This window comes from Streptomyces sp. NPDC048172, from assembly GCF_043202595.1.
In the GTDB taxonomy this organism is placed as follows: Bacteria; Actinomycetota; Actinomycetes; order Streptomycetales; family Streptomycetaceae; genus Streptomyces.
This window is the reverse complement of sequence record NZ_JBIDAT010000011.1, coordinates 169,687-223,518: the sequence shown is the minus strand read 5'-3', so window position 1 is coordinate 223,518 and position 53,832 is coordinate 169,687. Positions and strand designations below refer to the sequence as shown.

General features: G+C 72.2%; 55 protein-coding genes and 1 tRNA gene (2 of these 56 cut by a window edge). 30 read left to right on the top strand and 26 right to left on the bottom strand.

The window, feature by feature from the left end; genetic code table 11:
* Window positions 1-712, bottom strand: partial view of an ankyrin repeat domain-containing protein gene (locus tag ACGF3A_RS38365; RefSeq protein ID WP_393735207.1) — the 5' portion only. It extends 14 nt beyond the left edge of the window; only the first 712 of its 726 coding nucleotides appear in the window; its start codon is at window positions 710-712; the stop codon falls past the left edge of the window.
* Between the two features lie 131 nt (window positions 713-843).
* Window positions 844-1,413, bottom strand: coding sequence for a heme-binding protein (locus ACGF3A_RS38360; protein WP_393735154.1), 570 nt, complete (start codon window positions 1,411-1,413; stop codon window positions 844-846).
* Window positions 1,414-1,596: 183 nt separating this feature from the next.
* Here ACGF3A_RS38360 and ACGF3A_RS38355 point away from each other — a divergent pair, with 183 nt between their 5' ends.
* A complete protein-coding gene (locus ACGF3A_RS38355) occupies window positions 1,597-2,853 on the top strand; it encodes a sensor histidine kinase (RefSeq protein ID WP_393735153.1) in 1,257 nt (418 codons plus the stop codon).
* The gene (locus ACGF3A_RS38350) at window positions 2,850-3,524 is read left to right on the top strand and encodes a response regulator (protein ID WP_393735152.1); all 675 of its coding nucleotides are present in this window, start codon (window positions 2,850-2,852) and stop codon (window positions 3,522-3,524) included. Before ACGF3A_RS38355 ends, ACGF3A_RS38350 begins: the two co-directional genes overlap by 4 nt.
* 36 nt (window positions 3,525-3,560) lie before the next feature.
* Here ACGF3A_RS38350 and ACGF3A_RS38345 read toward each other — a convergent pair whose 3' ends face one another.
* Window positions 3,561-3,992, bottom strand: a complete 432-nt coding sequence (locus ACGF3A_RS38345) for a hypothetical protein (RefSeq protein WP_393735151.1) — start codon at window positions 3,990-3,992, stop codon at window positions 3,561-3,563.
* A gap of 132 nt (window positions 3,993-4,124) precedes the next feature.
* On the opposite strand from ACGF3A_RS38345, the gene ACGF3A_RS38340 reads away from it, so the two are divergent.
* On the top strand, window positions 4,125-4,952 hold the full coding sequence (locus tag ACGF3A_RS38340) for a helix-turn-helix domain-containing protein (RefSeq protein ID WP_393735150.1): 828 nt from the start codon (window positions 4,125-4,127) through the stop codon (window positions 4,950-4,952).
* A gap of 21 nt (window positions 4,953-4,973) precedes the next feature.
* Here the strand turns inward: ACGF3A_RS38340 and ACGF3A_RS38335 are convergent, their stop codons facing one another.
* Window positions 4,974-5,942, bottom strand: a complete 969-nt coding sequence (locus ACGF3A_RS38335; RefSeq protein ID WP_393735149.1) for an acyltransferase domain-containing protein — start codon at window positions 5,940-5,942, stop codon at window positions 4,974-4,976.
* A 113-nt stretch (window positions 5,943-6,055) separates the two neighbouring features.
* Between ACGF3A_RS38335 and ACGF3A_RS38330 the strand changes: the two genes are divergently transcribed.
* Window positions 6,056-6,601: a DUF1269 domain-containing protein gene (locus tag ACGF3A_RS38330; RefSeq protein WP_393735148.1), complete on the top strand. Its 546-nt coding sequence runs from the start codon at window positions 6,056-6,058 to the stop codon at window positions 6,599-6,601.
* On the opposite strand, the gene ACGF3A_RS38325 is transcribed toward ACGF3A_RS38330, so the two are convergent.
* Window positions 6,573-7,154 carry a class I SAM-dependent methyltransferase gene (locus ACGF3A_RS38325; RefSeq protein ID WP_393735147.1) on the bottom strand — a complete coding sequence of 194 codons (582 nt, stop codon included), beginning with the start codon at window positions 7,152-7,154 and terminating at the stop codon, window positions 6,573-6,575. The genes ACGF3A_RS38330 and ACGF3A_RS38325 overlap by 29 nt on opposite strands.
* 69 nt (window positions 7,155-7,223) lie before the next feature.
* The gene (locus tag ACGF3A_RS38320; RefSeq protein ID WP_393735146.1) at window positions 7,224-7,490 is read right to left on the bottom strand and encodes a YciI family protein; all 267 of its coding nucleotides are present in this window, start codon (window positions 7,488-7,490) and stop codon (window positions 7,224-7,226) included.
* Between the two features lie 119 nt (window positions 7,491-7,609).
* Between ACGF3A_RS38320 and ACGF3A_RS38315 the strand changes: the two genes are divergently transcribed.
* From ACGF3A_RS38315 to ACGF3A_RS38290, 6 genes are all read left to right on the top strand, one after another.
* A complete protein-coding gene (locus ACGF3A_RS38315; protein WP_393735145.1) occupies window positions 7,610-8,248 on the top strand; it encodes a Crp/Fnr family transcriptional regulator in 639 nt (212 codons plus the stop codon).
* A 46-nt stretch (window positions 8,249-8,294) separates the two neighbouring features.
* Window positions 8,295-8,615 (top strand): DMT family transporter, encoded by a 321-nt coding sequence (locus ACGF3A_RS38310; RefSeq protein WP_393735144.1) that lies wholly within the window; start codon window positions 8,295-8,297, stop codon window positions 8,613-8,615.
* Window positions 8,616-8,645: 30 nt separating this feature from the next.
* Window positions 8,646-9,467, top strand: a complete 822-nt coding sequence (locus ACGF3A_RS38305; protein WP_393735143.1) for an AraC family transcriptional regulator — start codon at window positions 8,646-8,648, stop codon at window positions 9,465-9,467.
* 170 nt (window positions 9,468-9,637) lie between these two features.
* Window positions 9,638-11,941, top strand: coding sequence for an MMPL family transporter (locus ACGF3A_RS38300; RefSeq protein ID WP_393735142.1), 2,304 nt, complete (start codon window positions 9,638-9,640; stop codon window positions 11,939-11,941).
* A 5-nt stretch (window positions 11,942-11,946) separates the two neighbouring features.
* Entirely contained in the window at window positions 11,947-13,173 is a 1,227-nt protein-coding gene (locus ACGF3A_RS38295) for a sensor histidine kinase (protein WP_393735141.1), read from the top strand.
* 92 nt (window positions 13,174-13,265) lie between these two features.
* Window positions 13,266-13,892 (top strand): response regulator, encoded by a 627-nt coding sequence (locus ACGF3A_RS38290; RefSeq protein WP_393735206.1) that lies wholly within the window; start codon window positions 13,266-13,268, stop codon window positions 13,890-13,892.
* A gap of 55 nt (window positions 13,893-13,947) precedes the next feature.
* On the opposite strand, the gene ACGF3A_RS38285 is transcribed toward ACGF3A_RS38290, so the two are convergent.
* From ACGF3A_RS38285 to ACGF3A_RS38270, 4 genes are all read right to left on the bottom strand, one after another.
* Window positions 13,948-15,867 (bottom strand): ABC transporter ATP-binding protein, encoded by a 1,920-nt coding sequence (locus tag ACGF3A_RS38285; RefSeq protein ID WP_393735205.1) that lies wholly within the window; start codon window positions 15,865-15,867, stop codon window positions 13,948-13,950.
* The gene (locus ACGF3A_RS38280; RefSeq protein ID WP_393735140.1) at window positions 15,864-16,367 is read right to left on the bottom strand and encodes an NUDIX domain-containing protein; all 504 of its coding nucleotides are present in this window, start codon (window positions 16,365-16,367) and stop codon (window positions 15,864-15,866) included. The genes ACGF3A_RS38285 and ACGF3A_RS38280 overlap by 4 nt, the downstream gene beginning before the upstream one ends.
* Window positions 16,364-16,789: an NUDIX domain-containing protein gene (locus ACGF3A_RS38275; protein WP_393735139.1), complete on the bottom strand. Its 426-nt coding sequence runs from the start codon at window positions 16,787-16,789 to the stop codon at window positions 16,364-16,366. The genes ACGF3A_RS38280 and ACGF3A_RS38275 overlap by 4 nt, the downstream gene beginning before the upstream one ends.
* 215 nt (window positions 16,790-17,004) lie before the next feature.
* On the bottom strand, window positions 17,005-17,700 hold the full coding sequence (locus ACGF3A_RS38270; protein WP_393735138.1) for a TetR/AcrR family transcriptional regulator: 696 nt from the start codon (window positions 17,698-17,700) through the stop codon (window positions 17,005-17,007).
* Window positions 17,701-17,855: 155 nt separating this feature from the next.
* Between ACGF3A_RS38270 and ACGF3A_RS38265 the strand changes: the two genes are divergently transcribed.
* Window positions 17,856-18,272, top strand: a complete 417-nt coding sequence (locus tag ACGF3A_RS38265) for a cupin domain-containing protein (RefSeq protein ID WP_393735137.1) — start codon at window positions 17,856-17,858, stop codon at window positions 18,270-18,272.
* Between the two features lie 126 nt (window positions 18,273-18,398).
* Here the strand turns inward: ACGF3A_RS38265 and ACGF3A_RS38260 are convergent, their stop codons facing one another.
* Complete coding sequence (locus ACGF3A_RS38260) at window positions 18,399-18,914, bottom strand: lytic polysaccharide monooxygenase auxiliary activity family 9 protein (RefSeq protein ID WP_393735136.1); 516 nt, start codon at window positions 18,912-18,914, stop codon at window positions 18,399-18,401.
* Between the two features lie 137 nt (window positions 18,915-19,051).
* Complete coding sequence (locus ACGF3A_RS38255; RefSeq protein WP_393735135.1) at window positions 19,052-20,050, bottom strand: helix-turn-helix transcriptional regulator; 999 nt, start codon at window positions 20,048-20,050, stop codon at window positions 19,052-19,054.
* Between the two features lie 277 nt (window positions 20,051-20,327).
* Between ACGF3A_RS38255 and ACGF3A_RS38250 the strand changes: the two genes are divergently transcribed.
* The 3 genes from ACGF3A_RS38250 (at window position 20,328) to rpmF (ending at window position 22,140) form a co-directional block, all read left to right on the top strand.
* A complete protein-coding gene (locus ACGF3A_RS38250; protein ID WP_393735134.1) occupies window positions 20,328-21,632 on the top strand; it encodes a hypothetical protein in 1,305 nt (434 codons plus the stop codon).
* A 101-nt stretch (window positions 21,633-21,733) separates the two neighbouring features.
* Window positions 21,734-21,970, top strand: a complete 237-nt coding sequence (gene rpmB / locus ACGF3A_RS38245) for a 50S ribosomal protein L28 (protein ID WP_393735133.1) — start codon at window positions 21,734-21,736, stop codon at window positions 21,968-21,970.
* On the top strand, window positions 21,970-22,140 hold the full coding sequence (gene rpmF / locus ACGF3A_RS38240) for a 50S ribosomal protein L32 (RefSeq protein ID WP_393735132.1): 171 nt from the start codon (window positions 21,970-21,972) through the stop codon (window positions 22,138-22,140). Before rpmB ends, rpmF begins: the two co-directional genes overlap by 1 nt.
* Here the strand turns inward: rpmF and ACGF3A_RS38235 are convergent.
* The gene (locus ACGF3A_RS38235; protein WP_393735131.1) at window positions 22,137-22,928 is read right to left on the bottom strand and encodes an SDR family oxidoreductase; all 792 of its coding nucleotides are present in this window, start codon (window positions 22,926-22,928) and stop codon (window positions 22,137-22,139) included. The two genes, rpmF and ACGF3A_RS38235, sit on opposite strands and share 4 nt — an antisense overlap.
* Window positions 22,929-23,105: 177 nt before the next feature.
* Here ACGF3A_RS38235 and ACGF3A_RS38230 point away from each other — a divergent pair, with 177 nt between their 5' ends.
* Together ACGF3A_RS38230 and ACGF3A_RS38225 are read left to right on the top strand one after the other, a co-directional pair.
* Entirely contained in the window at window positions 23,106-23,993 is an 888-nt protein-coding gene (locus tag ACGF3A_RS38230) for a sigma-70 family RNA polymerase sigma factor (protein WP_393735130.1), read from the top strand.
* Between the two features lie 85 nt (window positions 23,994-24,078).
* Complete coding sequence (locus ACGF3A_RS38225) at window positions 24,079-24,906, top strand: DUF1963 domain-containing protein (RefSeq protein WP_393735129.1); 828 nt, start codon at window positions 24,079-24,081, stop codon at window positions 24,904-24,906.
* A 75-nt stretch (window positions 24,907-24,981) separates the two neighbouring features.
* Here ACGF3A_RS38225 and ACGF3A_RS38220 read toward each other — a convergent pair.
* The 7 genes from ACGF3A_RS38220 to galU all read right to left on the bottom strand — a co-directional run bounded on the left by ACGF3A_RS38220 (window position 24,982) and on the right by galU (window position 30,708).
* Window positions 24,982-25,055 (bottom strand) — tRNA-Ala (locus tag ACGF3A_RS38220).
* 102 nt (window positions 25,056-25,157) lie between these two features.
* The gene (gene glpR / locus ACGF3A_RS38215) at window positions 25,158-26,492 is read right to left on the bottom strand and encodes a gephyrin-like molybdotransferase receptor GlpR (protein WP_393735128.1); all 1,335 of its coding nucleotides are present in this window, start codon (window positions 26,490-26,492) and stop codon (window positions 25,158-25,160) included.
* Between the two features lie 171 nt (window positions 26,493-26,663).
* A complete protein-coding gene (locus ACGF3A_RS38210) occupies window positions 26,664-27,290 on the bottom strand; it encodes a GNAT family N-acetyltransferase (protein ID WP_393735204.1) in 627 nt (208 codons plus the stop codon).
* A complete protein-coding gene (locus ACGF3A_RS38205; RefSeq protein ID WP_393735127.1) occupies window positions 27,287-27,829 on the bottom strand; it encodes a molybdenum cofactor biosynthesis protein B in 543 nt (180 codons plus the stop codon). The genes ACGF3A_RS38210 and ACGF3A_RS38205 overlap by 4 nt, the downstream gene beginning before the upstream one ends.
* Window positions 27,826-28,395: a cyclic pyranopterin monophosphate synthase MoaC gene (moaC, locus tag ACGF3A_RS38200; protein WP_393735126.1), complete on the bottom strand. Its 570-nt coding sequence runs from the start codon at window positions 28,393-28,395 to the stop codon at window positions 27,826-27,828. Before moaC ends, ACGF3A_RS38205 begins: the two co-directional genes overlap by 4 nt.
* A gap of 96 nt (window positions 28,396-28,491) precedes the next feature.
* A complete protein-coding gene (glp, locus tag ACGF3A_RS38195; protein ID WP_393735125.1) occupies window positions 28,492-29,802 on the bottom strand; it encodes a gephyrin-like molybdotransferase Glp in 1,311 nt (436 codons plus the stop codon).
* 3 nt (window positions 29,803-29,805) lie between these two features.
* Window positions 29,806-30,708: a UTP--glucose-1-phosphate uridylyltransferase GalU gene (galU, locus tag ACGF3A_RS38190; RefSeq protein ID WP_393735124.1), complete on the bottom strand. Its 903-nt coding sequence runs from the start codon at window positions 30,706-30,708 to the stop codon at window positions 29,806-29,808.
* A 92-nt stretch (window positions 30,709-30,800) separates the two neighbouring features.
* Between galU and ACGF3A_RS38185 the strand changes: the two genes are divergently transcribed.
* Window positions 30,801-31,391: a 5-formyltetrahydrofolate cyclo-ligase gene (locus ACGF3A_RS38185; RefSeq protein ID WP_393735123.1), complete on the top strand. Its 591-nt coding sequence runs from the start codon at window positions 30,801-30,803 to the stop codon at window positions 31,389-31,391.
* 75 nt (window positions 31,392-31,466) lie between these two features.
* On the opposite strand, the gene ACGF3A_RS38180 is transcribed toward ACGF3A_RS38185, so the two are convergent.
* A complete protein-coding gene (locus ACGF3A_RS38180) occupies window positions 31,467-34,313 on the bottom strand; it encodes a penicillin acylase family protein (protein ID WP_393735122.1) in 2,847 nt (948 codons plus the stop codon).
* A 375-nt stretch (window positions 34,314-34,688) separates the two neighbouring features.
* Between ACGF3A_RS38180 and ACGF3A_RS38175 the strand changes: the two genes are divergently transcribed.
* From ACGF3A_RS38175 to mscL, 6 genes are all read left to right on the top strand, one after another.
* On the top strand, window positions 34,689-36,200 hold the full coding sequence (locus tag ACGF3A_RS38175) for a potassium/proton antiporter (protein ID WP_393735203.1): 1,512 nt from the start codon (window positions 34,689-34,691) through the stop codon (window positions 36,198-36,200).
* Between the two features lie 326 nt (window positions 36,201-36,526).
* Window positions 36,527-37,822, top strand: a complete 1,296-nt coding sequence (locus tag ACGF3A_RS38170) for an MFS transporter (protein WP_393735121.1) — start codon at window positions 36,527-36,529, stop codon at window positions 37,820-37,822.
* A 67-nt stretch (window positions 37,823-37,889) separates the two neighbouring features.
* Window positions 37,890-38,279 carry an FmdB family zinc ribbon protein gene (locus ACGF3A_RS38165; protein WP_393735120.1) on the top strand — a complete coding sequence of 130 codons (390 nt, stop codon included), beginning with the start codon at window positions 37,890-37,892 and terminating at the stop codon, window positions 38,277-38,279.
* Between the two features lie 48 nt (window positions 38,280-38,327).
* Window positions 38,328-39,173, top strand: a complete 846-nt coding sequence (locus tag ACGF3A_RS38160; RefSeq protein ID WP_393735119.1) for an S-methyl-5'-thioadenosine phosphorylase — start codon at window positions 38,328-38,330, stop codon at window positions 39,171-39,173.
* 229 nt (window positions 39,174-39,402) lie between these two features.
* On the top strand, window positions 39,403-39,909 hold the full coding sequence (locus tag ACGF3A_RS38155) for a hypothetical protein (protein WP_393735118.1): 507 nt from the start codon (window positions 39,403-39,405) through the stop codon (window positions 39,907-39,909).
* An 84-nt stretch (window positions 39,910-39,993) separates the two neighbouring features.
* Window positions 39,994-40,554: a large conductance mechanosensitive channel protein MscL gene (mscL, locus tag ACGF3A_RS38150; protein ID WP_393735117.1), complete on the top strand. Its 561-nt coding sequence runs from the start codon at window positions 39,994-39,996 to the stop codon at window positions 40,552-40,554.
* 97 nt (window positions 40,555-40,651) lie between these two features.
* Here mscL and ACGF3A_RS38145 read toward each other — a convergent pair whose 3' ends face one another.
* Window positions 40,652-40,861 (bottom strand): hypothetical protein, encoded by a 210-nt coding sequence (locus tag ACGF3A_RS38145; RefSeq protein ID WP_393735116.1) that lies wholly within the window; start codon window positions 40,859-40,861, stop codon window positions 40,652-40,654.
* 47 nt (window positions 40,862-40,908) lie between these two features.
* Here ACGF3A_RS38145 and ACGF3A_RS38140 point away from each other — a divergent pair, with 47 nt between their 5' ends.
* From ACGF3A_RS38140 to ACGF3A_RS38125, 4 genes are all read left to right on the top strand, one after another.
* The gene (locus ACGF3A_RS38140; RefSeq protein WP_393735115.1) at window positions 40,909-41,982 is read left to right on the top strand and encodes a P1 family peptidase; all 1,074 of its coding nucleotides are present in this window, start codon (window positions 40,909-40,911) and stop codon (window positions 41,980-41,982) included.
* Between the two features lie 113 nt (window positions 41,983-42,095).
* Window positions 42,096-42,857 carry a DeoR/GlpR family DNA-binding transcription regulator gene (locus tag ACGF3A_RS38135; RefSeq protein ID WP_393735114.1) on the top strand — a complete coding sequence of 254 codons (762 nt, stop codon included), beginning with the start codon at window positions 42,096-42,098 and terminating at the stop codon, window positions 42,855-42,857.
* Between the two features lie 127 nt (window positions 42,858-42,984).
* A complete protein-coding gene (pfkB, locus tag ACGF3A_RS38130; RefSeq protein WP_393735113.1) occupies window positions 42,985-43,998 on the top strand; it encodes a 1-phosphofructokinase in 1,014 nt (337 codons plus the stop codon).
* A complete protein-coding gene (locus ACGF3A_RS38125; protein ID WP_393735112.1) occupies window positions 43,998-46,118 on the top strand; it encodes a fructose-specific PTS transporter subunit EIIC in 2,121 nt (706 codons plus the stop codon). Before pfkB ends, ACGF3A_RS38125 begins: the two co-directional genes overlap by 1 nt.
* Before the next feature lie 347 nt (window positions 46,119-46,465).
* Here the strand turns inward: ACGF3A_RS38125 and ACGF3A_RS38120 are convergent, their stop codons facing one another.
* From ACGF3A_RS38120 to ACGF3A_RS38110, 3 genes are all read right to left on the bottom strand, one after another.
* Window positions 46,466-47,482: an RNA polymerase sigma factor RpoD/SigA gene (locus ACGF3A_RS38120; protein ID WP_393735111.1), complete on the bottom strand. Its 1,017-nt coding sequence runs from the start codon at window positions 47,480-47,482 to the stop codon at window positions 46,466-46,468.
* Between the two features lie 411 nt (window positions 47,483-47,893).
* Window positions 47,894-49,456 carry an MFS transporter gene (locus ACGF3A_RS38115; protein ID WP_393735110.1) on the bottom strand — a complete coding sequence of 521 codons (1,563 nt, stop codon included), beginning with the start codon at window positions 49,454-49,456 and terminating at the stop codon, window positions 47,894-47,896.
* Window positions 49,457-49,721: 265 nt separating this feature from the next.
* Entirely contained in the window at window positions 49,722-50,390 is a 669-nt protein-coding gene (locus ACGF3A_RS38110) for a TetR/AcrR family transcriptional regulator (RefSeq protein WP_393735109.1), read from the bottom strand.
* A gap of 263 nt (window positions 50,391-50,653) precedes the next feature.
* Between ACGF3A_RS38110 and wrbA the strand changes: the two genes are divergently transcribed.
* From wrbA to ACGF3A_RS38095, 3 genes are all read left to right on the top strand, one after another.
* Window positions 50,654-51,289 carry an NAD(P)H:quinone oxidoreductase gene (wrbA, locus tag ACGF3A_RS38105; RefSeq protein WP_393735108.1) on the top strand — a complete coding sequence of 212 codons (636 nt, stop codon included), beginning with the start codon at window positions 50,654-50,656 and terminating at the stop codon, window positions 51,287-51,289.
* A gap of 169 nt (window positions 51,290-51,458) precedes the next feature.
* On the top strand, window positions 51,459-53,306 hold the full coding sequence (locus ACGF3A_RS38100) for a glycoside hydrolase family 3 protein (protein ID WP_393735107.1): 1,848 nt from the start codon (window positions 51,459-51,461) through the stop codon (window positions 53,304-53,306).
* 61 nt (window positions 53,307-53,367) lie between these two features.
* Window positions 53,368-53,508, top strand: coding sequence for a DUF6126 family protein (locus ACGF3A_RS38095; RefSeq protein ID WP_393735106.1), 141 nt, complete (start codon window positions 53,368-53,370; stop codon window positions 53,506-53,508).
* 5 nt (window positions 53,509-53,513) lie between these two features.
* Here the strand turns inward: ACGF3A_RS38095 and ACGF3A_RS38090 are convergent, their stop codons facing one another.
* Window positions 53,514-53,832, bottom strand: the end of a protein-coding gene (locus ACGF3A_RS38090) for a TetR/AcrR family transcriptional regulator (RefSeq protein WP_393735105.1). Its footprint extends 332 nt past the window's final position; 319 of the gene's 651 nt are visible here — the last part of the coding sequence; its start codon lies beyond the right edge, outside the window; the stop codon is at window positions 53,514-53,516.

Sequence of the window (53,832 nt, the reverse complement as noted above, 5' to 3'; positions counted from 1 at the left end):
GGATCTGGGCGATCTCCCCGTAGCCGCGCCGTTCCGCGTGCTCCAGGGCCGTCACCCCGTCCTTGTCGGCCAGGTCACGGTCGGCCCCGGCGTCGAGCAGCAGGGCGACGACCTTCTGGTGGTCGGTTCCGCCGTCGCCGAGGATGACGGCCTCCAAGAGGGCGGTCCAGCCGAGCCTGTTGACGTGGTTCACCTTGATGTCGGTGCTGCGCAGCACCTCCCGTACGTACCCGACATGGCCGTGCTCGCCCGCCGGGATGAGCGACGTGCCGCCGTACCGGTTGGTGAGGTCGTAGTCCGGCTTCGCGGGGATCAGGGCGCGTGCCATGGCCGCGCTTCCCGTGACCCCGGTGACGAGCCAGGCGCTGTCGCGGCGCTCGTCCTGCGCGTCGGGGTCGGCGCCCTCCCGTACGAGCACCCGCGCGGCGCCGACATGGTCGCCGAGGGAGGCCAGCAGGAGGGGCGTGCGGCCCTTGCCGTCGCGGGTCTCCAGATCGGCGCCCGCCTTGACGGCCTTGCGCACCCCGTCGGCGTCGCCGTCCTTGGCGGCCTTCAGGAGGGCGTCGTCGGCGCCCGGGGACGGGGACGCCGATCCCTCCGACGGCGACGTGGACGGGGCCGCGGACGCGTCGCGCTTCGGCTTGCCCGAGCCGCCGCTCCCGCCCTGCGTCGTGCAGGCCGCGAGCGCGGCCGCGCACAGGGTTCCGGCCAGCATCAGGCCCAGGGTGCGCCGCACAGGTGCCATGATCCGCCAGGGTCTCACCGACCTCACCTGCCTTCCTTCTCGTACATGGTCGGTCACCGGGGGCGGGTCGTCGTCGTCCTGCCCCCGGCACGCTCGCCTCAGCGGCTGAGCGCGTCCACGCCCGCCTGGGCGAACTTCTCGTCCTGGTCGCCGCTGGGCGCTCCCGCGACGCCGATGCCCGCGACGGGCGCGCCCTTGGCCTGGACGGGGGCGCCGCCGGCCAGGAAGAGGGTGCCGGGGATGTCCTTCAGGGTCGGGGCCTTGTCGAGCCGCTTGACCAGCTCGGAGGTCGGCGCGTTCCACGAGACGGCGGTGTAGCCCTTCTTCTCCGCGGACTCGTAGGACTGCGGGCCCGCGCCGTCGCCGCGCAGGGTGACGAGGGTGTTGCCGTTCCGGTCGACGACGGCGACGGAGACCTTCTGGCCGTCCTTCTCGGCGGCGTCCAGGGTGGCCTCGGCCGCCTTGGTGGCCGCGTCGACGGAGAGGTGGGTGGAGGTCGTCAGGTCCTTCCCGCCGACGTTGCCCTTGGCCTGGGCGGCGGCCGGGGCGGCCTGCGCGGCCTGCGCGGACGAGGGCGAGGCGGTCGCCGAGACCGCGCCGAAGGTGCCCAGGCCCGCGAGGGCGACGGCGCCGACGGCGATTCCAGCGATCTTGTTGGTCTTCCGCATGGGGTGCTCCTTGGGAGTGTGGGTCGTGCTGTCCGGTCCGTTTCGATCCGTGACTCCATCGTCGGGAGGGAAAGGGCCCCGGAGGGTCGGCGTACCGGCTGCCGTCCGCTCGCGGAACGGCCGACGTGCGGGTCAACCGATCGGCTGATGCGCGGGGCGCTCCGGCCGGGCTAGGACTGCTGTGTGCACAGCGAAAACGGCGAGACGACGACCAGCGGGCCCCCCGGCGACCCCGACGCGCGCTGGCTCGCCCCCGTCATCCACGCGGCGTTCTTCCTGCTGCTCGGCGCCTCGCTCTTCCGGTACCTGCTCAACCACCCGGGACAGCCCCGTACGCCCTGGGTCATCGCGCTGAGCGTCGCCCTCGCCCTGTTCTACGTGCTGGGCCCGGCTCTCGGCCCCGGAGCACCCGTCAGGCCCGGCAGGGAGGCGGAGGCCTCTCGGGGCGCGTCCCTGCGGCACCGGTGCTGGCTCGGCGTCGTCGTGACGACATGGGTCGTGCTGGTGCTGCTCGCGCCCAGCTTCGCGTGGTGCGCGGTCCCGCTGATCTACACGGGGCTGCGCACGCTGCCCGCGCGGGCGGCCGTTCCGCTCGTGGCGCTGCTGACGGCCCTGGTGGTCGTGGCCCAGCTCCAGCTGGCCGAGAAGTTCGACCCGAACCTGGTGCTCGCGCCGCCCGCCGTCGCGGCGCTGGCCACCGCGATCTTCGTCTACATGGAGCGGCAGGCAGCGCGGCAGCGCGCCCTCATCGACGACCTGCTGCGCACCCGCCGCGAACTGGCCGCCACCGAGCGGCGCGAGGGCACCCTCGCCGAGCGGCAGCGGCTCTCGATGGAGATCCACGACACCCTCGCGCAGGGCCTGTCCAGCCAGCAGATGCTGCTACAGGCGGCCGACCGCACCTGGGAGTCCGACCCCGCGTCGGCGCGTACCCACGTCCGTACGGCCGAGGAGACGGCGGCGCGCAACCTCGCCGAGGCCCGCCGCTTCGTCCACGACCTCGCACCCGCCGAGTTGGCGGGCGGTACGCCGCTGGACGCCGCTCTGCGGGAGCTGGCGGCCCGTGAGAGCGCCCAGGGCGGCCCGGGAGGCCCGGAGGTCCGGTTCCACCTGGAGGGCGCTCCTGTGCCGCTCCCGGACGGCGTACGGGCGGCGCTGCTGCGCGTCGCGCAGGGCGCGCTGGCGAACGTACGGGAGCACGCGGGCGCCACCACCGCGGGGCTCACCCTCAGCTTCCTGGGCGACCAGGTCGTCCTGGACGTGGCCGACGACGGCGCGGGCTTCGACCCGTCGGCCGCGCCCTCGGGTGCGGCCCGCGGGCACGGACTGCCCGCCATGCACGCGCGTGTCCGGCAGTTCGGGGGCACGCTGACGGTGGAGTCCACGCCCGGCGAGGGCACCGTCCTGTCCGCCGCGATCCCCTGGGAGCCCGCGTCATGACCGATCAGCGTCCCGTACGGCTGCTGCTGTGCGACGACCACGCCGTCGTACGGGCGGGGCTGCGCGCCCTGCTCGGCAGCGCGCCCGGCGTCGAGGTCGCCGGGGAGGCGGGGAGCGGCGAGGAGGCCGTCGCGATGGCGTCGAGCCTCCGTCCCGACGTGGTCCTGATGGACCTCCAGCTCGGCTCCGGGATCGACGGCGTGGAGGCCACCCGGCGCATCATCGGGCAGGCGGGGGGCGACGCCGGGGGCGGGGACGACGCCGGGGGCGGGGACGTGCCGCGGGTCCTGGTGCTGACCACGTACGACACGGACGCGGACATCACCCGCGCCATCGAGGCGGGCGCGACGGGCTATCTGCTGAAGGCCGAGCGCCCCGAGGAGCTGTTCTCGGCGATCCACGCGGCGGCGGAGGGCCGTACGGCGCTGTCGCCGCCCGTGGCGCACCGGGTGATGGCCCGGATGCGCGACCCGCGGCCCGCGCTGACGGGCCGCGAGCTGGACATCCTCGGGCAGCTCGCGCGCGGTCTGGGCAACCGGGAGATCGCCCGCGCGCTGTTCATCAGCGAGGCCACGGTCAAGACGCACCTGGGCCGCATCTACGACAAGCTCGGCGTGGACACCCGGGCGGGCGCCGTGGCCGTCGCCAAGGAGCAGCGCCTGCTGTCGTAGCGGCGCCCTGGTCGCGGCGGCGCCCTGAACGTGTTCTCAGGCCTCTTCCCGCTGCCGCCGGAGGCCGACGAACTCCAGCTCGGCGAAGGCCGTGACCGCGACGGCGCCGACGACGATGAAGGCGGTCCCCAGCCCGTTCAGCGGCATCACGCCCGTGAACGCGAGGACGAGCATGCCCACGGCGGACACCGCGTTCAACGCGACGACCGTACGGGCCAGCCGCGCGGGGATCTCGGGGTATCCGGCGATCAGGGAGAGCGCGGCGGCTCCGCCGAGCATGGCGACGCCGAACGGTACCGACCAGTTCGGTGTGAGCCCGAGCGGCCCCTCCAGCCAGGCGGCTCCGACGAGCAGGAAGACGCCGAAGAACGCGGTGCTCCAGCTGTCGATCCGCAGGCTCGTGCGCAGCAGGTCCTTCCGGGCGCTTCCGGCCGCCGTACGGGGTGCCGTGGTGGTCGGGACGGACATGGGGCCTCCTTCGGCTGCGGGCGGCGCTCCTGTCGGGGCGCCGTTGCCGTGACGGTCGCACCGCGCGGTGCGCGGACTCAATGACCTCCCAGGTCATGGCCGCACTGACCGCCCCCTGGCTAATCTCCGACCATGGACGCACAGCGCCGTGGGGCGCCTCCGGGGGGACAATCACGTGTGGGCGCGCTGCTGCGCGGCTGGCGGCAGCGGCGCAGGCTGAGCCAGCTCGAACTCTCCCTCCAGGCGGACACGTCCGCGCGGCACCTGTCGTGCGTGGAGACGGGACGGGCGCGTCCCAGCCGCGAAATGGTGCTCAGGCTGGCCGCCGCGCTGGACGTCCCGCTGCGCGAGCGCAACACCCTGCTGCTGGCCGCCGACTACGCGCCCGCGTACCAGGAGAGCAGCCTGGACGACGCGGAGATGGCGTCCGTCCGTTCCGCGCTCGACATGATGCTGGAGGGCCACGAGCCCTACCCGGCGGTCGTGGTGGACCGCTGCTGGAACGTGCTGGCGGGCAACCGTGCCATGCCCGTCCTGACGCACGGCGTGCCCCGGCACCTGCTGGAGCCGGAGCCGAACGTCTTCCGGCTCGCGCTGCACCCGGAGGGCCTCGCCGCCAGCATGGTCAACCTGGGCGAGGTGCGCGCCCTGTTCCACGAACGGCTGCTGCGCCAGGTCGACGCCACGGGCGACGCGGAACTGCGCGCCCTGTACGAGGAGGTGCGCGCGTATCCCGACCCGGAGGGGTACGACGAGGAGCGGGACGGCGGAACGGAGCTGGGCGCCGGCCCCTTCCAGGTGCCGCTGCGGGTGCGCACGCCCATGGGCGAGCTGACGATGTTCAGCACGATGGCGACGTTCGGCTCGCCCGCTGACGTGACGCTGTCGGAGCTGGCGATCGAACTCTTCTACCCTCTGGACGAGTTCACCAAGAAGACGCTCCAGTCGCTCGCTCCGTGACGGCGCTCCCACGCGGCAGGGTCACGCTTCGGGCCGCGGCGGCTCGGGCCACACCTCAGGCCCCGGCACGGATCCCGGCGCGGAACCGGGCACAGGTCCCGGCACGGATCCCGGCGCGGATCCGGGGATGGGTCCCGGCGCGGAACCGGGCACAGGTCCGGGCGCGGAACCGGGCGCAGATCCCGGTACAGGTCCCGGCACGGATCCCGGCACGGGCCCCGGCTCAAGGCCCGCCTCAGGTGCCTCCTCGGCTCCCATCTCAGCGCCCATCTCGGGCCACATCACAGGCCCCTCCTCGCCCCGTGCGTACTCGGCGGCCTCCGCGATGCCCCGTTCCTCGACGGATACGGCGCGCGGCGCGTCGTCCGTCTCCGCCAGCCGTTCGGTGAGCACCCGTCCGGGCGGCAGCTCCACGAAGGTCTCGGCCCCTTCCGTACGGAGCGCGGCGATCATCTCGTCCCAGAGGACCGGCCGGGCGACGGATCGCGCCAGGTCGTCGAAGACTGCGTTGGTCTCCCCGCGCAGGCAGCGGCCCTCCGTGCTGGTGACGTAGGGCAGCCCCTGCGGGCGGCGCTTGATGGTGGCGAGGTGCTGGGCCAGCCGGATGCCGATGTCGTGCTCGGACTCCTCGCCGCGCTCCAGCAGCTCCGCGCGGAGCCGTACGGCGCGCAGGGCCTCCTCGAAGGTCAGCACGTCGGCGACGACGGCCGCCGCGTATCCGCCCAGGCCGTGCCCGGCGACGTACGACGGCTGCACCTCCTCGTCCTCGATGAGTGCCCGCGCCCCGGCCACACCCGCGATCAGCAGCGAGACGTGCCGCGCGACCTCCGACTCCTCCAAAGAAGCGGCGGTGTCCAGCTCCGCGACCCCTCCCGGGTGCCCCCATTCGGCCTCGGCCAGCACGGTCGCGGAGGCGGCGGTGTCGGGTAGCCGGTGCAGCATGCCGGGACGCTGCGAGCCCAGCCCGGGGAAGAGGAACGCGATGCTCATGGCATCACCCTCACCTGAGGGGGGCCGCAGGCGCCAGTACGGAGTCCCCGTACGCCGGAGCGCGTACGCCGGGCGAAGATGCCGTACGCGCCGACAGCGCACATGGTGGGCGTATGACGGAAAACATCCTCTTCTCCGACTTCACCGGCCGGGGCACGGACGCCGCGACCCGCGCCCTCGACGCCCTCGGAGCCGCCCACGACGAGGGCGAGCTGAAGCTGCGCGAGGCCCGCGTCATCGCCCGCGACGCCGAGGGCAACCTCGACATCCCCGGCGACGTGGACCACACCAGCTCGGCCTCGGGCTTCGCGGTCGGCGGGCTGGTGGGGGCGCTGGTCGGGCTGATCGGCGGCCCGGTCGGCGTCATGATCGGCTTCGGCGCGGGCGGCCTGATCGGCGGGAGCCAGGACGCGCGCCGCGCCACCGAGACCAACGCGGCGCTGGAGGAGCTGGCGGACGAGGTCCCGCCGGGCAGCACGGTGCTGGTCGCCGACATCGACGAGAAGACCCCCGAGGCGGCCGACAGGATCCTCGGCCCCGACGTCCGGCGCTACGAGGCCTCGCGGCTCCGCGAGGAGCTGGAGGAGGCCCTCAAGGCCGCGGACGAGGCACCTGAGGACGCGGAAGGCACTACGGGCGGGAAGGGCGGTACGCCCTGAACCTCATGCCGCCCGTCTCCGGGTGCAGATCCACCCGGACGTCCTCGAACCCCGCCGCCTCCAGCCGGGCGGGCAGCCCGCCCGGCCGTACGACGTTCATGGTGTCGCCGATGTGCAGCAGCCGGAAGCGGAAGTTCATCTGGCTGTCGCTGCCCGCGAACACTCCGCCGGGCCGCAGCACCCGGTACGCCTCCGCGAAGATCCGGTCCTGCTGTTCCCTGGTCGGCACGTGGTGGAGCATCGTGAAGCAGACGACGGAGGAGAACGACGTCTCCGGGAGCGGCATGTCGGCGCCGTCCGCGTGCAGGATGCGCGCCCGTTCGCCCCAGTCGCGCTCCAGTTGCCGCGCCGTCGCTTCGTCGATCTCGACGGCGGTCAGACGGGGGACGCGTTCCACGAGGACGCGCAGATTGGCCGCGTACCCGGGCCCGATCTCCACGACGTCCTCGCCCAGTTCGATCCCGTCGAGGGACCACGGGAGGATCCGCTCGCGCACGGCGGTGGCCCAGTCCTCGGAGCTGCACAGCTTGCGATGTGCCCTGTTCATCGGCATAGGACGACGCTAGGACGCCTCCGGGGACGTCCACCACGGGCTGAGCTGTCAACTGATGTAGCGAGACGGTCAGAAGCCGGTCCCGACCACCGGAGTCCACTCGCGCACCCCGAGGACCTCCACCCCGGGCGTGCGGTAGTACGGGTCGTCGTCCATCACGCGGTCCAGGGCCGCACGGTCGGCGGTGAACACCAGGAGGGCGCCCGAATCGTCCGCCCAGGGGCCCGCGGCCAGGAGCTTCCCCTCGGCGTGCAGACGTGCCAGTACGTCGCGGTGCGCGGGACGGGCGGCGAGGCGCTCCGGGGTCGCGCTGAAGGCCAGTTCGAGAATCAGCATGGGCGCGACGCTAGGCTCGCCGGATGGCCGGGTCTGTATCAGCCGATACCGGAGCCCCCTGGCGGGAGCTGCGACGGGTGCCCCTGCTGGCGTCCGTTCCGGACGGTCCGCTGCGCACGTTGTGGAACCGATCGGTACCACGCAGGGCGGCGGCCGGAACGGTGCTGCGGCGCGCGGGCGAACCGGCCGGCCATCTGCCGCTGCTGCTCGACGGCACCGTGGCGGCCACCCGGACGACCGGCGCGGGACGGGTCGTCCGCTTCGGCCAGTGGCGCGGACCGTGCGCCCTGGACAAGACGGCGGTGTTCGACGGCGGCGGGCACAGCGCCACCCTGACCGCCCTGTCACCGTGCTCCGTACGGTACGTGCCGCGCGGGGACGTGCTGTCGCTGACGGACGACGTCAGGGCCGTACGGCGGCACGTACTGCGCACGCTCGCCGCGCAGGTCCGCGCGGGGCAGACGGAGTTCACCTCCCTGGCGACGCTCCCCAGCGAGGCACGGCTCGCCCTGTGGCTGCTGGAGGCCGCTCCCGATGACGGGGACGGGGACGGGAACGGGGAGGTCCCGCTCCCCACGCACCAGGCGCTCGCCGAGCTGCTGGGCGTCACCCGGGTCACCGTCAGCCGCGCCCTGGGACGGCTGCGCACACAGGGTCTGATCGCCACGGAGCGGCGCCGGGTGACGCTGCTGGCTCCCGAACTGCTGGCCCTGCGCGCCTCGGGCGGATCCCCTGGTGCGGCCCCGTCCCCGCTGTGATCACCTGGAGCGGAGATCACTGCTGGAGGACGAAGGGGAGAGCCGTATGGCCCTCGCGTGGGGTGTGCTGATCGTGTCGGGCTGTCTGGAGACGCTGTGGGCGACGGCCCTGGAGGCGTCGAAGAACTTCCACCGGCTGGGGCCGTCCGTGCTCTTCCTGGTCGCGCTCGCGGGCAGCATGGCGGGACTCGCGTACGCGGTGACGCACATCCCCCTGGGCACGGCCTACGCGGTGTGGGTCGGCATCGGCGCGGTCGGCACGGCGATCTACGGCATGGCCGTGCTCGGCGATCCGGTGACGGCCGCGCGGCTGCTCTGCCTGCTGCTGATCGTGGGCGGCGTGGTGGGACTCAAGCTCCTCCACTGAGGTCGGCGGCAGACGGTACGCTGCGCCGCCATGGCCACAGGCGCGTGCACGACGGACGGGGCGGACTGTCCGGGCTGGACGGACTGGAACGACTGGAACGACTGGAACGACTGGGCGGACGGCCGTGAACCGCTCCCCGCGATCGTCATCGGCACCTTCTCGCTCCCCAAGGGCACCTGGTTCCCGGAACACCGCCACACGACGCACCAGTTGGCCTGGTCGTACAGCGGACTGCTGCACGTCAGGACGGCACGCGGCACCTGGCTGCTGCCTCCCTCGCTGGCGCTGTGGATCCCGGCGGGCGTCCCGCACGCGACCGGCGCCGCGGGCACGGCCGTGATGCGCAGCCCGTACGTCAGGCCCAAGCGCTGCCCCGTGACGTGGACGGAGCCGACCGTCGTCGAGGTGACGCCGCTGCTGCGCGCGCTGATCGGGCACCTGCTCGACGACGGTCTCGACGAGGACGCGCGGGGCCGCGCGGAGGCGGTGCTCTTCGACGTGCTGACGCCCGCGCCGGTGGCGAGCGTCTCCGTGGAGCACCCCGCGGACGCCCGTACGCGCGCGGTGGCGGACGCGCTGACGGCCGACCCGTCGGACAACAGGCCGCTGGCGGCGTGGGGTTCGGAGGTCGGTGCGAGCGCCCGTACCCTCGCGCGGCTGTTCGTCACCGAGACGGGGCTGAGCTTCGGACGGTGGCGCGAACGGCTGCGGATGCAGCTCGCGGTGCCGCTCCTCGCCGAGGGGCTGACGGTCGAGTCGGTGGCGCACCGCGTCGGTTACGGCTCCGCGAGCGCCTTCGTCGCCGCGTTCCGCCGCGCGACGGGGGTGACGCCGAGCCGCTGGTTCGGCTGAGGGAACCGCCGGGGTGACGAACCCTACGGACCCTAGGACCCTACGGACCCTGCGGACAGCCCCCGTTGGGGGTGCGTGGAGGTGAACCCCCGAGGTCAGCCGTTCGGTTGACGCGAAGTTCAACCGGGTGAGCGTGTCGGCGCGGAGGGCCCGGCGGCCACTCTCGACGTATGAGAGACATCCCCGTCCGCGCCGCTCGCTGGAGCGCGCTGCACCCGTGGCGCGCCATCGGCGCCTGGTTCCTCTTCGTCGCACTCTGCCTGGGCGTGGGCAGCGCGGTCGGCACCCACAGCGCCACCACCGAGGACTTCCGGATAGGCGAGGCGGGCCGCGCCGAGGCCATGGCGGCCGAGGGCGGGCTCCAGCGCGAGCCGGTGGAGCAGGTGCTGGTCTCGGCGCGGTCGGGCGCGGCGGCGGGCGCGGAGGAGCGCGCCGCCGCGCGCCGGGCCGCCGACCGGATGCGGGAGCTGCCGGAGGTCGCGCGGGTGGGCTCCCCGGTCCGTTCGGCGGACGGAAAGGTGATCCGCGTCCCGGTCACGATGAAGGGCGGCGAGCTGGAAGCCGGGGACCACGTCGGGCCGTTGCTGGACGCGACGGCCGCCGTGGCGAAGGAGCACCCCCGGCTCCGCGTGGAGGAGACCGGGTCCCCGTCGATCGGGGAGGGCGTGGACGGGCAGCGCGACGAGGACCTCGCGCTCACCGAACGCGTGGCGCTGCCGGTCACCCTGATCACACTGCTGCTCGTCTTCGGCTCGGTGCTGATGGCGCTGGTGCCGCTGGTGCTGGCCCTGACCTCGATCGCCGCCGCCGTGGGCCTGTCGATGGTGGCCTCCCACGTCTCGCCGGACGCGGGCGTGGGCACGAACGTCATCCTGCTGATCGGCATGGCCGTCGGCGTGGACTACACGCTCTTCTTCCTCAAGCGCGAGCGGGAGGAGCGCGCGAGGGCGAACGGGAGGCTCAGCACCGAGGCCCTGGTGGAGCTGTCCGCCGCGACCTCGGGCCGTGCCGTCGTCGTCTCGGGCCTGGCCGTGGTGGCCTCCACCGCGACGCTCTATCTGGTCTCGGACGTCATCTTCTCCTCCCTGGCCACCGGCACCATCGTGGTCGTCCTGGTCGCGGTGGCCAGTTCGCTGACGGTGCTGCCCGCGCTGCTGACGAAGGCGGGCAAGCGGGCGGAACGCAAGGCCGCGCGGAAGGCGGCACGAGGGCCGGTCCCCGATGCGGCACGCGCCCGGACACGGCACGGCGGGAGCGGTGACGGCAACGGGGGCGGCAACGGCGGCGGCAACGGACGCGTGTGGCAGACCCTGATGCGCCCCGCGAGCAGACGCCCCGGCCTCACCCTCGGCGTCTCGGTGCTGCTGATGCTCGGCCTGGCGGCCCCCGCGCTGGGGATGAACCTGAGCGTGATGGACCGCGACACCCACTCGCGCGAGCTGCCCGCGATGCAGGCGTACGACCGGATGAACGCGAGCTTCCCCGAGCTGCGGATCGTGCACCAGGTGGTGGTCAGGTCCGCGCCGGGCGACGAGCGGCGGGTCAGGGGCGCGCTGCGCGCGCTGGAGCGGCGGACCCAGGACGAGCCGCACTTCACCGGCGAGCCCCGGATCCGGGTCGCGGAGGACGGCCGGATCAGCATGCTGGAGCTGCCGTCGTCCGCCAAGCCGGGCTCCCGGGCCTCGCTCGACGAGCTGGACCGGCTCCGGGACCGCCACCTCCCCGCCACCGTGGGCCGGGTGCCGGGCGCCGAGGCCGCGGTGACGGGCGAGGGCGACGTCGCGCGCAACGCCGACTATCTCGCCCACCAGAACGCGAAGCTGCCGCTCGTCGTCGGCGCCCTGCTGCTGGTGACGTTCCTGATGACGGTGTGGGCGTTCCGCTCGGTGGTGATCGGCCTGGTCGGCGTCGTGCTCAACCTGCTGTCGGCGGCCGCGGCGCTCGGCCTCCTGGTCCTGGTCTTCCAGGGCGAGTGGGCCGAGGGGCTGCTCGGCTTCACCTCCACCGGCTCGATCGGCTCGCGCGTCCCGCTCTTCCTCTTCGTGATCCTCTTCGGGCTCTCGATGGACTACCAGGTGTTCGTGGTCAGCCGCATCCGCGAGGCCGCGCTGCGCGGCGTCCCCACCCGCAGGGCGGTGCTGGACGGCATCACCAGCTCGGCGGGGGTGGTGACGAGCGCGGCTGCGGTGATGGTCACGGTCTTCGCCAGCTTCGTCTTCCTGCACCTGATCGAGATGAAGCAGATCGGGTTCAGCCTGGCGGCGGCGGTGCTGCTCGACGCCTTCGTCATCCGCGTGATGATCCTGCCCTCCGCCATGGTCCTGCTGGGCGAGGCCAGCTGGTGGCCCTCACGGGGCGTACGCGGGGCCCGGCACGCGGCCACGGCGGCCACGGCGGCCACGGCGGCCACGGCGGCCACAGGGGACGCAGGGGGACAGCGGAACGACGAACACCCGTACACGCCAGTATGTTGACGCACATGATCGCGTGGTCGACCACCGGGCTGCCCGCGGGCGGCACGCCCACCGCCCCCTTCTGGGCGAGGACCCTGCACCGCTGGAACGCGGTGTCGTGGGCGCTGTTCGGCGTGCTCTCGGTGGTGAGCACGGTGGCCGACCGTACGGACGGCGCTGACCAGTGGTGGTGGCTGGGCGTCCTGGCGGTCCTCGCCGGGTGCTACGCGACGCTGACCCGCTCCCCCGACAACCCCGTGCTGCGCCCGCACACCTATCTGCTGGTGCTCGCGCTGGGCCTGGGCGTGCTGTCGTACCTGCGGGAGGGCTACGTGGCGCTGTTCATCGTCACGGTGCCGCACTTCTGGATGTACGGGAGGAGGCCGCAGGACTCGGCCGCGTTCAGCGGGCTCGCGTCCGTGCTGACGCTGGTCGGCAGCACGTGCCGGGAGGGCTGGGACCTCGCGTTCTTCTGCACGTCGTTCGCGTCGACCGCGATCGTCTTCCTGGCCAGCGCGCTGATCGGCCTGTGGGTGCTCGCCGTCGTCGCCCAGAGCGAGGAACGGGCCCGGCTCATCGTCGAGCTGGAGCGGGCGCAGGCCGAGCTGGCGGCGGCGCACCAGCGGCAGGGCGCCGCGGACGAGCGGGAGCGGCTGGCCCGCGACATCCACGACACCCTGGCCCAGGGGTTCGCCTCCATAGTCGTCCTCGCCGAGGCGGCCCGCTCGGGCCTCGCCGCCGAACCGGACCGCAGCTCCCAGCAGTTGCACAGCATCGAGCAGACCGCCCGGGAGAATCTGGCGGAGGCCCGCGAGCTGGTCGCCTCGGGGCACGACGCGGCCCCGTCGCGGGGTTCGGCCGCCGAACCGCTGCGCCGCACGCTGGACCGGTTCGCCGAGGACACGGGGCTGGAGGTGACCGCCGAGCTGGCGGACGTGGTGTGCGACCAGCCGACGCGTATCGCGCTGCTGCGCTGCGCGCAGGAGTCGCTGGCCAACGTCCGCAAGCACGCCGGGGCCTCGGCCGTCGGCGTGGTGCTGAGCGGGCAGGGAGCGGTGGTCGAGCTGGAGATCACCGACGACGGGACGGGGTTCGCCGTGGCGGAGGCCGCGGACCGGGGCTTCGGCCTGCGCGGCATGCGCAGACGGCTGACGGAGCTGGGCGGGGACTTGAAGATCACCAGTTCGCTGGGGAACGGCACCCGCGTGCTCGCGCTGGTCCCCGCGCCCGGCGCGAGCGAGGAGACGCCGTGACAGATCACGCCGTGACAGACCCGACGGGGACCACCCGGCCCTCCGCACCGGGCGCCGAACCCGGTGCCGACTCCGGCGCCGAGCCTGGCGCCCTGCGCGTCGTGGTCGTCGACGACCACACGGTGATGCGCGCCGGGGTGCTAGCACTGCTCGCCTCCGAGCCGTCCGTCGAGATCACCGGCGAGGCGAGCGACGGACGCGAGGCCCTGGAGCTGATCGCCGAACAGCACCCGGACGTGGCCCTGATCGACCTGCGCATGCCCGTGCTGGACGGCGTGGAGACGACCGAGGAGATCGTCGCCCGCTTCCCCGGCACGCGCGTGCTGATCCTCACGACGTACGACACGGACGCCGACATCGAGCGCTGCGTCGAGGCGGGAGCCATCGGCTATCTGCTGAAGGACACCACGCGTGAGCAGCTGGTCGAGGCCATCCGGTCCGCCGCGCGGGGCGAGACCGTGCTGGCGCCCCGGGTCGCCGAGAAGCTCGTCGCGCGGATGCGCCGTCCCGCCCCGGTCGTCCTCACCTCCCGCGAGACGGATGTGCTGAACGGGGTCGCGGACGGGCTGACCAACACGGAGGTGGGCAAACGGCTGATGATCTCCGAGGCCACCGTGAAGACCCATCTGCTGCGGATCTTCGCGAAGCTCGACGTCAACGACCGGACGCACGCGGTGGTGGTCGCCCTGGAGCGCGGACTCCTGGTCCGCGCTCCGTGAGGCCGTCCGACGGCCCCCGGGCCGCCCCCGCCGCCTGCTCCCGCAGGACCCGGGTTCAGTCCAGGACCTCCCCCGCCGTCCCCCGCTCGTGCTGGTACGTCCACAGGTCCTGGAAGAGGCCGGGACGGCGGACCAGTTCGGTGAACGTGCCCTGCTGGACGACCCGCCCCTTGTCGAGGACGAGGATGCGGTCGGCGGTCGCGACGTTCGTCAGCCGGTGCGTGATCAGGACGACCGCGCGGCTCGCCGCGAGCTGCCGCAGCCCCGCGAAGATGCGGTACTCGCCCAACGGGTCGAGCGCCGCCGTCGGTTCGTCCAGGACGAGCAGTCCCGCCTCCCGGTGGAACGCGCGGGCGAGCGCGACCCGCTGCCACTGGCCGCCCGACAGCTCCTGGCCGCCCAGCCAGTCGCGGGCGAGCAGCGTGTCGAGCCCGGAGCGCAGGGAGGCCAGTACGTCGTCGGCGCCGCTGGCCGCGCACGCCTCCCGTACGGCCGTGTCACCGGCCTCCCCCTCGCCCTTGGGCTGGCCGAGCGTGATGTTCTCCCGTGCCGTGAGCGGCCAGCGGGCGTAGTCCTGCGGCACCATCGCGACCTGCGCCCAGAGCGCGTCCGGTGCCATCTCCGCCGTCGGCACGCCGTCCCAGCACAGGCTGCCTCCCGTCGGCAGGTAGAGCCCGGTGAGCAGTTTGCCCAGTGTCGTCTTGCCGGAGCCGTTGTAGCCGACCAGGGCGAGCACTTCGCCCCGCCGCAGGGTGAGGGTGACCCCCTGCACCGCGTCCGTGTCGGCCTCCTCGTAGCGGTAACTGACGTCCCGCAGCTCGATGGTGCGCGGCGGCGCGGGCGTACGGGCGCCGCGCCGCTGCGTCGAGCGGAAGCCTCCCGCGCGCTGCAGGAAGTCCTGCCAGTCGTCCCAGTACAGCCCGGTGCGCATGATGCGCGCCCCGCCCGTGACCAGTCCGCGCAGGGACTGGCCGACCGTCTGGAGCGCGAAGACGGCGGCCCCGGCGTGGGCGAGCGACAGCCTGCCGTTGGCGCTGAGCACGACCAGCGCGGCCCAGACGCCCGTCGCCGCCGTCCCGCCGCAGACGGCACCGACCAGTGCCATCCGCGCGCCCTTGTCCACCGCGCGCCGCTCGACCCGGTTGATGCGCTGCGTGATGGAGCGGTACTTGGCGAGCAGGAAGGGCCGCATCGTGCCGGTGCGGATCTGGTCGGCCGCATATCTGTCGGACACGTGCCAGCGCAGGATGGACAGCAGCCGGGAGTTCCCCGACATCTCCAGCTGCGACAGGTAGTGCACCCGGGCCGCGCTGATCTGCGCGAGCGCCTGCGGCAGGCTGGCGGCCATCAGCAACGGCAGCAGGAGCGGATGCAGCACGGCCAGCACGCCCGCCGACGCGATCAGCGAGGCCGTGGCGGCGATCAGGTCCTGCCCCTGGGTGACGAGGTCTTGGGCGGTCTGCGCCCCTCTGTCGGCGGCCTCCCTGCGCTCGTTGAAGCCGGGGCTGTCGTACGCGGCCAGTTCGGTCGCGGTGGACGCCTCCAGCAGCATCAGCTCCGCCTCGCGCGACATGAACGGACCCAGGCGCGAGGAGAGCCAGTTGACCGCGATGCCGAGCACGGCCCGTGCGGCGGCGGCGACACCGAGCGTCACCAGGGAGGGCCAGGCAGCCAGCAGCCGGTCGTAGGTGTTCCCGCCCCCCAGGACGGCACCGATCGTTCCCGAAACGGCGAACAGCCCGAGCGCCTGCAGCGCGCCCGAGGCCACCTGGCAGACCAGCAGCCCTACGGCCGCCCGTTTGTCGACCCTCCAGGCCAGCCCGAGGGAGCGCCGTACGAGCGCGGGCAGCCGTCGCGCCATGTCGACCGTGCGGATGGACCGTCCCGCCCGTTCGCGCGACCCCGTCGGGTCGACGAACCGCAGATCCTCGTCCCCCTCGGGCTTGACGGACTTCTGCTCGGGAACGACGGTCATCGCGGCCACCGCCCCTCGGTACGCCCGTCCGCCCCGGCTCCGGCGTCGGCGTACCCGTCGACGGACAGCAGCCCGCCCGTCGCGAACTGCCCCAGCAGCGCGCGGACGTAGGGCACGCAGTCGGCCGGAGGACACGCGGGGTCGGCCCACACCAGCTGGGAGTGCTTGTGCGGCTCCTTGTTGTACGGCTCGCCCTGCCAGCGCTCCGCCCGGAAGGCCACCCCGATCCGCTGCTGCCCTTCCGGACTGCGGTGGTCGATCACATGGCAGAACTCCAGATGGCGCTCCTGGACGGCGACTCCGACCTCCTCGTACGTCTCGCGCAGCGCCCCCTCGACCACCGTCTCCCCCGCCTCCAGATGCCCCGAGGGCGGCGCGAGCAGCCCGCTCGCGTACACACCGCCGCACCGTCGCAGCAGCAGTACCCTCCCGTCGTCCCGGTGCAACAGCACGAAGAGATCGACGACCCTGGTGTGCCGCACACCGTCCCGCGCGCTCATGCGGCCCGCCCCACGCTCGTGTACGGCCAGCCCTGCCCGATGGCCTCCAGCGCGGTACGGGCGTGGCCGACGAGCGGCTCGGGCAGCGCCGTACGGCGCCACCACGTCCATCCGGCGCACAAGTGCGGCTCCCGCAGCCGTGGTTCGCCCTTCCAGTGGTGCACACGGAAGAAGAGCTGGATGTGGGAGACGCCATCGACGGTGTGCACGAGCTGCAGATCGGCCTCGCGCAGGGTGACGCCCAGTCCCTCGTACGCCTCCCGTACGGCACAGGCACGCACGGTCTCGTCCTCCACCTGTCCGGCGGGCAGATGCCAGCTGTCGGGCGCGAAGGAGACACCGGGTCCGCGCCTGCCGAGGAGGAGATGGCCGTCGCGTTCGAATACGAGATGGGCGCCGAGGGCGGTCAGGCGTGGGGGCACAACTCCTCCAGTGTTGACGCGAGTTCGGACGAATGCTCGGTTCAACGCCCCTCGTGCGGGGGAGGTGACGGCCCGTACGGAGCGATTTCTCGCGCACATGTACGGCAACGTGACGCCCGCCCCGTGACGCCCGGCATCACGGCGCGTAGCGCGCTGTGCGATTCACACCACCGTGGCGCGTCACCCTTGCCGGGGATTGCGCCGTGCTCCGCGCGTTACGCGGCGCCCCCGCGGGCGTGCGACAGCAGGCCGTCCACGAACGCCCTCAGCCCCTCGGGGTAGGTCTCCCGGGTGACGAGCCCGGGCCAGCGGTCGGCGAGCCCGGAGAGGTGCGGCAGCCCGGAGTCGGCGATCCTCCGGCGCACCGTCTCGTCGTACACGGAGACGCCGCCCTCATCCGCGTCCCGCTCGGCCCGCCGCCGCGCGGTCCCGGCCCGTACGAGGATCTCGCCCGCCGTGTAGTACCAGAGGCCCCGGTAGAGATCGACGGCCTGCTCGGGCGTGCAGCCGCACTCCACGGCGCCCTGCACGATCGCCTCGACGAACCACAGCGCGGAGTCGCCGATGAAGTCGCCCGCCGTGAGCACCTCGACGATCCACGGCCAGGCGGCCAGCGAATCGTGCATGACCGTCGCCGCGGCGACGACACGCTCCCGGGGCTCCTCGGGCAGCTCAGGACGCGGCATACGGGCCGCGTAGTCGTCCAGGAGCTGCGTCAGCAGGTCGTCCCTGTCGCGGACGTGGTGGTAGAGCGTCGTCGGCGCGGCGCCCGCCTCCGCCGCGAGCCTGCGCATCGTGAGTTTCTGCCAGCCGTCGCGGTCGATCAGCCGCCAGGCCGCCTCCAGGATCTGCGCGCGCGAGGTGCGGGGCGGTCGGCCCGTCCGGCCGCGGGAGGGAGTGGTTCCTGGCATCGCCCCATCATGACGCGCCCCTCCCACCTGGGCGACTCCCGGCCCCCGCGCGGCATCCGCACGGCATCCGCTCGGCATCCGCTCGACACCAGGAGCGGCCCGGTGCTACTTTCCGAACACGTTCGAAAAGTCGTCCCACCCCACGGGAGGCCCCCATGACCACACACCGCTCCTCATCCGTCGAAGCCCTCGACCTCTTCAGCTCGCTGCTCCAGCTCCAGGAGGGCGGCGCGGTGGACGTGACGGCACGCCCCGGCCCGCGCGACCCCGGACTGTGGTCGGTTGCGGCGTTCCACGCCGACAGCGACCGCGCGGTGCACGCGGACGTATGGGAGCGCCATCCGGAGGCGGACGAGGTGCTGTGCCTCCTGTCCGGCCGGATGCGCGTCTACCTGCGGGAGAGCGAACGGCCGGACGAACCCGTCGCCGTCCTGACCCCCGGCACCTGCCTGGTCGTCCCCGCGGGGCACTGGCACCGGCTCTCCGTCGAGGAGCCGGGCGACCTGCTGACCATCAGCCCCCGCGCGGGCTCGGAGCACACCCGGGTCACCACAGGCCCCGCACACGCGTGACCCCCGTCCCGGCGAGAGGGGAAGTGCCGGGACGGGGGCATCGCTCACGTGCGGAGGCGGGGTGAGCGTGGCCCCGCGACAGGCGCGCGGCGGGCGGTCACCCGACGGTGGCGAACGTCCGGCCTGTCAGCCGATGTTGACGTCGATGCAGGCGTAGAACGCGTTCGAGGTGTCGGCGATGTTCCAGACGGCGAGGACCTTGTGCTTGCCGGTGAAACTGCCGAAGTTCACGTTGTGCGAGAGGGTCTCGGGCGGCCGCTGGCCGTGGTCGTTGAACTCCGCGACCTTCTGGCCGTCCACGAAGTACTGCCAGGTGGTCGTCGCGTGCCTCGCGGTGATCTTCCAGTTGAACGTGGTCGAACGGCCGACGTTCGAGACCTTCCAGCCCTTGCTGTCGTCGTTCAGGTCGGAGAACCGCGCGTTCCCGCCCGCGCAGTCCTTCAGCCCCTTGGGACCTTCGACGCTCTGGGGTTCCCACTTGATCTCGCCGCACTTGACGACGCCCCTGGCGCACTGTTCCTGGCGGCTCGCGGGGTTGGTGATCCAGCCGTGCGCGCTGGCCGGGGACGGCGTCAGGCCGATGACCAGGACGGGCGCGAGCCCGGCTCCTAACAGCGCGGCCAACTTCCTTCTCTTGTGCATGTCAGCTCCTTCACGGGGGAGGCCGATCACACCTGAAATTGGTCTAGACTTTAACGGCTGACTGCGCGCGGTCAAGGGGTGCGGCGGCCATCGGCCCGCCGGGCCCCCGCCGGGGCCCACCGCCCCGGCCCCGCCCCTCAGATCCACTCCTGATGCCGCGCGTGCCACCCCAGTTGGATCCGGGTGGTGACCCCGGCCTGCCGCATCAGCGCGTGGATACGGCGCTGCACAGTGCGCGACGAGAGGTCCAGCTTCCCCGCGACGGCGGCATCGGTGTGCCCCGAGAGCAGCAGCCGCAGGATGCGCGCGTCGAGCTCCCCGATCTCGAAGTGCGGCTCCGCGTACGGCCGGGCGCGCTCCCAGGTCGCCTCGAACAGCGCCCGCGCGACGCCCACCAGGCCCCCGCGCAGCACGACGCAGGGCACCGCCCCGCCGTCCGCACCGCCATCCGCACCGCCATCCGTGCTGCCTCCCGCACCACCGTCCCCCTCACCGCCCCGGCCGCGCAGCGGCAGCATCGCCCGCTCGTCGTCGCAGATCATGAGCCGCAGCGGGATCTCCTCGACGAAGCGCACCTCGCCCCCGTCCCCGTCCCTCAGCGACTCCCCCAGCCTCTCCGCCGCCCCCGGCTCGTTCAGGAAGCCCCGGTCGACGACGCCCCGCATGTGCACCCCCGGCGCGACCACGGCCCGCTCCCGCTCCCCCGCCTCCGCGCCGACGGCCCGCGGATCGCCGGTGAAGAGAAGGTCGATGCTCTTCTCGGCGGAGAGCCGGACCTGGAGAAAGCGCTGCCGTATGTGCTCGCGCCCCTCCAGGACCTCCACCAGCTCGCGCCGCTCCCGCGCCAGGTCGCCCGTGCGGTACGCCTCGACGAGCTCGGCGACGGCGGCCTCGGCACGCCGGAGCCGCGCGCGGTGCGCGGCCAGCTCGGCGCCGAGCGCCAGGGCGGGCGGCGCGGGCGCGTACCGTCCACCCCCGCCCGCCTCGCGGCTGGCGAGCCCCCGCTCGGCCAGCGCCTCCAGCACGGCCCGCGCGCCGTCCCCGCCCAGCTCCTCCGCCGTGGCGAACGGCCGTGCCACCAACGCCCGGTAGACGGCCTCCTCCTGGGCATCCAGCCCCAGTTCCTCCAGCCCCACGCCCGGATCCCTCCCCTCCGCCCGAGCGAGGGATTGTCGCAGCCCACCCCCTGAACCGGTAACGCGCGAGCACGGACGGCGCCGACGCCTCGCGCACCCGTACGAGCCCGCGCCCGCCGAACCGCCCGCGCGCCCTCCCCGGATCCCCTGGAATCAGGGGGCGCACGGCGCGTTCACCCGAGCGCACCACCCTCAATGACGCTCCGTCACATCGGCTCCGGCGAACATGACTTCGACTCCCGCACCACCCCCATCACCCCCACCCCCGGAGACCCCCATGCCCCAGCGCCGCCCCCGCACCAGCACCCGCCCCCGCACCCGCCCCGGCCGTACGGTCACGGCCACCGCCGCCACCCTCGCCGCCCTGGCCGCGACCACGGCACTCACCGCACCCGCGAGCCAGGCGGCCGACCAGGCGGCCTCCTCACCCGCCGCCGCACCCCCGGGAGGCAAGGGCTGGGTGGTCTCCCTCGGCGACTCCTACATCTCCGGCGAGGCGGGCCGCTGGGCGGGCAACACCGACGCCAACCCCGTCAACTTCCCCCGCGTGGACGCCCTCGGCCCCAGCGCGTACCACGACGACGCGAACCGCGGCGCCGAACGCATCGAGGGCTGCCACCGCTCCCGTTCCGCCGAGATCCACCTGGGCCTCGACGGCATGGGCAGCGAGAACCTGTCGTGCTCCGGCGCCCGTACGGGCTCGTTCAGGAACGGCAAGGGCCGCTCGAAGCCCGGTCTGGACTTCTCCGACGCGGCCGGCGTCCCCGGACAGGCCCAGCAGTTGGCCGACTTCGCCCAAAAGCACAAGGTCCGTATGGTCGCCGTCTCGATCGGGGGCAACGACTTCCGCTTCGCCGACGTGATCAAGTCCTGCGTCCTCGCCTACCTCAGCCCCCTCCCCAAGTCGTGCGCCAAGGAGGCCGACAACGTCACCCGCTTCTCCGCGGACGGCGCCCGCGCCCGCGCCGCCGACATCGCGGGCGGCCTGCGCAACGTCCAGAAGGCCATGCGGCAGGCCGGATACGAGGACGGCCAGTACGAGGTGGTCGTCCAGAACTACCCCTCCCCCATCCCGCCCGCCTCCGGATTCCGCTACCCGGCCCCGCTGGGCGCGCGCCAGGCGATGGGCGGCTGCGCGTTCACCGACAGGGACGCCGACTGGGCGGTGAACACCGTGATGCCCACCGTCAGCCAGGCCGTACGCAAGGGCGTCACCGACAGCGGTCTGCCCAACGCCCACTTCCTCGACCTCAGCCGCGCGCTCGACGGGCACCGGCTGTGCGAGAAGGGCGTGGGCCTGGTCGAACCGCTGCGCGGCACCGTCAGCACCTGGAAGGCGCCGGGCGCGGCCGACAAGACGGAGTGGGTCAACTGGGTACGGACGATCACCGCGGTCCTGCCCCCGTTCCAGGCCCAGGAGGGGCTGCACCCCAACTACTGGGGCCAGCTCGCCATGCGCAACTGCCTCCGCCAGACCTACGCCGCCCTCGACGCCCCCGGAGCGGCCCCGGACGGCCTGACCTGCGTCGGCGGCGGCAAGGGCCTCAACGAACGGGGTGAGCCGCGGATGCGCCTGACCTGAGCGCGGGCAGGGCGGACGAGGGGGTACGGTGGACACCCGGCAGATGAAAATGGTACCCATTTCCACTACGCCACTACATGCCTCCGCGAGAAAGGCCCCCCTTGTCCGCCCACTGCCAGCTCACCGGACGCGGCCCCGCCTTCGGCAACAACGTCTCCCACTCCCACCGCCGCACCCGCCGCCGCTTCGACCCCAACGTCCAGACGAAGCGCTACTGGCTGCCCAGCGAGCGCCGCCACGTGAAGCTCACCCTGAGCACCAAGGGCATCCGTACGGTCGACACGATCGGCGTCGAGAAGGCCGTCGCCCGTATCCGCGCGCGAGGGGGTCGCGTCTGATGGCCGTCCCGAAGCGCAAGCAGTCCCGCAGCAACACCCGCCACCGCCGCGCGCAGTGGAAGGCCGCCCCGACCCCGCTGGTGACCGTCACGATCGACGGCCGCCCGTACCGCGTCCCCCAGAACCTGGCCCCGGCCTACCGTCGCGGCCTCCTCTCCCCGGAGGATTAGGGAGCCTCCGTACCGACGACGTGAACGTGTTCAGGTGCGTCGGCCAGAAACTCGGCCCAGGTCCGCGTTCCCCGCATCGCACCGTCCACCGACAGGTTCTCGCCCGCCCGGTACGCCCGCCCGGCCTTTCCCGGTATCCGTACCGGCATCAACGGCCGCCGCTTGCCGTACGCCCGCAGGTACGCGCGGACTGGTTCGGCCAGTCCGTACTCCTCGGGCCCGACAAGATCCGCCACCGGCCCGGACGGTTCACCGCGTACGAGTTCGACCAGACGGGCCGCCACTTCGCCCGGATCGACCGACTGGAGCCGGAGCCCGCCCGGAACGGGCACCACGGGCAGCTTCGCCATCTTCTCCACCATGGTCAGCACGAGCGTGTGGAACTGGGCCGCGCGCAGCGTCGTCCACGGCACGCCCGAGTCGGCGACGGCCAGCTCCGCGTCCCGCTGGGCCCGCAGATAGGCCAGCGGGATCCGGTCGGCGCCGACGACCGAGATATGGACGAAATGGCCGACACCCGCGCGGGCGGCGGCCCGCGCGAGGTTCCGCGTCGCCACGTCGTCCCCTTTGGCGCCGCCCGCGAGATGAAGCACCGTTTCGGCCCCTTCGACCGCGGCGGCCGTCCCCTCGTCCTCGATCAGGTCACCGGTCACGTACTCGACGCCGTCCCCCGGCTCGTGCACCCTCCTGCTGAGCACCCGCACGGTGAACCCGGCGTCCAGCAGCAGCGGCAGCACGCGCCGCCCCAGCGTGCCCGTACCGCCGGTGAGCAGGATGGATGACGTCATGGCTTCTCCTCAATCCGAAGGGCGCCTCGAAGGCGTCGCGAAAGGCAATTCGAAGGCCAACCCGAAGGGCCAGGCCCCAGCTGCCGTCGGCCCGTCACATCGACGGCTTCCGGCGGGTCTACCGGGGTGACACCCGGGGACGGGAAGATGTGACACACGGACGAAGGAACGGGGCCGATGGACGGCGAGCGCGCGGTACTGGTGGAGCGTTTCGAGCAGGACCGGGCCCGGCTGCGCGCCGTGGCCTACCGGATGCTCGGTTCGCTCAGCGAGGCCGAGGACGCCGTCCAGGAGACCTGGCTCCGTCTCAGCCGTACCGACGCCGAGTCGATCGAGAACCTCAAGGGCTGGCTGACCACGGTCGTGGCCCGCGTCTGCCTCAACATGCTGCGCTCCCGCGACGCCCGCCGCGAGGAACCCCTCGACACCGGCGCCCCCGACCCCCATCTCGCCCCGGAGGAAGGGACCGACCCCGCGGAGGAGGCCGTGATGGCCGACTCGGTCGGCCTGGCACTCCTGGTGGTCCTCGACACCCTGGCCCCGGCCGAACGGCTCGCCTTCGTGCTGCACGACATGTTCGCCGTACCGTTCGACGAGATCGCCGCGATGCTCGACCGTACGCCCGCCGCCACGCGGCAGCTCGCGAGCCGCGCCCGCCGCCGCGTCAGGGGCGGCTCCCCGCTTCCGGCGTCCGACCTGGCCCGTCAGCGCGAGGTCGTGGACGCCTTCCTGGCCGCCGCCCGCGGCGGCGAGTTCGACGCGCTGGTCGCCCTTCTCGACCCCGACGTGGTGCTCCACGCCGACCGCGCGGCGGGCCCCACGCCGCAGCCCCTCACCCTGCGCGGGCGCGACATGGTCACGAAGGGCGCCGTCGCCGCGGCGGCCCGCACCCGCGTCTCCCGCCCGGCCCTGGTCAACGGCTCCGTCGGCCTCGTCATGGCCCCCCACGGCCACCTCACGATCGCCCTGGCCTTCACCTTCACCGACGGCCGCATCACCACGATCGACGTCATCGCCGACAGACCCCGCCTCGACGCCCTCGACATCGCACCACTGGCCCCCTGACCCCAACACACCACCGAAGACGCCCCGTTCGGCGCGGACCCCCGTGGCGGCGGACCCGTCGGAGCCGGATGCTTGACTGCCGACCATGGATCACAAGACTTCCCTGGCCGAACTGCGCGACTCCTGCGCGGAGCACCTGCGCCCGGAGCTCGCCGGGCGAGTCGCGGACCTGGTCCGGCCGGGGTTCGAACTCGTGCCCGCCGCACCGGGCCAGGCCACCGGCCACAGCCGCTTCGGCGGCAACGCCATGCTGGAGCCCGGTGTGCCCTGGCCGACGTGTGAGGGCCTTCCGCTGAGCCTGCTCGCCGTCCTCGACACCGACGCGCTGCCCCCTTGGCTCGACGGCCTCCTCCCGCCCGGCACCGGCCTCCTCAACTTCTTCTCCCTCGACATCGAATCGGATCAGGCCGACCCCGCCGCCTGGGACGTGACGCGCCGCGTCGGTCACTGCGCCCCGGAGCTGGGGCAGGTCGTGGCGGCCCGTTCCCGCCTCGCCGTCGAGACCGAGCCACCCGCCACAGCCAGCTCCTTCGCGCCAGTCGCCTGGACGGCCGTGCCCGGCTTCGTCTTCCCCGACCGGTTCGACGACGCATGGGACGCCCTCGACCCCGATTTCGGACCCGACCACGAAGACGTGGCGGAGTTCAAGGACGGGATGCTCAATGACTTCCGGGTCCCGGGCAGCCTGCTCAGCGACGACATGGCCTTCGGCCGGCCCATCTACCCCACGGGCGGCGGCCCCGTACTGCCCGAGGGCGAGGACTTGCAGGACCACCATCACCTGCTCCAGCTCTCCGACAGGCACGAGTGGTCCATAGGCGGCGACGGCGGCTGGATGCACTGGTCGATCCCCACCGACGCCCTGCGCGCCGGCGACTTCACCCAGGCGATGCCGACCCCCGACATCTGGTGAACCCCCCGGCCCCGCCCCGCACCACAACATGAAAGAGCCCCTGCCGGATGACTCCGACAGGGGTTCTGACGTCTGTGGACCTGAGGGGATTTGAACCCCTGACCCTCTCGTTGCGAACGAGATGCGCTACCGGACTGCGCCACAGGCCCTTGCGACGTGTGAAACCTTAGCATCACCCCGGCCCGGTGAGGAAATCCGTTCCTGCGCTGGTCACAGCGGGCGTGTGGCCGGGGTCGCCGGGGCCGGTCCGGTCACTCGTTGGCGGCGCGGGGGCGGTCCTCGTCCTCGTACTGGTCGAAGAGGGGGGTGCGGTTGCGGTCCCGGGTGCGGCGGGGGCGGGAGGACGTCTCCGGGGGCGCGTGGTCCGCTTCCCGCGGGGGCGGCTCGGCCGCGCTGGAGCGGGCCGAGCTCCACGCGTCGGGGGCCTCCAGGTCCACCTCGCGGGCGGTACGGGGAGCGACCGGCGCGCTCACGTACGTCGGGAGCGGCACGGGCACGGGCTCCCAGCCCTCGCCCTCGGGGTGCTCGCGGTCGCGCGCACGCTGCTGGTCGACCCATTCGGCGTGGTCGGTCTGCTCGACGAGCGCCCGGCGGTCGGCCGCCGCCTCGGGGTCGGCGTCGCCCGCGGGGGACACGGGCCGCGACGGACGGCCCCGGCCGCCGCCCCGCTCCGGAGCGGGGGCACGGCGCTCGTCCTGGCCCGCCGCCCCCTGCCGCTCACTCTCGGCGTGGGGCCGCCCCTGCGCCTGTGACCGGTACTGCGCCGGGGGACGGTGACGCGTGCCCGTTCCGGACGGTGCGGCGGAGGCGCGCGGCCTGCGCTCGCGAAGGCTGCGGGCCGCGTCCTCGGCGCGGCGGCGGTCCATGGTGAACGCGAAACGGCGGCGCTCCTGGGCCCGCAGATGGACGATGTACGCGCTCAGCAGTACGCCCGGGACCGCGGGCACCCAGAGGAAGGCCAGGCCGAGGACGGCCGCGACGACCGCGCCCAGGGTGAAGCCGAGGAAGAGCAGCATGGTGGTGCGACGGCGGCGGGCCAGCAGCTTGGCCCGCTTGGCGCGCTTCGCGTCCCGGCTGGCCTTGCTCCCCGCCGCGGACCGCTCCGGGGACAGCTCCGGGGAGCGCTCCGGGGACGGGGACGAAAGGGGCGGGGGCGACGGGGACGGGGAAGGCGCCGGGCGGTTGTCCTGTATCGCGGTGACAGCCTCCGGGCTGTGCCCGCTGACCATGGTCTTGGGGTCGGCGAAGGCCCGGACGTCGACCGCGTCCTCCGCGGTGCCGTCGTCCGGGTCGGTCCCGTACGCGTCATCGGCGTAGCCATCGTCGAAGTCGCCGTGGTCGCCCTCCGGCTCGGCCGTCGCCAAGGCGGCGCCCGTCTCCTGCGCCTCGCGCGCTTCGCGCCGTTCCGCGTCCTTCGCGTAGCGGCGCTCCATCGCGGCCTTGCCGGACAGCAGCCGGATCGCGGTGCTGAAGCGTTCCGTCGGACGGGCTTCGTTCAGCTCGTCCTGCCTGCGGAGCCACATCGGCACCAGATAGGCGGCCCAGGCCCCGACGATGACTGCGTAGATGAGGCCACTGCTGCTCACACTCACACGGTAGAGGGCATTGCATGAGCCCATCTGCCAAATAGGGCGGTGTGTCGCACGATCTGGCTGATCTCTCGAACTTTTTTTGTGATTGCCGCGCCGCACAACGCCGAATGTGGCCGATTAATGGCCGGAGTGCGGCTGTTCGGTGCTCGATATCGAACGTTTATTTTATTTCTGCTGAGGGGCGCCCGGGCTCGCCCTGTGCCAGCGGGCCAGCAGCCCTTCCGGCACTTCCTCCGTCGTCAGCGCGAAGACCAGATGGTCGCGCCACGCGCCGTCGATATGGAGATAGCGGGGGCGGGTGCCCTCCTCACGGAATCCCAGTTTCTCCACCACCCGGCGGCTGGGAGTGTTCTCCGGCCGGATGCACACCTCGATACGGTGCAGCCCGACCGTACGGAAACAGTGGTCCACCGCGAGCGCGACAGCCGTGGGCATCACGCCGCGGCCCGCGACATCACGGTCGATCCAGTAGCCGACATGGCCGGAACACATCGATCCCCACGTGATGCCCGCGACGGTGAGCTGTCCGACCAGACGGCCCTCGTACTCGATGACAAAGGGCAGCATGCGGCCCGCGTGGGCCTCCCCCCGCAAATGGCGAACCATTTGGCGATAGGTGGGCCGACGCGGCGGGAGGTGTCCCGGAGGGGCCGGAGGGATGGTCGCTTCCCAGGGGCGGAGCCAGTCCCGGTTGCGCTGGTTGACCTCGCGCCAGGCTCGCTGGTCGCGCAGCCTTATGGGACGGAGGGCGGTCGCGCCGTCCGCCAGCTCAGCGGGCCACGGAGCGTTCAGCGGGGGTCTTCCCCTCTGGACTCGGGGCGAGGATCTGCGGCGGGATGGTCCTGGTGGTCCCCGCCGTGGATCTGGTCGACGGCATGGGTGAGCAGACGGGAGAGGACCGCCAGGCCGTCCTTGACCCCTCCGGAGGAGCCCGGAAGGTTCGCGACCAGGGTGCGCCCGGCGACGCCCGCCGTGCCACGGGAGAGCGCGGCCGTGGGCACCTTCGCCAGCCCCTCAGCGCGGATGGCCTCGGCGATGCCGGGGACCTCGTAGTCGAGCACGCGGCGCGTCATCTCGGGCGTACGGTCGGTCGGCGAGATGCCGGTGCCGCCCGTGGTGAGGACGACGTCGTAACCCTCGGCGACCGCGTCGCGCAGCGCCTTCTCGACGGGCTCGCCGTCCGGGACGACCACCGGGCCGTCTGCGGCGAAGCCCATGTCCGTCAGGCCCGCGACGAGCAGGGGGCCGCCCTTGTCCTCGTAGACACCGGCGGAGGCGCGGTTGGAGGCCGTGACGGCGAGCGCGCGGCGGCGGCGCGGCTGCTGGCTCATGCGCCCTCCTCGTTCCCCTGGCCGTTCCCGTTCCCAGTCCCGCTCCCCTGGACGGGCCCGGTCCCGGTCTCGTTCCCTGCCCCCTCGCGTGTCCAGTCGCCGGACTTGCCGCCCGACTTCTCCTCCACGCGGACGTCCGAGATGGTCGCCGACTTGTCGACGGCCTTCACCATGTCGATGACCGTCAGAGCGGCGACCGTAACCGCCGTAAGCGCCTCCATTTCGACGCCCGTACGGTCCGTCGTCTTCACACGGGCCGAGATGTCCACCGCGTCGTCCGCGACGGACAGGTCGACGGTGACGCCCGAGACGGCCAAGGGGTGGCACAGGGGAATGAGTTCCGGCGTCTTCTTGGCGCCCATGATCCCGGCGATACGGGCGGCGGAAAGAGCGTCCCCCTTGGGAACGCCCTCTCCGCGCAGCAGCTCGACCACCCGGGGCGAGACGAGCACGCGTCCGGTGGCGCGCGCGGTCCGCGCGGTGACGTCCTTGGCGGAGACGTCGACCATCCGGGCGGCGCCCGACGCGTCGACATGGGTGAGGTGCTGCTGCTCGGCGCTGCTCATCGTTCTCCCGGTCGTCTGCTGTGCCCAGATACGGTACCGGCAGCCATGAGGGCACGGCCGTGCGGCCGCACATCAGTCCGTACGCCAGTCCGTACGTCAGTCCAGCGGGATCACGGTGACGTCCTCGCCCGGAGCGGCCTCGGTCGTCTTCTCGGGGATCTCGATCAGCGCGTTGGCCTGCGCGAGCGAGGCGACCAGGTGGGAGCCGGGGCCGCCGACAGGGGTGACCGTTCCCAGCGCTTCCTGGCCGGGCTTCTCCGGGGGCGTGTAGTCGCCGCGGAGGAACTGCCGCTTGCCGTCCGGGGAGGAGAGCGGCCCGTCCGCCTCCAGGCGCGCCCGTACGGACCCGCGGCGCACCGGCTCCAGGCCCATCAGGGTGCGCAGGGCCGGCCGGACGAACAGCTCGAAGGACACGTAGGCGCTGACCGGATTGCCGGGGAGGGTGAGGATCGGCGTGCGGTCGGGGCCGATCAGGCCGAAGCCCTGCGGCTTGCCGGGCTGCATGGCCAGCCGGCGGAACTCCACGGTGCCCTCGTCCAGGTCGCCCTGGGACAGGGCCTCCTTCACCACGTCGTAAGCCCCCACGCTGACGCCTCCGCTGGTGACGACCAGGTCGGCGCGGATGAGCTGGTCCTCGATCGTGGAGCGCAGCGTCTCGGGGTCGTCGGCGACGGAGCCCACGCGGTACGGGATGGCGCCGGCCTCACGGGCGGCGGCCGTCAGCACGTAGCTGTTGGAGTCGTGGATCTGGCCGGGGCCCAACGGCTCGTCCGGCGGGACCAGTTCGCTGCCGGTGGAGAGCACCACGACGCGGGGGCGGGGGCGGACGGTGACCGTGCCGCGCCCGATGGCGGCCAGCAGGCCGATCTGGGCGGGACCCAGGACCGTCCCGGAGGTCAGGGCGACGCTCCCGGCCTTCACGTCGCTGCCCTTGGCCCTCACGTGCCCCCTGGGCGCGACGGAGCGGTGCACGCGCACCTCGCCCGAGGCGGCCTGCGGGACCTCGCTGCGGGAGGGCATCGAGTCGGCGGGCCCCCCGCCCGTACCGCCGTCGGTCCACTCGACGGGAACGACGGCCTCGGCTCCGGGCGGGAGGGGGGCGCCGGTCATGATGCGTGCCGCCTGGCCGGACGCGACGGTGGGGAGGTCACCGCTGCCCGCGGCGACATCCCCGATGACGTCGAGCACCGCGGGGAACTCCTCGCTGGCACCCTCGACATCGGCGACCCGGACGGCATAGCCGTCCATGGAGCTGTTGTCGAAGGGCGGGAGCGCCGCGGGCACGGTGACGTCCTCGACGAGCACGCAGCCCTGGGCCTCCAGGAGCCGCAGCTCGATGGGCTCCAGGGGGCGGATGGCGCGGAGGATGTCCTCCAGGTGCTCGTCGACCGACCAGGTCTCGCTCAAGACTTACATCTCCTCGCTGACGTAACTGCGCAGCCAGGTCCGGAAGTCCGGGCCCAGGTCATCACGTTCGCACGCGAGCCTGACGATGGCACGCAGATAGTCGGCGCGGTCGCCGGTGTCATAGCGGCGGCCGCCGAAGACGACGCCGTGCACGGGGCCGCCGAGGGACGGGTCGGCCGCGAGGGCCTGGAGGGCGTCGGTGAGCTGGATCTCGCCGCCGCGACCCGGCTGGGTCTTGCGCAGCACCTCGAAGACGCCCGGGTCGAGGACGTACCGGCCGATGATCGCCAGGTTGCTGGGCGCGTCGGCGGCGGCGGGCTTCTCGACCAGGTCGGAGACGCGGACCACGTCGTTCTCACCGGTGGCCTGCGCGGCGGCGGCACCATAGAGGTGGATGCTGGCGGGGTCGACCTCCATGAGCGCGATGACGCTGCCGCCGTGCTCCTGCTGGACCTCGATCATGCGGGCGAGCAGCGGGTCGCGGGGGTCGATCAGGTCGTCACCGAGCAGCACGGCGAAGGGCTGGTCGCCGACGTGCGGCTCGGCGCACAGGACGGCGTGACCGAGGCCCTTGGGGTCGCCCTGGCGGACGTAGTGCATGGTGGCGAGGGCACTGGACTCCTCGACCTTGGCGAGCTTCGCCTCGTCCCCCTTGTCGCGGAGGACCTGCTCCAGCTCGTAGTTCCGGTCGAAGTGGTCCTCCAGGGGGCGCTTGTTGCGGCCCGTGACCATCAGGACGTCCGGGAGACCGGCTGTCACGGCCTCCTCGACCACATACTGGATCGCGGGCTTGTCGACGACCGGGAGCATCTCCTTGGGGGTCGACTTGGTGGCGGGCAGGAAGCGGGTGCCCAGGCCCGCTGCGGGGATGACAGCCTTGCTGATCCGAGTAGGGGTGTTAGTCATGTCCTGAACGATAACCGTTCTCTTGATAGGGAAGATAAGCGTCCGCTGACTTTGTTGCGGTATGGGGACATTGAAAGGGTTTATGGGCAACGATGAGTGAACTTGCCGCGAAACGCGCGCTTCGGCGGGATGTCCTCGCCGCGCGCGCCCGCCTGACCACGGAGGACGTGGCCAAGGCCGCCGACGCTCTCGGCGAACACGCCCTGGACCTGCCCGAGCTGGCGGAGGCCGCCTCGGTCGCCGCCTACGTCTCCATCGGTGCCGAGCCCGGCACCGGTCCCCTGCTGCGCGCCCTGAGCGACCGCGGCACGCGCGTACTCCTCCCGGTCCTGCTGCCCGACAACGACCTCGACTGGTGCGCGTACGAGGGCCACGACGGGCTCGTACGGGCGGGTCGCGGGCTGTGGGAGCCGTCCGGGGCCAGGGAGGGCCGGGACGCGGTGACGCGGGTGGACGCTGTTCTCCTTCCGGGGCTCGCCGTGGACGGGCGGGGGCTGCGGCTGGGGCGCGGCGGCGGTTCGTACGACCGCGCGCTGGCCCGGACAGCGGCGTCCGGCGCGAGTCCCGCACGAGTCGTCCTCTTGTATGACGGCGAAATCGTGCCGCGGGTTCCGGACGAGGAGCACGACTGGCCGGTGGACGCCGCGGTCACGCCGAACGGAGTGCGGCGGTTCGGGGCCTGAGCCCCGAACCGCCGCTCCGGTCGTCCGTCCGGCGCCGGGCCGCCCGGTGCTGGACCGCCCGGTGCCGGGCCGTCGCTAGGGCGTGAGCGCCATCTGGTCGTCGGTCGACTTGGAGACGGCCTTCTCGTTGAACGCCCAGGGCAGCAGCTCACCCTTGGCCCACTTGTCCGTCTGGTCGGTGTAGTTCTTGTGCCAGGCGTGCCCTGAGGCGCCGGTCAGGTTGATCCACCGGGACTTGTCGAAGTCGTCCAGGTTCACGACCATCCGCATCGACGGCACCCAGGTCACGTCGTAGCCGCCCGCCGCGTTCCATCCGGTCGCGTTGACGGCCGCCTCACCGCCGCCGAGGTCCCAGGGGCCGCGGTTGAGCACCCACTGGATGAAGCCGGGGCCCTCGGTGCCGATGGTCTGGTTCTTCAGCATGAGGCGGTGCAGCCTGCCCCAGCTCCAGGTGTCGATGTCCTTGCCCAGCTTGGACGTCAGCTCCCAGCGTGCGTCCCGCATGGCGTGCTTCAGCACCTGGTCGCGGTTCTTGTCGCCCTTGCGGAGCGAGGTGCCCTGGGTCTTCCACCACTCGCTCTTGGGCTCCTTGAGCAGACGGCGGACGACCTCGAACCAGCGGTCCCCGCCGTCCGGCTGAGCGGAGTCGGGCGAGCGCTTGCCGCACTCGCGCACCGTACGGTCGTTGCCGTCCAGGTCGTCGACGGGGCCGGACTCGTCCACCGGGCGGACGGTCAGGCAGTCGCCCTCGACCCGCAGCTCCTTGGGGAGCTTGTTGCCGAAGGCGAGCTTCAGCAGGTTGCGCCAGACGGCGTTGAAGTAGGCGGCGGGGGCGGAGTCGGAGTCCTGGGTGTAGTCCCAGCCCTCCAGCAGCTCCTGCGCCTCCCGTACGTACGGATCGTCGATGTCGATCTTCAGCAGGTAGGGCACCAGCAGCTTGGCGATCTCGCTGCTGTTGTCCATCTGCATGGTCTCCATGTCGCCCATGGAGACCTTCCCGCCGTCCTCGATCTTCGACTGGATGAGGTCGTTGATGCGCTGGCTGCGCGCGCCGTAGCCCCAGTCGTCGGTGAGCATGTACGGGTACTTGTCCTTGTCGACGACCGCCTGGTTGGCGGTGACGATGTAGCCGCGCGAGGGGTTGTACTCCCAGGGGAGCGCGCGCTGCGGGATGTATCCCTTCCAGCGGTAGCGCGGGTCCCAGCCGGGCGCCGGGTAGCGGCCGTCGCCCTCACCCCTGACGGGGATGCGGCCGGGCGCCTGGTAGCCGATGTTGCCCTTGGTGTCGGCGTAGATGAGGTTCTGCGAGGGGACGGAGAAGTCGCGCGCCGCCTTGCGGAACTCCTTGAAGTCGCTCGCCTTGTTGAGCGCGAAGACCGCGTCCATGCTGCGCGTGGGTTCGAGCGCGGTCCAGCGGAGCGAGACCGCGTAGCCGTCGCCGCGGTCGGGGGCGGCGTTGCCCACGGGGGACTCGTCGCCGACCTTGCGCAGCTCCTTGTCGCGGTCGGAGATGATCGGGCCGTTGTTGGTCTCGCGCACCGTGATCTTGCGGCTCTTGCCGCCCGCGACCTTGATGGTCTCCTCGCGGGTCCGGTACGCGACCTCCTTGCCGTCGTAGAGGTACTTCCCGTCCCTGACCTTCTGCAGGTACAGGTCGGTGACGTCGGCGCCCAGGTTGGTCATGCCCCAGGAGATGTCCTGGTTGTGGCCGATGACGACGCCCGGCATGCCGGAGAAGGTGAAGCCGGAGACGTCGTAGGGGCAGGACTTGTCGACGCTGCGGCAGTGGAGGCCCATCTGGTACCAGACGGAGGGCAACTGCGGGGCGAGGTGCGGGTCGTTCGCCAGCAGCGGCTTGCCGGTGGTCGTGTACTTGCCGGAGACCACCCACGAGTTGGAGCCGATGCCGCTGCCGTTGGGGCCGAGGAGGCCGGGGACCTTCTCCAGCTTCTTGGCGACCTTGCCGAGCTGCGTGCTGGCGCCCTGAGCGGCCTCGCCGGGGCTGCCGGAGCCCGAACCGCCCCCGGTGCCCGCTCCGGCCTCTGAGCCCGCTTCCTGGCCCGTACCGGCGCCCGTGCCCGTTCCGGCGCCGGTCCCGGTGCCCGTGCCCGTGCCGGTGCCCGCTCCGGCGCCGCCGCCCGTGGCGGGCGCGTTGGCGCTGCCGCCGGGCGAGCTGCCCTGCTTGAACTCCTTGGTGACCGGGTTGACCGAACCGCCCTCGACGATCGGCTTGTTCCGGGAGTACGGGTAGCCGGGGTACAGGTCCTCGATCTCGTCCTTCTTCAGGCGGCTCGACATGAGCGCCCTGTCGATCTCGTCGGACATGTTGCCGCGCAGGTCCCAGGCCATCGCCTTCAGCCAGGCGACCGAGTCGACAGGCGTCCAGGGCTGCGGGGAGTAGTCCTTGCCGTCCAGGTCGAGCGCCGCGTACTCCACAGAGGCGGAGGAGCCCTTGTGCTCCTTCAGATACGCGTTGACCCCGGCCGAATAGGACTTGAGGTTCTCCTTGGTGCGCGGGGAGAGCTTGGCGTACTCCTTCTTGGCCACCTCGCGCCAGCCGAGCGTCCGCAGGAACGCGTCGGTCTCGACCTGCCCGTCGCCGAACATCTCGGACAGCCGCCCGGAGGTCATGTGGCGGCGGACGTCCATCTCCCAGAAGCGGTCCTGTGCCTGGACGTATCCCTGGGCGAGGAAGAGATCTTCGGACTTGTCCGCATAGATCTGCGGAATTCCGCTTCCATCCCTTTTGACCGTTACGGGCGCTCCCAGCCCCTTGACCTTGAGGGAGCCCGTCGTCTGCGGAAACGACTCGCGGACGGTGCTGATGCCCCAGTACGATCCGCCGCCGATTCCTGCCAGGAGCAGCAGCACGACTGCGATCACGATCAGACGGGCGCGTCGCGAGGTCTTCTTGGCGGGCATCGCTGTCCTTCGAGGGGCAGGGTGAACCTTGAGCTTCCGTGGCCGGACAGGACCGACGGGGCCGATCCGTACTGGAGCAACCATAGGCGGAGCCCCGGTGCGCCCGGACAGCGAGTCTCCGACTCCACCCCCTCCCCGCGGATTCCGGGAGGTTTCCCCAGAGATCCGTGGGACTCCTGGGGCGCCAAATTCAAGCGATGGTAAATTATTAGCTATCCAAACGAATTAGCGAACCGACGGCACCCGGCCAGAGGTTGGGCAGAGTCGGCTCCAGGGCGTTAAGAAAGCGTTAGGAACCCATCAGGAGGTCGTCAGAAGAGCGCAGGACCGAAGGCCGACCCAAGGAGAGAAGCCACCGGGAGAAGGGACCGTCCCCTGACCGTCGACAGCCTGAACCAACTACTGCTATTCAGCGCGCTCGTCCTGCTCATCGCCGTCGCCGCCGTCCGGCTGTCCTCGCGCACCGGTCTGCCCAGCCTTCTCGTCTACCTGGGCATAGGCATCGCCATAGGGCAGGACGGCATCGGATTCAGCTTCAGCGACGCGGAGCTGACCCAAGTCCTCGGATACGCCGCGCTCGTGGTGATCCTCGCCGAGGGCGGACTGGGCACGAAGTGGCGCGACATCCGTCCCGCCGTCCCCGCGGCGGCCGTTCTGTCGACCCTCGGCGTCGGCGTGAGCGTCGCGGTCACCGCACTGGCGGCACATTTCCTCGTAGGGCTCGACTGGCAGGCCGCGCTGCTGATGGGGGCCGTCGTCTCCTCGACGGACGCCGCAGCCGTCTTCTCCGTCCTGCGCAAGGTGCCCCTGCCCAAGCGCCTGTCCGGCGTCCTGGAGGCCGAGTCGGGGTTCAACGACGCCCCGGTCGTCATCCTGGTCGTCACGTTCTCCGAGATGGGACACGGCGGCCACGGCCCCTGGTACCTGCTGGTGGGCGAGATCGCGCTGGAGCTGGCCATCGGCCTGCTGGCCGGACTGGTCGTCGGCAAGCTCGGCGAGCTGGGCCTGCGGCACGTCGCGCTGCCCGCCTCCGGGCTGTACCCCATCGCCGTCCTGGCCCTGTGCGTCCTGGCGTACGCCGGAGGCGCACTGGCGCACGGCTCCGGCTTCCTCGCCGTCTATGTGGCCGCGCTGATCCTGGGCAACGGGAAACTGCCGCACCGTCCGGCGGTGCGCGGCTTCGCGGACGGGATGGCGTGGATCGCCCAGATCGGATTGTTCGTACTCCTCGGCCTTCTGGTCACCCCGCACGAGCTGTGGAACGACGTCTGGCCCGCCATCGTGATCGGCCTGGCGCTCACCCTGATGGCACGCCCCCTGTCCGTGCTGCTGTGCCTCCAGCCGTTCAAGCTGCGCTGGCAGGAGAAGACGCTCCTGTCGTGGGCGGGGCTGCGCGGAGCGGTGCCCATCGTGCTGGCCACCATCCCGATGGTGGCCGACGTGGACGGCAGCCAGCGGATCTTCAACATCGTCTTCGTCCTGGTCGTCATCTTCACCGTCGTCCAGGGACCGACGCTTCCCTGGCTGGCACGCACGCTGCGGCTGGCCGACCCGGACGAGGCGGAGGACCTCGACATCGAATCGGCGCCCCTGGAGCGGCTGCGCGGACATCTGCTGTCCGTCTCCATTCCGCGGTCCTCGAAGATGCACGGGGTCGAGGTGACCGAGCTGCGGCTGCCCACGGGCGCGGCGGTCACCCTCGTCGTACGGGGCGGCTCCAGCTTCGTCCCGCTGCCGTCCACCGTGCTGCGCCGCGGGGACGAGCTGCTGGTCGTGGCGACCGACGAGGTACGGGACGCCGCCGAGCGGCGCCTGCTCGCCGTCGGCCGGGGCGGCAAGCTCGCCGGCTGGCTGGGCACCGGGGGCAGCACGGCGATGCGGCACTGAGGAACACGCAGAGGAACGCACGGAGGAACGCACGGAGGAACACACGGACGGGGCGCACCGAGGAACGGAGCGACAAGGGAGGGAGAAAAGGGAAGGAGGGGACGAGAGGGCTGGACGGCCGGTACCCTTGATGCGGAATACATCGCATCACCCCCAACTCTGCCTGAAGCAGAGCTGGCGCGACCGCACGGCGGCCACGGTCCGGCCCTCATCTCCTCTTCCGGACCGGGTATCTACCCCGGTTCTGCGCGAGAGGACAGCTCTCGGCGCGCGCGTACCCCTCCCGTACGCCGACGCGTCACCAGGCGGCAGAAAGGCCCGCGGCCGTGACATCCCCGGCCACCTCGGCACCCCAGCGTGCCGGTTACGGACAACTGCTGCGCACGGAAGGCGCCTGGTCCTTCCTGCTGCCCGGTTTCCTGGCGCGGCAGCCCTACGCGATGCTCACGATCAGCATCGTGCTGCTCGTCGAGCACACCACCGGTTCGTTCGGACTGGCGGGCGCGGTCTCGGCGACGGCCGGCGTCTCCATGGCGCTCATCTCCCCGCAGAGCGGCAAACTGGCCGACCGTTTCGGCCAGGCGGCCGTCCTGGTGCCCGGCGTCTTCCTGCACGCGGCGACCGTGGGCGTGCTGATCGCGGTCGCCCTGCTGGACGCGCCCCTGTGGGCGCTCTTCGCCGCCGCGGTACCGGCCGGTGCCACGGCGCCGCAGATCAGCGCCATGGTGCGGGCACGCTGGGCAGCACAGCTGGAGCAGTCGCCGCTGATGACGACCGCTGCGGCCTTCGAGTCGGTCACGGACGAGTTCACGTTCGTCGTCGGCCCCGTGCTGGCTACCGCGCTGTGCACCGGCGTGCACCCGGCCGCCGGGCTGATCGCCGAGGCGTCGGTCTTCCTGGTCGGCGGGCTCGTCTTCGCCGCCCAGCGCGGCACGCAGCCCGTTCCGCACGGGAAGCCGTCGGGTGCGGGCGAGTCCGCGGGTACGCGGGTCTCGGCGCTGGGCGTGCCGGGCGTACGGGTGCTGATCGCGGCGATGCTCGGCATCGGCATGGTCTTCGGCGGTCTGCAGATCTCGCTGACCGCGTTCACCGAGTCGATCGGGCACCCGGGCCTCAACGGCGTGATGTACGGCGCGTTCGCCGGGGGCAACATGATCGCCGCGGTGATCGTGGGCGCCGTCCAGTGGAAGCGCGGCCCGCAGCGCCGCCTGCTGACCGGCTACCCGGTGCTCGTCCTGGCCGCCGTCTCGCTCGCGGTGGCCGCGCAGCTCGGGCCGTGGGCGGTGCTGCTGGGCGCGATCGGCACGCTGACCGGGCTGTGCATCGCCCCGTGCATGATCACCTGCTTCACCCTGGTCGAGACGCTGGTCCCCGCGGGCGCCCGTACGGAGGCCTTCACCTGGCTGACGGGAGCCATCGCCCTGGGACAGGCGGCGGGCTCGACGGTGGCCGGACAGCTCGCCGACCAGGCGGGTGCGGAGTCGGGATTCCTGGCGCCGGCGATCGGCACGGGCTTGGCCCTGGCCGTCCTGCTGACCTTCAGGAAGACGCTCTCGCGCCCGGCCGGAGGCCGGGTCGCGGCGCGTGGGGTCGGTCACCGCACGGCCGTCCCGGTGGACTGAGGCGCGGGAATACTGCACTATGGAGCGTCGTTAGCACTCATCGAGTGAGAGTGCCAGGAGGAAGAACGTGCCGACGTATCAGTACCAGTGCACCGAGTGCGGCGAGGGCCTCGAGGTGGTGCAGAAGTTCACGGACGATTCCCTGACCGTGTGCCCCAACTGCGAGGGCCGCCTGAAGAAGGTCTTCTCGGCCGTCGGCATCGTCTTCAAGGGCTCCGGTTTCTACCGGAACGACAGTCGTAGCTCCTCGTCGAGCAGCACCCCTGCGGCGAAGAACGGGAGCAGCGACAGCTCGTCGTCCTCTTCGACGTCCTCGGACTCCTCGTCCTCGGACTCCTCGTCGTCCAGCTCGTCCTCCTCCTCGGACAAGAAGTCCTCCGACTCGTCGTCCTCCGGTTCGTCCGGCAAGAGCGAGAAGAGCAACTCCGCCTCGAAGGCGAGCACTTCAGCCGCCTGACCTCGGCCGCCATGTACCCCTGCGGCGCTTGCGCCGTAGGGTGACCGCATGAGCGAACAGGTCGCACAGGCAGAGATCGGCGTCATCGGCGGTTCCGGCTTCTACTCCTTCCTGGACGACGTGACAGAGGTCACCGTCGACACGCCGTACGGGCAACCGAGCGACTCGCTCTTCCTCGGCGAGATCGCGGGCCGGCGGATCGCGTTCCTGCCCCGTCACGGGCGCCGCCACCATCTGCCGCCGCACCGCATCAACTACCGCGCCAACCTGTGGGCGCTCCGCTCCGTCGGGGTCCGGCAGGTCATCGCGCCCTGCGCCGTCGGCGGACTCCAGCCGAAGTACGGCCCCGGCACACTGCTGGTGCCGGACCAGCTCGTGGACCGTACGAAGTCGCGGCAGCAGACGTACTTCGACGGCGAGCCCCGTTCCGACGGGTCCGTGCCGAACATCATCCACGTGACCTTCGCCGACCCGTACTGCGAGACGGGACGGCAGGCCTCGATCAAGGCGGCGCGGGAGTACGGCTGGGAGCCCGTGGACGGCGGCACGATGTGCGTCGTCGAGGGCCCCCGCTTCTCCACCCGCGCCGAGTCCCGCTGGCACGCGGCGCAGGGCTGGGCCGTGGTCGGCATGACGGGCCACCCCGAGGCGATCCTCGCCCGCGAGCTGGAGCTGTGCTACTCATCGCTCGCCCTCGTGACGGACCTGGACGCGGGCGCCGAGACCGGCGACGGCGTCTCCCACGAGGAGGTGCTGAAGGTCTTCGGCGAGAACGTGGGACGGCTGCGCGAGGTCCTCTTCGACGCGGTGGGCAAGCTGCCGTCGAACGACGCGCGGCACTGCGGCTGCGGCGCGGCGCTGGGCGGGCAGGAGCCGGGCTTCACGCTGCCGTGAGCGCCCACGCCGATGCAGCGGGATGTGGCGGCGACCGCTGGTGCAGCGGCCGCCGCTTCTCCTTTTTCGATTCATGTCGCCCTCACGGGTGACGGAGTTATCCACAACCACCGGGTTGTCCACCGTTTTCCGGCGTGATCAGCGGACGGCGGCGGGAGCGCGCACATTTGCCATGGCAGGCCGCGGTGAGCGGCAGACATGTGTGTGCTGAGAGCTGGTGGTGAGCGTCATGGCCCGGACTTCTCCACGTTTCCCCGCGTCCGCGCCCGTTCCGGACTTCGCCCCGGTGCGCGCCGGAGGCGGCGGGATCCGGCTGCGGCGGCTGATGCGCAGACGACGGCGGCTGGTCGCTCTGGGCCTGGCCGTCGCCGCGGCGGCGATGGCCGCCTCTCCCCCGACGCGCGGGGCGCCGCGGGGCGACGATCCGGGACCGCCGGAGCGGGCGCGGAGCCCGCGCGTGACAAAGGTCACCGCGCCCGTGCGCGTCGCGGACGCGGAGACAGTCCGCTTGCTGCGCCCCGGCGACCGTATCGATGTGCTGGCGAGCGGCTCGGAGAGTGGACCTGCTCGGGTTGTGGCCAGAAGTGTCCGAGTGGCCGATGTGCCGAAGTCCAGCGACACTGTCTCGGGCGACGGAGCCGAGGGAGCGCTGATCGTGGTCACTGTGCCACGGCGCACGGCGTCGGCCCTCGCGGGCGCTGCCGCGGCATCCAGGCTGGCGGTGACGCTGTGCTGAGCCTTCGCGATCCCCTCATCCATCGCCTCCTCCGGCCTGTCCGGAGCGTCAGCAGAGTCAAGTGGTCCTGGAAGAGGCAATTCGGTGAGCAACGAGACAAGTGCCGAGAGCGAGAAGAAGGGCGTTCTGGCGGGGTTCAGAGAGTTCCTGATGCGGGGCAACGTGGTCGAACTGGCCGTTGCCGTGGTCGTCGGAACCGCGTTCAGCAAGATCGTCGACGCGATCGTCAAGGGATTCATCAACCCGCTGGTCGGCGCGATCGGCACGCAGGACCTGGACCACTACTCCTCCTGCCTCAAGGGCAGCTGCAAGATCGACCCGACGACGGGCGAGGTCACCGAGGGCGTCGCGCTCAACTGGGGCCCGGTGCTCAGCGCCACGCTGACGTTCGTGATCACGGCAGCGGTCGTCTACTTCCTGATGATCCTGCCCATGAACAAGTACAAGGAGCGGCAGGCCGCGAAGGCCGGGCCCGTGGAGGTCCCGAAGACCGAGGTCGAGCTGCTCGGCGAGATCCGCGACGCGCTCGTCGCCCAGCGCACGGACTCGGACGGTTCCGTCGACCCGGTGGGGGCCGGCCCCTCAGCCGGTGCGGACGCCTCGGTGACGCCGCCGCGCAGTGGTGGAGTGAGCACCGAGAAGTAGCGCGGGGTCGACCAGTAGCGCGGGGGAGACGGGCACGGGGCGTTCGGCCGTGGGGTCGGATGCCGTGGGCCCAGAGGGCTCAGAGGACTCAGTGGGCTCAGATGTGGTGTGGCGGCTTCTCGTCGAGGAAGCGGGCGAGATCCGCCGCCCCGCCCTCCCCGGCACGGCTGCCGGAGCCGCTCTCGCCCCAGCCCTGGTCCGAGTCGTCCTCGGACCGCCGGCTCAGCGGATCGTCGAAGACGAGACCCGCCACGGGGTCGCGAGGCGCCCCTCCCGTGGGGCCGCTGGGCTGCGAGTTGGCGCTCATGTGTCAAGGGTACGACCGCGGTGGTGACCCCCTGGTATCCATGCCCCATGGATACTCACGACGGTTGCGGCGTTCACGACGCCCTCACGGATGTACGCGGCCTGCGTGTGGGGCACGCGCAGCGGACCGACGACGGCTGGCTCACGGGGACGACGGTCGTGCTGGCCCCGGACAGTGGAGCCGTGGCCGCGGTGGACTCCCGGGGCGGAGCCCCGGGGACGCGCGAGACGGACGCCCTCGACCCGAAGAACGTCGTGGAGCGGATCCACGCGGTCGTCCTCACCGGCGGCAGCGCCTTCGGGCTGGACTCGGCCTCGGGCGTGATGGCGTGGCTGGAGGAGCAGGGCAGGGGCGTCCCGGTGGGCGTGGACCCCTCCCAGGTGGTGCCGGTGGTCCCGGCCGCGGTGATCTTCGACCTGGGCCGGGGCGGACGCTGGCAGGCCCGGCCGGACGCGGCGCTGGGCAGGGAGGCCGTGGAGGACGCCGCGGGCACGGAGCCGGGTGCCCCTGTCGCGGAGGGCTGTATCGGCGCGGGTACGGGTGCGGTCGTCGGCGGGCTCAAGGGCGGTATCGGCACGGCGAGCACACGGCTGGCCTCGGGCGCGGTCGTAGCGGCGCTGGTGGCGGTGAACGCGGCGGGCTCGGCCACAGACCCGGACACCGGGGTGCTCTACGGAGAGCTGACGGGCGGGCGCCCGCACTTCCCCTCGGAGGACGAGCACACCGAGGCGCGGATGCTGCTCTCCGAGGCCCGGGAAGAAACGGTCAAGCGCAGAGCGGGCACGCTGCGTCCCACGCTGAACACGACGCTCGCGGTGCTCGCGACCGACGCCGAGCTGACCCGCCCCCAGGCGCAGCGGCTGGCGGGGAGCGGACACGACGGGCTGGCGCGCGCGATCCGGCCGATCCATCTGATGCACGACGGGGACACGATCTTCGCGTTGTCGACGGCGGAACGGCCCCTGGAGAGCGGGGAGTTCAACGATCTGCTGGCGGCGGGGGCCGATGTGCTGACCCGGTCGGTGGTGAAGGCCGTACGGGCCGCGGAGGGCGTGGACGGGCCCGGCGGAGTCTTCCCGGCGTACCGCGACCTGTACGACAGCCCGGCTTCCCAGGACTGAGGCGATGTCTGTTTGAGCCCATCTCTGTGCCCGAACTTGTTTACATTGCCGTTTTCTCGCCGTAGCCTGCCGGAAGAACCACAGGATCGGGCATAGAACGGACCTGAAACCACATGTACGCACCGGAGCGTCAGCAGGCGATCCTCCAGCTCGCACGCGAGAAGGGCCGGGTGGAGGTGCTCTCCCTGGCGGGAGAGTTCGACGTCACGGCCGAGACCGTGCGGCGTGACCTCAAGGCCCTCGACAGGGCGGGGCTCGTGCGCCGGGTCCACGGCGGGGCCATTCCGGCCGGGAAGCTCGACTTCGAGCCCGACCTGAGCGCGAGGGAGGCCGCGGCCAGCGAGGAGAAGGACCGCATCGCCGCCGCCGCGGTCGAGGAGCTGCCGACGGAGGGCAGCGTCCTGCTCGACGCGGGCTCGACCACCTCGCGGCTCGCGGCGGACCTGCCGATGGACGCCACGCTGACGGTCGTCACGCACGCGTTGCCGACGGCCGCGCGGCTCGCCGACCATCCGGGGATCGAGCTGCACATCGTCGGGGGCCGGGTCCGGCACCGGACGAGGGCCGCCGTGGACGCATGGGCGCTGCGGGCGTACGGGGAGGTCAACGCGGATGTCGTCTTCCTGGCCACCAACGGCTTCTCGTTGGAGGGCGGGCTGACCACGCCCGATCTGGCGGAGGCAGCCGTCAAGCGCGCGCTCGTCGCCGCGGCCCGCAGGGTCGTGCTGCTGGCGGACTCGACGAAGTTCGGCCAGGAGCACTTCGCGCGGTTCGGCGATCTGTCGCACGTCGATCTGCTCATCACCGACACCGGGCTCGACGCGGAGAGCGCGCGGGCCGTCGAAGCCAAGGGGACCGAGGTCAGGCGGGTCTGACCGCCGGGCCCCCGGCCCTTCGTCCTTCGCCCTCCCCCGTCCCCGAGTCCCCGCTCGTCTCGGCCGCCCGGCCTTTCCGCTTCTCCTCTCCCCCTCCCTCCCCCGCACGTCTGGAACAGCACGCCCTATGACAGTCCTCACGCTTACTCCCAACCCGAGCCTCGACCGTTCGTACGAGATACCGGGGCTCGGCCGGGGCGCCGTGCTCCGGGCCGTCGGGGACCGGGTCGATCCCGGTGGCAAGGGCGTCAACGTGTCGCGGGCGGTGGCCGCCGCCGGGCACCGGACCGTGGCGGTGCTGCCGCTCGGCGGGCCGGAGGGGGCGCTGCTCTCGCGGTTGCTGGGGGAGCTCGGGATCGCCGTGGCCGGGGTGCCGGTGCGGGGCTCGACGCGGGTCAACGTCGCCCTCGCGGAGTCCGACGGCACGCTCACCAAGGTCAACGCGGCGGGTCCGGAGGTCAGCGAGCACGAGTCGCGGGCGCTGCTGGAGACCGTCGCCGTCGAGGCCGCGAGGGCGCGGTCCGGAGAGCGGGGGGCGACCTGGCTGGCCTGCTGCGGGAGCCTGCCGCGCGGCCTGGCCGACGAGTGGTACGCGGCGCTGGTGGCGCGGGCCCGGGAGGCCGGGGTGCGGGTGGCGCTCGACAGTTCGGGGCCCGCGCTGGCCGCCGCGCTGGCCGAACGGCCCGACGTGGTGAAGCCGAACGCGGAGGAGCTGGCCGAGGTCGTCGGACGCCCGCTGGCCACGGTGGGGGACGCGGTCAAGGCCGCCGAGGAGGTGCGCGCGGCGGGTGCGGGCGCGGTGCTGGCCAGCCTCGGTGCGACGGGCCAGTTGCTGGTGAACGCCGACGGGGCGCGGTTCGCCAGCGCTCCCGTCGAGGTCGTACGCAGCGATGTGGGGGCGGGCGACGCCTCGCTGGCGGGCTTCCTCACCGTTCTCGCCTCGGGTGGCACAGGGTCCGAGGCGCTGGCCTCGGCCGTCGCGCACGGCGCTGCTGCCGTGCAGCTCCCCGGCAGTCAGATGCCCGCTCCCGACGACCTGCGGCCCGAGTCGGTCACCGTCACCACGGACGTTCCCCTCGACCTTCCGCTCGGTCTCGCCCTGTCCCCCGTCCCGTCCCCCAACGCCAACGGAGTCGTGTGATGAGCCAGTTGATCACCGCGGACCTGGTCGATCTCGGCCTGAGAGCCGCCACGAAGGACGAGGCCGCGCGGTCGCTCGCCGAGCGGATGGCCGGGCTGGGCCGCGTCACCGACCTGGAGGGGTTCCTCTCCGACGTCGCCGCGCGCGAGGCCCAGATGCCGACCGGGCTGGAGGGCGGGATCGGCATTCCGCACTGCCGTAGCTCCCATGTCACCGAGCCGACCCTGGCGTTCGGGCGCGCGGCCGAGCCGATCGACTTCGGCGCTCCCGACGGTCCCGCCGACCTCGTCTTCCTGATCGCCGCGCCGGACGGCGCCGACAGCGACCATCTGAGCATCCTGTCCTCGCTGGCCAGGCATCTGATGGACGAGACGTTCACGGGGGAGCTGCGCGCGGCGGGGACGGGCGCGGGGGACGCGGAGCGGGTGGCTGCCCTGCTGCGGGGCGATGTCCAGGCCGGGGACGGGCCTGAGCCCACCCCCGAGTCCGCTTCCGAATCCGGGTCCGGGTCTGAGTCCCGGTCCGAGTCCGGGTCCGAGTCCGGGCCCGGTTCCGGGTCGGATGGTGGGGGCGGTCCGGTCTTTCGGGTTGTCGCCGTCACCTCCTGTCCCACCGGGATCGCGCACACCTACATGGCCGCCGAGTCCCTGGAGCGGGCCGCGGGCGAGGAGGAGCCACCGGTCGAGATCGCCGTGGAGACGCAGGGGTCCGCCGGGTTCACGCGGCTCGACCCCGCCGTCATCGCGGCGGCCGACGCCGTGGTCCTCGCTCATGACGTGGAGGTCAGGGAGAAGGAGCGGTTCGCGGGCAAGCCCACCGTCGATGTCGGGGTGAAGGCCGCGATCAACCGGCCGGCGGAGCTGATCGCCGAGGCACGCGGCAAGGCCGAGCGCGGGGAGGTCGCGGGCCCCGCGGAAGCAGCGGAGAGGCCCGGGGGACGTCGGCCCTCTCCCATGAGCAACGCGGGCGACGCGGGTGACGGGTTCGGGACGCGGCTGCGGACGTGGCTGATGACCGGCGTGAGTTACATGGTGCCGTTCGTCGCCGCGGGCGGGCTGCTCATCGCGCTCTCCTTCGCGCTCGGCGGTTACGAGATCGCGGACGCGAAGCCCGTCGCCGACCACTTCGTGTGGGGCGAGCTGGAGAGCTGGGCCGCGCTGCTGAACCAGATCGGCGGGCTGGCGTTCAGTTTCCTCGTCCCCGTCCTCGCCGGGTACATCGCGTACGGCATGGCCGACCGGCCCGGTCTGGTGCCCGGGTTCGTGGGCGGTGCCATCGCCGTGAAGATCGAGGCGGGCTTCCTCGGCGGCCTCGCCGCCGGTCTCCTCGCGGGCGCCGTCGTGATGGCGATCCAGCGGGTGCGGATACCGGCGGTGCTGCGCGGGATCATGCCGGTGGTGGTCATTCCGTTGATCTCGTCGGCGGTGGTCGGCGCGCTGATGTTCGTCGTGATCGGCAAGCCGATCGCCACCGCTCAGAAGGCCATGACCGACTGGCTCGGCGGCCTGTCCGGGACCAACGCGGTGCTGCTGGGCCTGCTCATCGGCCTGATGATGTGCTTCGACCTCGGCGGCCCGGTCAACAAGGTGGCGTACGCCTTCGCCACCGGCGGCATCGCCAGCGCCGACCCCGGCAACGGGAGCCTGATGGTGATGGCCGCCGCGATGGGCGCGGGCATGGTCCCGCCGCTCGGCATGGCGCTGGCCACGACCGTGCGCGGCAGGCTCTTCGACAGGACGGAGCGGGAGAACGGGAAGGCGGCCTGGGTGCTGGGCGCCTCCTTCATCACGGAGGGCGCGATCCCCTTCGCCGCCGCCGACCCGCTACGCGTCATACCCGCCTCGATGGCGGGCGGCGCCGTCACGGGTTCGCTGACGATGGCCTTCGGCAGCACGCTGCGGGCTCCGCACGGCGGTGTCTTCGTGGTGCCGCTGATCGGTTCGCCGCTGCTGTACCTGGTCGCCGTCGCGGCCGGGACCGTGGTCACGGCCGCTGTGACGGTGCTGCTGAAGAGCGCGCGGAGCAAGCCGGGGTCCCCGGAGCGGCAGGGCGGGGCGGATGAGGGCCGGAGCCCCGAGCGGAAGGATGCCCGGGACTCCCGCGTTCCGGCGGACGCCTGAGCGGCGGCCGTACGGCAGGCACAAGGCACCGCGGGCGCGGGCGTACAGCAGGCACGAGGCACGGCAGGCGCGGGCGTACGGCGGCACAAGGCACCGCGGGCGCGGGCGTACGGCAGGCACAAGGCACCGCAGGCGCGGCGCCCGGCAGGCACAAGACACCGCAGGCGCGGCGCCCGGCAGGCACAAGACACCGCAGGCGCGGCGCCCGGCAGGCACAAGGCACCGCGGGCGCGGCGGCACGAGGCTCGGCGGGCGCGGCGCCCGGCACGGAAAGAGCCCCGGTGCTCGGGGGAGGGCACCGGGGCTCGTCTGTGGGGGCGGGTGGGATCCCGCCCGGGGAAGGGCGGTTACGCCGCCTCGTCGAAGCCCGTGTCGTGAGCCATCTTCTTCAGCTCCAGCAGGGCGTGCTTCTCGATCTGGCGGATCCGCTCGCGGGTGAGGCCGTGCTGCTTGCCGACCTCGGTGAGGGTGCGCTCGCGGCCGTCCACCATCCCGTACCGCGCCTTGATGATGGAGGCCGTGCGGGGGTCGAGCCTGCCGATGAGGTCGTCCAGCTCCTCGCGGCGCAGCACGGTGAGCACCGACTGCTCCGGCGAGGCCGCCGAGGTGTCCTCCAGCAGGTCGCCGAACTGGGTCTCGCCCTCGTCGTCCACCGACATGTTCAGGCTGACCGGGTCGCGGGCCCAGTCCAGGACGTCGGTGACGCGCTCCGGCGTGGAGCTGAGCTCGGCGGCGATCTCCTCGGGCTCGGGCTCGCGCCCGTTCTCCCTGTTGAACTCGCGCTGCACGCGGCGGATGCGGCCCAGCTCCTCCACCAGGTGGACGGGGAGCCGGATCGTGCGCGACTGGTCGGCGATGGAGCGGGTGATGGCCTGACGGATCCACCACGTCGCGTACGTGGAGAACTTGAAGCCCTTGGTGTAGTCGAACTTCTCCACCGCGCGGACCAAGCCCGCGTTGCCCTCCTGGATCAGGTCGAGCAGGGGCAGTCCGCTCCGGGGATAACGCCTGGCGACGGCCACCACGAGACGCAGGTTGGACCTGATGAAGATGTCCTTGGCGCGCTCGCCCTCGGCGACGACGCCCTCCAGCTCCTCGCGGGTGGCGGTGGCGCTGGGCGAGTCCGCCGCCACGGGCTCTTCCAGCCCGTCGAGTATCCGTCGGGCGTAGACGCCTGCCTCTATCGCGAGCGAGAGCTCGACTTCCTTCGCCGCGTCGAGCAGCGGGGTGCGGGCGATCTCATCGAGATACATGCCGACCAGGTCGCGGTCCGCGACTTCGCTGCCTGCGGCGCGAACACTGCTTGCCGTGTCAGAGACACCGGTCGTGGTCTCCTGACGACGGGCGACGGCACGGGTTGCCATGCGTGCTCCCTTGCGAGTGGTCTACAAAACTGGCCTGGTGGCTAGCCGGACACTCCCCGAGTGCCCTTCTTGCATAGATGTCAACGGCTGGAATCCGGACAGAATTCCCAACTCGCTCATCATTTTTCGGATCATGCAGTACCCTGTGCGACCACCCGGACGGGAAGACGGTGACAGACCGCGCTAAGACGCTGGTCGGAGCGGCATCAAGCCCATGATGGGCGCCTCACAGCCGTCGGCTGCCCCCCTTGGCCGCCTTTCACCCTTGTAGACGGTTGATGCCCCACGTTGGTTGCGCGAGCAAGAGAACGACCCCTGCCGGAGCAGGGGTCGTTCTCTTGTACGTCACCGCACCGTCACGCTCGGTGCCACCTCGGCGTCACCTCGGTGCCACCTCAGTTCGGTACCGCCTCAGTGCATCGCCACCAGGACGGGCTCGGCGTCCTCGACGCCGTCCGCGTCGTCACCGTCGGCGCGGGCCGGGGTCTCGCCGCCGCCCTGCGCCTTCGCGCTGATGAAGACTCCCGCGATCAGCGCGGAGACCAGCAGGATGCCGACCGCCCACCAGATCGCGGCGGTGTAGCCGTGCACCATCGCGTCCAGCTTCAGGAGCTGGCCCGCGGACTTCGAGGTCACCTGGTCGATGTGGTCCTTGGCGTACGCCGTGGTGGCGCTCGCCGCGATGGTGTTCAGCAGCGCGGTGCCGATGGCGCCGCCGACCTGCTGCGAGGTGTTGACCATCGCGGAGGCGACACCCGCGTCGCTGGGCCGCACACCGTGCGTGGCCAGGGACATGGCGGGCATGAACGCCGTGCCCATGCCCAGGCCGAGCAGCAGCAGCGCGGGCAGGATCAGCGCCGGGTAGGAGCTGTCGATCTCCAGCTGGGTGAGCAGCAGCATGCCCGCCGAGGCGACCACGAAGCCGGGCACCATCAGCAGCCGCGGCGGGACGCGGGTCATCAGCCGGGCGCCGATCTGGGTCGAGCCGGTGATCATGCCCGCGATCATCGGAAGGAAGGCGAGACCGGTCTTGACCGGCGAGAAGTCCTTCACGATCTGGAGGTAGTACGTCAGGAAGAGGAACAGCCCGAACATCGCGATGACCGCGAGGCCCAGCGAGAGGTAGGCACCGCCCCTGTTCCGGTCGGTGACGACGCGCAGCGGCAGCAGCGGCGCCTTCACCTTGGCCTCGGTGAGCACGAACGCGGCGAGCAGCACGGCGGCCGCGACGAACATCGCGATCGTGCCGCCCTCGGACCAGCCCTCGCTCTCCGCGCGGGTGAAGCCGTAGACGAGCGAGACCAGGCCCAGGGTCGAGAGGACGACGCCCGGGATGTCGAGCGAGGAACGGTTCTTCGTGGCGGCGGGCTCGCGGATGACGAGCACGGCGCCGATCGCCGCGACCACGGCGAAGGGGATGTTCACGAAGAAGGTCCAGCGCCAGTCCATGTACTCGGTGAGCACGCCGCCGAGGATCAGGCCGACGGCGCCGCCGCCGCCCGCGATGGCGCCGTAGATGCCGAAGGCCTTGGCGCGCTCCTTGCCGTCGGTGAACATCACCGCCAGCAGCGAGAGGGCCGCCGGGGCGAGCAGCGCGCCGAACGCGCCCTGGAGGGCACGGGCGCCGAGCAGCATCGCCTCGTTCGCGGCTGCGCCGCCGAGCGCGGAGGCCGCGGCGAAGCCGACGAGTCCCGTGGTGAACGCGCGCTTGCGTCCCCACAGGTCGGATATGCGGCCGCCGAAGAGCAGCAGACCACCGAACGCCAGGGCGTAAGCAGTGATCACCCACTGCCTGTTGGCGTCGGAGATGCCCAGGTCGGACTGGGCGGAGGGAAGCGCGATGTTCACGATGGTCGCGTCGAGCACGACCATGAGCTGGGCGATCGCGATGAAGGCGAGCGCCTTCCATCGTCTGGGGTCGAGTCCGGCGGCCGTACCGGGACCGGTGGCCGCGGCGGCGGTGGATTCAGGCATGGGTGGGTCTACCTCACGGTGCGGTTCGGTAAAAAGTTGGTTATGTACGCGTAAGAGGGGCGACTTTGCCCCCAGCGGTGGCTGGTAGGGGTCAAGAAGGAGGTCTCGCGAGTCCCGTCGGTCGCGGCAGGAACACCAGAAACATCAGAGTCCGGAGTCGGGCGCAACTGATATTTCGAGTGATATTTCGAGAGGCATCACAGATGCCGACGGCATCGGACGCATCGGACGCTTGGACGCCCCGCGGGTCGTGGGGCGAGCGGGGTCACGATCCGCAGTGCTGTTGTCGCAGGTCCTCCAAGGTCGCGGCCTGACCGGGCAGTTCGGACTTCGCCGGGGCGCGCAGCCCGTCCAGATAGAGCTGCACATGGCGCTCGGCGAAGGGGGCGAGCCCCTGGGTGGCCACTCCCGGCAGCGGCCTGGTGAGCTGGCTGAGCGCGACGGTCACGTCACCGACGCCGATGTCGGCACGGACCTCGCCCGCCTCCTGCGCCCGCTCCAGCAGCAGACGCGTGAGGTCCTCGACGCGGGTGGCGGCCGCGTCGAGCGCCGGGTCGGCACGGTCGAAGCGCTCGGAGAGCATCGGGCAGAGCGCCCCGATCCGCTCCTCCGCCGCCCCGCGCACGTAACGGCGCAGCGCCTCGAAGGGCGACCCCTCCTCGTCCATCGCCTCCTTGGCCCGTCCGGCGATCCGGTCGGTCACGGAGAGCACGACCCCGTGCACCAGGGCGTCACGGTCGGGGAAGTGCCGGTAGAGCGTCGCGTTCCCCACTCCCGCCGAGCGGGCGATCTCGTCCAGCGGCGCCTCCGGGCCGTGGACGACGAACGCCTCGCGCGCCGCGGTGAGGATCCGCTCACGGTTACGGGCGGCGTCGGCACGCGACCTGGGCACGCTCGCGCCCGCCCCGGTCGCCGTACGTGTCGCGCCGCTCATGTCCCGCTCCTCCGGTCGTCCTTCGCGTGTGGCTGCTGTGCGTGTGACTGCTGTGCGTGTGGCTGCTGTGCGTGTGCTTGCTTCGCAGATCTTGCGTGCGTCCCACTGCCAATCGGGGAATCACTCCCCGCTTCGTGGCGACGCCTTCGTAAACGGGGACGCGCTCCCCGGTTATTTCCCCTGACCGCTGTGACACGCCTCACAAGTACAAGCGGGTACTTTTAGGGAATATCCGGCATTACTCGCATAGAGCGGAGTCCCCCATGGCCACCCCCACCCCCACACCCACCCCCGTGAAGCTCGCAGTCGTCTACTACTCGTCGACCGGCACCATCGCCGCCCTCGCCAAGGAGATCGCCGGTGCCGCCGAGCGGGCGGGCGCCGAGGTGCGGCTGCGCCGCGCGCACGAGCTGGCGCCGCAGGCCGCCATCGACTCCAACCCGGCCTGGGCCAGGAACGCGCGCGAGACGGCCGACATCCCCGAGGCCACGCCCGAGGACGTCGACTGGGCGGACGCCGTGATCTTCGGGACCCCCACCCGGTTCGGGAACGTGACGTCGCAGCTCAAGCAGTTCATCGACCTGCTCGGCCCGCTCTGGGCCGAGGGCAGGCTGGCCGACAAGGTCTACAGCGGCTTCACCTCGTCCGCGACGCTGCACGGCGGTCAGGAGAGCACGCTGCTCGCGCTCTACAACACGGCGTACCACTGGGGCGGCATCATCGTCCCGCCCGGCTACACCGACCCGTCCAAGTTCGTGGACGGCAACCCGTACGGCACCTCGCACGTCGACGCGCAGGGCGAGAACCCGGTCAACGAGACGGCCCTCCAGGCGGCGCGCGTCCAGGCGACGCGCGTGGTGCGGATGACGGCGGCGCTGAAGGCGGGCTTCACGAGCTGAGAGTTACGTCCGGACCGCCACTGGACCAGACCGATGAAGGCCCGCGTGGCATCTGGTCCGGCGCGGGGGCTCGCTGCGAGCATGTGCTGTCTTCCTACTGTCTTCTCCTACGCTTCGCCCACCCGTTGAGACCTGTGAGCCTTGTGAGCCCTGTGAGGAGCGCGTTCTGATGCACCAGCACACCTCTCGTAGACGTGTCATCGCCACCGTGGCGGGAGTCACGGCGGCGATGGGCGTCCCGGCCGCCGCGTCGGCCGGGACGCCCGCCTCCGGAAGCCAGGCCTCCGGAAACCAGGCCTCCGGAAACCGGGCCTCCCACCGCCGCGCGACCAAGCTGGCCCGTTCCATGTCGCTGGAGGAGAAGGTCGGCCAGCTCTTCGTCGTCGAGATCTACGGCCAGGCGGCCGACACCGAGCACGCCAAGAACCGCGAGCTGTACGGCGTGGGTACGCCCGCCGAGATCATCGCCAAGTACCGCCCCGGCGGCGTCATCTACTTCGACGCGCGCCGCGGCCCCGACAACGTGCGCGAGCCCCGCCAGATCGCGCGCCTCTCCAACGGCCTCCAGCGCGCCGCCCTGCACCCGCGCGGCGGCGAGGCCCGTATCCCGCTCCTGGTCTCCATCGACCAGGAGGGCGGCAGCGTCGTCTACCGCATGCTGGAGCCCGCCACCCAGCTCCCCGGCAACATGGCGCTCGCGGCCTCGCGCTCCACGCACGACGTGCGCCGTTCCGCCGAGATCATCGGCACGGAGCTGGACGCCGTCGGCATCAACCAGAACTACGCGCCGTGCGCCGACGTGAACATCAACCCGGCCAACCCCGTCATCGGCGTACGTTCGTTCGGCTCGGACACCAAGCTCTGCTCCGAGCTGGTGTCCACGGCCGTACGCGGCTACCACCGGGGCGACGTCGCGAGCGCGGCCAAGCACTTCCCGGGCCACGGCGACACGGACGTCGACAGCCACACCGGGCTCCCCGAGATCAAGCACACGCGGGAGGAGCTGGACCGTATCGACCTGCCGCCGTTCCGCGCGGCGATCAAGAACGGCGTCGACACGATCATGACCGCGCACATCGTGGTCCCCGCGCTCGACGCGACCAAGGCCCCGGCGACCATGTCGCACCCGATCGTCACCGGGCTGCTGCGCGAGGAGCTGGGCTTCGAGGGGGTGATCGCGACGGACGCGCTGGACATGGGCGGCGCGACGGGCGAGTTCCCGCCGGACGTCGCACCCGTACGCGCGTTCCAGGCGGGCGTCGACCAGCTCGTGCTGGCGCCGAAGCTGGACACGGCGTTCGCCGCGGTGCTGGCGGCCGTCCGTTCGGGCAAGATCTCCGAGGACCGGCTCAACGCCTCCGTCGTCCGCATCCTCGAACACAAGCTCCGCCGCGGCATCTTCACCTCCCCGTACGTGAACGAGGAGCGCGCCGTCCGTACGGTCGGCAACCGGCGCCATCTCGCGGACGCCCGCGCGATCACCGAGCGTACGGTCACGCTGATCCGGAACGAGAGCGGTGCCCTCCCGCTGGCCGACGGCGCCCACAAGGTGCTGGTCACCGGCTGGGGCCCGGCCCCCGTCGCCGCGCTCGCGAAGGCCGTCGCCGAGCGCCGGGGACAGAAGAGCACCGCCCTCGAAACGGGCGCCGTGCCCACGGCCGCCAAGATCGAGGCGGCCACGGCCGCGGCCCGCGAGCACGACGTCACGCTCGTCCTCACCAACGCCGCCGCCGCGGCCAAGGAGGACGGCGCCGCGCAGGCCAAGCTCGTCGAGGCGCTGCGGGCCACCGGCACGAAGGTCGTCGCCGTCGCGGTCCGCAACCCGTACGACATCCGGCGCTTCCCCGACATCCCGGCGTACCTGACGACGTTCTCCTACGGCGCACCGTCCATGGCCGCCGTCGCCCGCACCGTCTACGGCGACGTCAACCCGTCCGGGAAGCTCCCCGTCGCCATCCCCAACCTGGAGGACCCGAACCGCGCGCTCTACCCGTACGGGCACGGGCTGCGCTACTGATCAGGGGCCTGGCCGCAGCCGGGGCCGCCCCTCGGGCGTGCGGGCTACCCTTGACCGCACCATGACTGATGAGCCCGGCGGCAGCGAGGAGTGGAAGGCGCGCGGAGTCGCTCTGCGCGCCTTCTTCTACATCGCCGCGACCCATTTCCTCGCCGGGTTCCTCTGGCTGCTCTTCCACGTGGGCACCCAGGGACAGAAGTAACGCGCCTAGGGCGCGGCGTCGGGGTCTGCGCCGGGGTCTGCGTCCGTGTCCGCGCGGAGGGCGTCGGTGAGGAGGCGGACCAGCCGCCGTGAGGCCGCGGGCGCGGAGCCGCCGGCCCCCTCCACGACCCCGCAGTTGGCCAGCAGGACGAGCATGACGTCGGCCGGTGCGAAGTCCGCCCGGAGACGGCCGGACCGGCCCGCCCCGCCCGGCTCCTTGGCGCGCCGCACCAGCTCCGCGAGCCCCGCCTCCGCGCCCGCGCGGGTGCGCTCGAAGTCGGCCGCGTCCGGGAAGCGGGAGAGGACAGCGGCCGTGAAGCCCCGG

What these genes read in the sequence shown, in the direction of transcription:
- ACGF3A_RS38335 (WP_393735149.1), bottom strand. Translation starts at nt 5,942, where the DNA reads ATGAGCATCGCGTTCCTCTTCCCCGGGCTGGGCTCGCAGCGTCCCGGC.
- ACGF3A_RS38265 (WP_393735137.1), top strand. Translation starts at nt 17,856, where the DNA reads ATGACCACACACCGCTCCTCATCCGTCGAAGCCCTCGACCTCTTCAGC.
- moaC (WP_393735126.1), bottom strand. Translation starts at nt 28,395, where the DNA reads ATGAGCAGCGCCGAGCAGCAGCACCTCACCCATGTCGACGCGTCGGGC.
- ACGF3A_RS38285 (WP_393735205.1), bottom strand. Translation starts at nt 15,867, where the DNA reads ATGACCGTCGTTCCCGAGCAGAAGTCCGTCAAGCCCGAGGGGGACGAG.
- ACGF3A_RS38360 (WP_393735154.1), bottom strand. Translation starts at nt 1,413, where the DNA reads ATGCGGAAGACCAACAAGATCGCTGGAATCGCCGTCGGCGCCGTCGCC.
- ACGF3A_RS38140 (WP_393735115.1), top strand. Translation starts at nt 40,909, where the DNA reads ATGGATACTCACGACGGTTGCGGCGTTCACGACGCCCTCACGGATGTA.
- ACGF3A_RS38250 (WP_393735134.1), top strand. Translation starts at nt 20,328, where the DNA reads ATGCCCCAGCGCCGCCCCCGCACCAGCACCCGCCCCCGCACCCGCCCC.
- ACGF3A_RS38125 (WP_393735112.1), top strand. Translation starts at nt 43,998, where the DNA reads ATGAGCCAGTTGATCACCGCGGACCTGGTCGATCTCGGCCTGAGAGCC.
- ACGF3A_RS38160 (WP_393735119.1), top strand. Translation starts at nt 38,328, where the DNA reads ATGAGCGAACAGGTCGCACAGGCAGAGATCGGCGTCATCGGCGGTTCC.
- ACGF3A_RS38205 (WP_393735127.1), bottom strand. Translation starts at nt 27,829, where the DNA reads ATGAGCCAGCAGCCGCGCCGCCGCCGCGCGCTCGCCGTCACGGCCTCC.
- ACGF3A_RS38310 (WP_393735144.1), top strand. Translation starts at nt 8,295, where the DNA reads ATGGCCCTCGCGTGGGGTGTGCTGATCGTGTCGGGCTGTCTGGAGACG.
- pfkB (WP_393735113.1), top strand. Translation starts at nt 42,985, where the DNA reads ATGACAGTCCTCACGCTTACTCCCAACCCGAGCCTCGACCGTTCGTAC.
- ACGF3A_RS38120 (WP_393735111.1), bottom strand. Translation starts at nt 47,482, where the DNA reads ATGGCAACCCGTGCCGTCGCCCGTCGTCAGGAGACCACGACCGGTGTC.
- ACGF3A_RS38305 (WP_393735143.1), top strand. Translation starts at nt 8,646, where the DNA reads ATGGCCACAGGCGCGTGCACGACGGACGGGGCGGACTGTCCGGGCTGG.
- ACGF3A_RS38135 (WP_393735114.1), top strand. Translation starts at nt 42,096, where the DNA reads ATGTACGCACCGGAGCGTCAGCAGGCGATCCTCCAGCTCGCACGCGAG.
- ACGF3A_RS38260 (WP_393735136.1), bottom strand. Translation starts at nt 18,914, where the DNA reads ATGCACAAGAGAAGGAAGTTGGCCGCGCTGTTAGGAGCCGGGCTCGCG.
- galU (WP_393735124.1), bottom strand. Translation starts at nt 30,708, where the DNA reads ATGACTAACACCCCTACTCGGATCAGCAAGGCTGTCATCCCCGCAGCG.
- ACGF3A_RS38320 (WP_393735146.1), bottom strand. Translation starts at nt 7,490, where the DNA reads ATGCTGATTCTCGAACTGGCCTTCAGCGCGACCCCGGAGCGCCTCGCC.
- ACGF3A_RS38100 (WP_393735107.1), top strand. Translation starts at nt 51,459, where the DNA reads ATGCACCAGCACACCTCTCGTAGACGTGTCATCGCCACCGTGGCGGGA.
- ACGF3A_RS38300 (WP_393735142.1), top strand. Translation starts at nt 9,638, where the DNA reads ATGAGAGACATCCCCGTCCGCGCCGCTCGCTGGAGCGCGCTGCACCCG.
- ACGF3A_RS38180 (WP_393735122.1), bottom strand. Translation starts at nt 34,313, where the DNA reads ATGCCCGCCAAGAAGACCTCGCGACGCGCCCGTCTGATCGTGATCGCA.
- ACGF3A_RS38225 (WP_393735129.1), top strand. Translation starts at nt 24,079, where the DNA reads ATGGATCACAAGACTTCCCTGGCCGAACTGCGCGACTCCTGCGCGGAG.
- ACGF3A_RS38325 (WP_393735147.1), bottom strand. Translation starts at nt 7,154, where the DNA reads ATGCCGATGAACAGGGCACATCGCAAGCTGTGCAGCTCCGAGGACTGG.
- ACGF3A_RS38095 (WP_393735106.1), top strand. Translation starts at nt 53,368, where the DNA reads ATGACTGATGAGCCCGGCGGCAGCGAGGAGTGGAAGGCGCGCGGAGTC.
- ACGF3A_RS38185 (WP_393735123.1), top strand. Translation starts at nt 30,801, where the DNA reads ATGAGTGAACTTGCCGCGAAACGCGCGCTTCGGCGGGATGTCCTCGCC.
- ACGF3A_RS38155 (WP_393735118.1), top strand. Translation starts at nt 39,403, where the DNA reads ATGGCCCGGACTTCTCCACGTTTCCCCGCGTCCGCGCCCGTTCCGGAC.
- ACGF3A_RS38115 (WP_393735110.1), bottom strand. Translation starts at nt 49,456, where the DNA reads ATGCCTGAATCCACCGCCGCCGCGGCCACCGGTCCCGGTACGGCCGCC.
- ACGF3A_RS38235 (WP_393735131.1), bottom strand. Translation starts at nt 22,928, where the DNA reads ATGACGTCATCCATCCTGCTCACCGGCGGTACGGGCACGCTGGGGCGG.
- ACGF3A_RS38295 (WP_393735141.1), top strand. Translation starts at nt 11,947, where the DNA reads ATGATCGCGTGGTCGACCACCGGGCTGCCCGCGGGCGGCACGCCCACC.
- rpmF (WP_393735132.1), top strand. Translation starts at nt 21,970, where the DNA reads ATGGCCGTCCCGAAGCGCAAGCAGTCCCGCAGCAACACCCGCCACCGC.
- ACGF3A_RS38280 (WP_393735140.1), bottom strand. Translation starts at nt 16,367, where the DNA reads ATGAGCGCGCGGGACGGTGTGCGGCACACCAGGGTCGTCGATCTCTTC.
- ACGF3A_RS38270 (WP_393735138.1), bottom strand. Translation starts at nt 17,700, where the DNA reads ATGCCAGGAACCACTCCCTCCCGCGGCCGGACGGGCCGACCGCCCCGC.
- ACGF3A_RS38230 (WP_393735130.1), top strand. Translation starts at nt 23,106, where the DNA reads ATGGACGGCGAGCGCGCGGTACTGGTGGAGCGTTTCGAGCAGGACCGG.
- ACGF3A_RS38110 (WP_393735109.1), bottom strand. Translation starts at nt 50,390, where the DNA reads ATGAGCGGCGCGACACGTACGGCGACCGGGGCGGGCGCGAGCGTGCCC.
- ACGF3A_RS38330 (WP_393735148.1), top strand. Translation starts at nt 6,056, where the DNA reads ATGACGGAAAACATCCTCTTCTCCGACTTCACCGGCCGGGGCACGGAC.
- ACGF3A_RS38345 (WP_393735151.1), bottom strand. Translation starts at nt 3,992, where the DNA reads ATGTCCGTCCCGACCACCACGGCACCCCGTACGGCGGCCGGAAGCGCC.
- wrbA (WP_393735108.1), top strand. Translation starts at nt 50,654, where the DNA reads ATGGCCACCCCCACCCCCACACCCACCCCCGTGAAGCTCGCAGTCGTC.
- ACGF3A_RS38340 (WP_393735150.1), top strand. Translation starts at nt 4,125, where the DNA reads ATGGACGCACAGCGCCGTGGGGCGCCTCCGGGGGGACAATCACGTGTG.
- ACGF3A_RS38350 (WP_393735152.1), top strand. Translation starts at nt 2,850, where the DNA reads ATGACCGATCAGCGTCCCGTACGGCTGCTGCTGTGCGACGACCACGCC.
- ACGF3A_RS38145 (WP_393735116.1), bottom strand. Translation starts at nt 40,861, where the DNA reads ATGAGCGCCAACTCGCAGCCCAGCGGCCCCACGGGAGGGGCGCCTCGC.